At 43.4% G+C, this 57,671-nt stretch carries 49 protein-coding genes and 3 pseudogenes (2 of these 52 cut by a window edge); 22 read left to right on the forward strand and 30 right to left on the reverse strand.

Features of this window, described 5'->3' with window-relative positions:
* The 12 genes and pseudogenes from ONT18_RS07435 to ONT18_RS07490 form a co-directional block, all read left to right on the forward strand.
* Positions 1–1,750 carry the 3' portion of a reverse transcriptase/maturase family protein gene (locus ONT18_RS07435; protein WP_264904756.1) on the forward strand. It extends 62 nt beyond the left edge of the window, so only the last 1,750 of its 1,812 coding nucleotides appear in the window; its start codon lies beyond the left edge, outside the window; its stop codon occupies positions 1,748–1,750.
* Positions 1,751–1,860: 110 nt separating this feature from the next.
* Positions 1,861–2,445: pseudogene (locus tag ONT18_RS07440) on the forward strand (TraG family conjugative transposon ATPase); the annotation flags it as partial.
* Between the two features lie 48 nt (positions 2,446–2,493).
* Positions 2,494–3,105, forward strand: a complete 612-nt coding sequence (locus tag ONT18_RS07445) for a DUF4141 domain-containing protein (protein WP_370867672.1) — start codon at positions 2,494–2,496, stop codon at positions 3,103–3,105.
* A gap of 3 nt (positions 3,106–3,108) precedes the next feature.
* Positions 3,109–4,122 carry a conjugative transposon protein TraJ gene (traJ, locus tag ONT18_RS07450; RefSeq protein WP_068856391.1) on the forward strand — a complete coding sequence of 338 codons (1,014 nt, stop codon included), beginning with the start codon at positions 3,109–3,111 and terminating at the stop codon, positions 4,120–4,122.
* A gap of 30 nt (positions 4,123–4,152) precedes the next feature.
* On the forward strand, positions 4,153–4,776 hold the full coding sequence (gene traK, locus ONT18_RS07455; protein ID WP_068856390.1) for a conjugative transposon protein TraK: 624 nt from the start codon (positions 4,153–4,155) through the stop codon (positions 4,774–4,776).
* Between the two features lie 11 nt (positions 4,777–4,787).
* Entirely contained in the window at positions 4,788–5,078 is a 291-nt protein-coding gene (locus tag ONT18_RS07460; RefSeq protein ID WP_264904757.1) for a TraL conjugative transposon family protein, read from the forward strand.
* Positions 5,059–6,402 carry a conjugative transposon protein TraM gene (gene traM, locus ONT18_RS07465; RefSeq protein WP_264904758.1) on the forward strand — a complete coding sequence of 448 codons (1,344 nt, stop codon included), beginning with the start codon at positions 5,059–5,061 and terminating at the stop codon, positions 6,400–6,402. The genes ONT18_RS07460 and traM overlap by 20 nt, the downstream gene beginning before the upstream one ends.
* A 59-nt stretch (positions 6,403–6,461) precedes the next feature.
* Positions 6,462–7,490: a conjugative transposon protein TraN gene (traN, locus tag ONT18_RS07470; RefSeq protein WP_264904759.1), complete on the forward strand. Its 1,029-nt coding sequence runs from the start codon at positions 6,462–6,464 to the stop codon at positions 7,488–7,490.
* A 3-nt stretch (positions 7,491–7,493) separates the two neighbouring features.
* On the forward strand, positions 7,494–8,075 hold the full coding sequence (locus ONT18_RS07475) for a conjugal transfer protein TraO (protein ID WP_264904760.1): 582 nt from the start codon (positions 7,494–7,496) through the stop codon (positions 8,073–8,075).
* 12 nt (positions 8,076–8,087) lie between these two features.
* Positions 8,088–8,957, forward strand: a complete 870-nt coding sequence (locus ONT18_RS07480) for a toprim domain-containing protein (RefSeq protein ID WP_264904761.1) — start codon at positions 8,088–8,090, stop codon at positions 8,955–8,957.
* Positions 8,958–8,972: 15 nt separating this feature from the next.
* Positions 8,973–9,464, forward strand: coding sequence for a DUF3872 domain-containing protein (locus ONT18_RS07485; protein WP_437183448.1), 492 nt, complete (start codon positions 8,973–8,975; stop codon positions 9,462–9,464).
* Complete coding sequence (locus ONT18_RS07490) at positions 9,461–9,946, forward strand: lysozyme (protein WP_264904763.1); 486 nt, start codon at positions 9,461–9,463, stop codon at positions 9,944–9,946. The genes ONT18_RS07485 and ONT18_RS07490 overlap by 4 nt, the downstream gene beginning before the upstream one ends.
* A gap of 171 nt (positions 9,947–10,117) precedes the next feature.
* Here the strand turns inward: ONT18_RS07490 and ONT18_RS07495 are convergent, their stop codons facing one another.
* Genes ONT18_RS07495 through ONT18_RS07510 form a run of 4 tightly spaced genes read right to left on the reverse strand, consistent with a single transcriptional unit; the run spans position 10,118 to position 12,308 of the window.
* Positions 10,118–11,395: a PcfJ domain-containing protein gene (locus ONT18_RS07495; RefSeq protein ID WP_264904764.1), complete on the reverse strand. Its 1,278-nt coding sequence runs from the start codon at positions 11,393–11,395 to the stop codon at positions 10,118–10,120.
* Positions 11,392–11,817, reverse strand: a complete 426-nt coding sequence (locus ONT18_RS07500; protein ID WP_264904765.1) for a PcfK-like family protein — start codon at positions 11,815–11,817, stop codon at positions 11,392–11,394. The genes ONT18_RS07495 and ONT18_RS07500 overlap by 4 nt, the downstream gene beginning before the upstream one ends.
* Before the next feature lie 23 nt (positions 11,818–11,840).
* The gene (locus ONT18_RS07505; RefSeq protein WP_264904766.1) at positions 11,841–12,080 is read right to left on the reverse strand and encodes a DUF6926 domain-containing protein; all 240 of its coding nucleotides are present in this window, start codon (positions 12,078–12,080) and stop codon (positions 11,841–11,843) included.
* A 12-nt stretch (positions 12,081–12,092) separates the two neighbouring features.
* The gene (locus tag ONT18_RS07510; protein ID WP_005823733.1) at positions 12,093–12,308 is read right to left on the reverse strand and encodes a hypothetical protein; all 216 of its coding nucleotides are present in this window, start codon (positions 12,306–12,308) and stop codon (positions 12,093–12,095) included.
* A 427-nt stretch (positions 12,309–12,735) separates the two neighbouring features.
* Between ONT18_RS07510 and ONT18_RS07515 the strand changes: the two genes are divergently transcribed.
* Positions 12,736–12,864, forward strand: a complete 129-nt coding sequence (locus ONT18_RS07515; RefSeq protein WP_254918964.1) for a hypothetical protein — start codon at positions 12,736–12,738, stop codon at positions 12,862–12,864.
* Positions 12,865–13,338: 474 nt separating this feature from the next.
* Here ONT18_RS07515 and ONT18_RS07520 read toward each other — a convergent pair whose 3' ends face one another.
* The 19 genes from ONT18_RS07520 to ONT18_RS07610 all read right to left on the reverse strand — a co-directional run bounded on the left by ONT18_RS07520 (position 13,339) and on the right by ONT18_RS07610 (position 37,820).
* Positions 13,339–14,925: a vitamin K epoxide reductase family protein gene (locus ONT18_RS07520; protein WP_089544684.1), complete on the reverse strand. Its 1,587-nt coding sequence runs from the start codon at positions 14,923–14,925 to the stop codon at positions 13,339–13,341.
* Positions 14,926–15,090: 165 nt separating this feature from the next.
* Positions 15,091–17,334, reverse strand: coding sequence for a peptidase domain-containing ABC transporter (locus tag ONT18_RS07525; protein WP_089544685.1), 2,244 nt, complete (start codon positions 17,332–17,334; stop codon positions 15,091–15,093).
* Positions 17,318–18,370, reverse strand: a complete 1,053-nt coding sequence (gene gwsS, locus ONT18_RS07530) for a grasp-with-spasm system SPASM domain peptide maturase (RefSeq protein WP_119228180.1) — start codon at positions 18,368–18,370, stop codon at positions 17,318–17,320. Before gwsS ends, ONT18_RS07525 begins: the two co-directional genes overlap by 17 nt.
* Complete coding sequence (locus ONT18_RS07535) at positions 18,367–18,579, reverse strand: hypothetical protein (RefSeq protein ID WP_089544687.1); 213 nt, start codon at positions 18,577–18,579, stop codon at positions 18,367–18,369. The genes gwsS and ONT18_RS07535 overlap by 4 nt, the downstream gene beginning before the upstream one ends.
* Positions 18,566–19,570, reverse strand: coding sequence for a grasp-with-spasm system ATP-grasp peptide maturase (gwsG, locus tag ONT18_RS07540; RefSeq protein WP_089544688.1), 1,005 nt, complete (start codon positions 19,568–19,570; stop codon positions 18,566–18,568). The genes ONT18_RS07535 and gwsG overlap by 14 nt, the downstream gene beginning before the upstream one ends.
* 60 nt (positions 19,571–19,630) lie before the next feature.
* A complete protein-coding gene (locus ONT18_RS07545) occupies positions 19,631–19,798 on the reverse strand; it encodes a hypothetical protein (RefSeq protein WP_176425599.1) in 168 nt (55 codons plus the stop codon).
* Positions 19,799–19,809: 11 nt separating this feature from the next.
* Positions 19,810–19,986 (reverse strand): hypothetical protein, encoded by a 177-nt coding sequence (locus tag ONT18_RS07550; protein WP_176425600.1) that lies wholly within the window; start codon positions 19,984–19,986, stop codon positions 19,810–19,812.
* 897 nt (positions 19,987–20,883) lie between these two features.
* Entirely contained in the window at positions 20,884–22,242 is a 1,359-nt protein-coding gene (locus ONT18_RS07555; RefSeq protein WP_089544690.1) for a DUF6734 family protein, read from the reverse strand.
* A 4-nt stretch (positions 22,243–22,246) separates the two neighbouring features.
* A complete protein-coding gene (locus tag ONT18_RS07560) occupies positions 22,247–24,511 on the reverse strand; it encodes a TonB-dependent receptor domain-containing protein (RefSeq protein ID WP_254918965.1) in 2,265 nt (754 codons plus the stop codon).
* 893 nt (positions 24,512–25,404) lie between these two features.
* Positions 25,405–25,650 (reverse strand): hypothetical protein, encoded by a 246-nt coding sequence (locus ONT18_RS07565; protein ID WP_264904767.1) that lies wholly within the window; start codon positions 25,648–25,650, stop codon positions 25,405–25,407.
* A gap of 157 nt (positions 25,651–25,807) precedes the next feature.
* Positions 25,808–27,325 carry a PepSY domain-containing protein gene (locus tag ONT18_RS07570; RefSeq protein WP_264904768.1) on the reverse strand — a complete coding sequence of 506 codons (1,518 nt, stop codon included), beginning with the start codon at positions 27,323–27,325 and terminating at the stop codon, positions 25,808–25,810.
* Positions 27,297–28,172 carry a hypothetical protein gene (locus tag ONT18_RS07575; protein ID WP_264904769.1) on the reverse strand — a complete coding sequence of 292 codons (876 nt, stop codon included), beginning with the start codon at positions 28,170–28,172 and terminating at the stop codon, positions 27,297–27,299. Before ONT18_RS07575 ends, ONT18_RS07570 begins: the two co-directional genes overlap by 29 nt.
* Positions 28,165–29,028 carry a hypothetical protein gene (locus tag ONT18_RS07580; protein ID WP_264904770.1) on the reverse strand — a complete coding sequence of 288 codons (864 nt, stop codon included), beginning with the start codon at positions 29,026–29,028 and terminating at the stop codon, positions 28,165–28,167. Before ONT18_RS07580 ends, ONT18_RS07575 begins: the two co-directional genes overlap by 8 nt.
* A 12-nt stretch (positions 29,029–29,040) precedes the next feature.
* Positions 29,041–29,988, reverse strand: a complete 948-nt coding sequence (locus ONT18_RS07585; RefSeq protein WP_367398922.1) for an HmuY family protein — start codon at positions 29,986–29,988, stop codon at positions 29,041–29,043.
* Positions 29,988–32,342 (reverse strand): TonB-dependent receptor, encoded by a 2,355-nt coding sequence (locus tag ONT18_RS07590; protein ID WP_264904771.1) that lies wholly within the window; start codon positions 32,340–32,342, stop codon positions 29,988–29,990. The genes ONT18_RS07585 and ONT18_RS07590 overlap by 1 nt, the downstream gene beginning before the upstream one ends.
* A gap of 148 nt (positions 32,343–32,490) precedes the next feature.
* Entirely contained in the window at positions 32,491–33,138 is a 648-nt protein-coding gene (locus ONT18_RS07595; RefSeq protein WP_394334031.1) for a DUF4903 domain-containing protein, read from the reverse strand.
* A 54-nt stretch (positions 33,139–33,192) separates the two neighbouring features.
* On the reverse strand, positions 33,193–33,663 hold the full coding sequence (locus ONT18_RS07600; RefSeq protein ID WP_089544697.1) for a hypothetical protein: 471 nt from the start codon (positions 33,661–33,663) through the stop codon (positions 33,193–33,195).
* Between the two features lie 30 nt (positions 33,664–33,693).
* Positions 33,694–35,133 (reverse strand): hypothetical protein, encoded by a 1,440-nt coding sequence (locus tag ONT18_RS07605; RefSeq protein WP_089544698.1) that lies wholly within the window; start codon positions 35,131–35,133, stop codon positions 33,694–33,696.
* 173 nt (positions 35,134–35,306) lie between these two features.
* The gene (locus ONT18_RS07610) at positions 35,307–37,820 is read right to left on the reverse strand and encodes an outer membrane beta-barrel family protein (protein ID WP_264904772.1); all 2,514 of its coding nucleotides are present in this window, start codon (positions 37,818–37,820) and stop codon (positions 35,307–35,309) included.
* A gap of 812 nt (positions 37,821–38,632) precedes the next feature.
* Here ONT18_RS07610 and ONT18_RS07615 point away from each other — a divergent pair.
* From ONT18_RS07615 to ONT18_RS07640, 6 genes are all read left to right on the forward strand, one after another.
* The gene (locus tag ONT18_RS07615; protein ID WP_264904773.1) at positions 38,633–41,449 is read left to right on the forward strand and encodes a TonB-dependent receptor; all 2,817 of its coding nucleotides are present in this window, start codon (positions 38,633–38,635) and stop codon (positions 41,447–41,449) included.
* Positions 41,450–41,511: 62 nt separating this feature from the next.
* Complete coding sequence (locus tag ONT18_RS07620) at positions 41,512–43,041, forward strand: hypothetical protein (RefSeq protein WP_264904774.1); 1,530 nt, start codon at positions 41,512–41,514, stop codon at positions 43,039–43,041.
* Between the two features lie 393 nt (positions 43,042–43,434).
* Positions 43,435–44,424, forward strand: a complete 990-nt coding sequence (locus tag ONT18_RS07625; protein WP_089544702.1) for an aminodeoxychorismate synthase component I — start codon at positions 43,435–43,437, stop codon at positions 44,422–44,424.
* Between the two features lie 13 nt (positions 44,425–44,437).
* Positions 44,438–45,043, forward strand: coding sequence for an aminotransferase class IV family protein (locus tag ONT18_RS07630; RefSeq protein WP_089544703.1), 606 nt, complete (start codon positions 44,438–44,440; stop codon positions 45,041–45,043).
* 450 nt (positions 45,044–45,493) lie between these two features.
* On the forward strand, positions 45,494–47,263 hold the full coding sequence (locus ONT18_RS07635; protein ID WP_264904776.1) for a hypothetical protein: 1,770 nt from the start codon (positions 45,494–45,496) through the stop codon (positions 47,261–47,263).
* A 102-nt stretch (positions 47,264–47,365) separates the two neighbouring features.
* Positions 47,366–48,118 (forward strand): NigD1/NigD2 family lipoprotein, encoded by a 753-nt coding sequence (locus ONT18_RS07640; protein WP_264904777.1) that lies wholly within the window; start codon positions 47,366–47,368, stop codon positions 48,116–48,118.
* Positions 48,119–48,220: 102 nt separating this feature from the next.
* On the opposite strand, the gene ONT18_RS07645 is transcribed toward ONT18_RS07640, so the two are convergent.
* Together ONT18_RS07645 and ONT18_RS07650 are read right to left on the reverse strand one after the other, a co-directional pair.
* Positions 48,221–48,319, reverse strand: coding sequence for a smalltalk protein (locus ONT18_RS07645; protein ID WP_153113243.1), 99 nt, complete (start codon positions 48,317–48,319; stop codon positions 48,221–48,223).
* An 81-nt stretch (positions 48,320–48,400) separates the two neighbouring features.
* Positions 48,401–48,958, reverse strand: coding sequence for an HU family DNA-binding protein (locus ONT18_RS07650; RefSeq protein ID WP_264904778.1), 558 nt, complete (start codon positions 48,956–48,958; stop codon positions 48,401–48,403).
* An 818-nt stretch (positions 48,959–49,776) separates the two neighbouring features.
* Here ONT18_RS07650 and ONT18_RS07655 point away from each other — a divergent pair.
* A complete protein-coding gene (locus ONT18_RS07655) occupies positions 49,777–51,084 on the forward strand; it encodes an ATP-binding protein (RefSeq protein ID WP_264904779.1) in 1,308 nt (435 codons plus the stop codon).
* Positions 51,085–51,150: 66 nt separating this feature from the next.
* Positions 51,151–51,615, forward strand: a complete 465-nt coding sequence (locus ONT18_RS07660) for a DUF1016 N-terminal domain-containing protein (protein ID WP_218435188.1) — start codon at positions 51,151–51,153, stop codon at positions 51,613–51,615.
* 279 nt (positions 51,616–51,894) lie between these two features.
* Here the strand turns inward: ONT18_RS07660 and ONT18_RS07665 are convergent, their stop codons facing one another.
* The 3 genes and pseudogenes from ONT18_RS07665 to ONT18_RS07675 all read right to left on the reverse strand — a co-directional run.
* A complete protein-coding gene (locus tag ONT18_RS07665) occupies positions 51,895–52,404 on the reverse strand; it encodes a very short patch repair endonuclease (protein WP_006847330.1) in 510 nt (169 codons plus the stop codon).
* A 181-nt stretch (positions 52,405–52,585) separates the two neighbouring features.
* Positions 52,586–53,416: an Rpn family recombination-promoting nuclease/putative transposase gene (locus tag ONT18_RS07670; protein ID WP_118066618.1), complete on the reverse strand. Its 831-nt coding sequence runs from the start codon at positions 53,414–53,416 to the stop codon at positions 52,586–52,588.
* Positions 53,417–53,682: 266 nt separating this feature from the next.
* Positions 53,683–53,874, reverse strand: a pseudogene (locus tag ONT18_RS07675) (helix-turn-helix domain-containing protein); the annotation flags it as partial.
* Between the two features lie 622 nt (positions 53,875–54,496).
* Here ONT18_RS07675 and ONT18_RS17325 point away from each other — a divergent pair.
* Positions 54,497–54,688: pseudogene (locus tag ONT18_RS17325) on the forward strand (nucleotidyltransferase family protein); the annotation flags it as partial.
* Between the two features lie 15 nt (positions 54,689–54,703).
* On the opposite strand, the gene ONT18_RS07685 reads toward ONT18_RS17325, so the two are convergent.
* Positions 54,704–56,929 (reverse strand): restriction endonuclease-like protein, encoded by a 2,226-nt coding sequence (locus ONT18_RS07685; protein WP_264904780.1) that lies wholly within the window; start codon positions 56,927–56,929, stop codon positions 54,704–54,706.
* Between the two features lie 9 nt (positions 56,930–56,938).
* Positions 56,939–57,671: the 3' portion of an McrB family protein gene (locus tag ONT18_RS07690; protein WP_264904781.1), read on the reverse strand. Its footprint extends 1,034 nt past the window's final position; only the last 733 of its 1,767 coding nucleotides appear in the window; its start codon lies beyond the right edge, outside the window; its stop codon occupies positions 56,939–56,941.

Raw genomic sequence — 57,671 nt, forward strand, 5'->3', positions numbered from 1 at the left:
ATTTGAGCGGCTTTACCGCCTGCTCTTCAATGAACAGATGTACTATGCTGCCTATCAGCGCATTTATGCAAAGGAGGGTAACATGACCAAGGGGGCAGACAACGCCACCATTGACCACATGAGTATATCACGCATTGAAAAACTGATAATTTCGTTGAAAGACGAGTCATATCAGCCCATACCGTCAAGGAGAGTTTATATTCCCAAGAAGAATGGGAAGAAACGACCTCTTGGCATACCCACATTCAACGACAAACTTCTGCAAGAAGTTGTCAGAATGATTTTGGAAGCGATATATGAAGGTAGCTTTGACAACAATTCCCATGGTTTTAGACCCAAGCGAAGTTGTCATACAGCCTTGCAACAAATTCAAAAGTCATTCAATGGGACACGTTGGTTCATAGAAGGGGACATCAAAGGCTTCTTTGACAATATCAATCATAACACATTGATAGACATTTTAAGGAAGCGAATTGACGATGAGCGTTTTCTTCGATTGATACGCAAGTTCCTCAATGCGGGATTTATTGAAAATTGGGTATTCAACAAAACATATAGTGGCACGCCACAAGGTGGAATAATCAGCCCGATATTGGCAAACATCTACCTTGACCAACTTGACACTTATATGCGTGAATACATCCAAAAATTCAACAAGGGCAAGGAAAGATCAGACAATCCCGAAAGGGTGAAATTTGAGTACGGCAAAAGTCGTGCAGTGTTGAAACTCAAAGCGGTAACAGACAGGGAAGAGCGCAAATCCATAGTCAAAGAAATAAAACACTTTGATAAGGAAAGAGCAAAAATTCCTTGTGGTGTGGATATGGATGCAAATTTCAGACGCCTAAAATATGTACGGTATGCAGATGATTTTCTGTGTGCTGTCATTGGAACAAAGAAAGAGGCGGAAGCCATCAAGCAGGACATCAAAAAGTTCCTTGCCGAGAAGCTTTCGCTTGAACTTTCAGATGAGAAGACACTCATTACACATGGAAGAAAGTCTGCAAAGTTCCTCGGCTATGAAATCTATATCCGCAAATCTGTATTGACCAAGAGAAACAAGGCTGGCAGATTGACAAGACCCTTTAATAATAAGGTGTACTTGAAGATGCCGACGCAAGTGATTAGAAAGAAACTCCTTGACTATGGTGCATTGGAGATAAAGATGCACAATGGAAAGGAGTTTTACAAGCCTAAGCACCGACCATATCTCATCAACAGTGATGACTTGGAAATCTTGGAAAGATACAATGCTGAAATAAGAGGTATCTATAACTTCTATTCAATAGCAAACAATTGTCATTCGCTTCATACATTCAAGTATATCATGGAGTATAGCATGTACAAAACCTATGCGTCCAAGTATAGAAGTTCTGTAGTGCAAATCTGCAAGAAATACAAGAAAGACGGAGTGTTCACAGTAAGCTATAAGAACAGAAAAGGACAAACCTTAAAGAGGCAGTTTTACCACGATGGGTTCAAGCGTAAGAAACAAGAATATGGAGATTGCTATGACAGATTACCTGTTCAATACTTTTACCACGGAACAAGTCTTATCGACAGATTAAAGGCAAACCGTTGTGAATTGTGTGGAAAGGAAAACGTAAAACTTGATATGCACCATGTGAGAAAACTCAAAGACCTTCAAGGAAAGGAAGATTGGGAACGCCACATGATTGCACGCAAGCGTAAGACGATAGCTTTATGTCGTAGCTGCCATAAGAAAGTCCATTACGGTAGTATAGACTGATAGAATTAATGGAGAGCCGGATACGCCGAAATGTGTAAGTCCGGTTCGGGGGCGAGCATTTGGAAACCTACCATAGTAATATGGCAAGGCGCTGGATGCTTAGCCTACACCATCCAATCCTGTTCCCGGTCACGACCATCATCATCATGGAGTTGTTCATCAACAAGATGCGCCGCCTGAAAGGCATCCGTAAGATGATAGTGATAGAGGAGGCATGGAAAGCGATAGCTTCGGCAAACATGGCTTCCTATATCAAGTATCTCTATAAGACGGTCAGAAAGTTCTTCGGTGAGGCGGTTGTGGTGACGCAGGAAGTCGAGGACATCATATCCTCCGCTATCGTGAAGGACAGTATCATCAACAACTCAGACTGCAAGATACTCCTTGACCAGAGGAAGTTCATGAACAAGTTCGAGCAGATACAGTCATTGCTCGGATTGACGGAAAAGGAGAAGTCGCAGATTCTCTCCATCAACCAGTCCAACGACCCGTCACGTCTCTACAAGGAAGTATGGATAGGACTTGGCGGAACGCAGTCGGCAGTATATGCCACAGAGGTGTCCACGCAGGAATATCTCGCCTATACGACTGAAGAAAGTGAGAAACTGGAGGTAAGGGCATTGGCGGAGAAACTCGGTGACGACATGGAAGCTGCCATCCGACAGCTTGCAGAGGACAAACAAGAGAACAAGTAAATTCATTATCCACTTAATCCAAAAGTAAAAATGAGAACAAAAGTAATCATGACAATCTGCCTGTTCCTGCTGATGGTAGGAAAGGCAAGCGCACAGTGGTCTGTCATAGATCCTACCAACATTGCGCAGAGTATCATCAACTCGTCCAACAACATCGTCCACACGTCTTCGACGGCTCAGAACATGATCAACAACTTCAAGGAGACCGTGAAAATTTACGAGCAGGGCAAGAAGTACTACGATGCGCTGAAGTCGGTGAACAACCTCGTCAAGGACGCACGCAAGGTGCAGCAGACCATCCTCATGGTGGGTGACATCACGGACATCTACATCAACAACTACCAGAAGATGATGCACGATGACAATTTTTCCGTGGAGGAACTCTCCGCCATCGGCTTCGGCTACACCAAACTGCTGGAGGAAAGCAACGATGTGCTGACAGAACTGAAGAACGTGGTGAACATCACGACCCTTTCCATGACGGACAAGGAGCGAATGGACGTGGTGGAACGCTGCTACTCGAAGATGAAGCGTTACCGCAATCTCGTGAGCTACTACACCAACAAGAACATTTCCGTGAGTTATCTGCGTGCCAAGAAGAAAAACGACCTCGACCGCATCATGGGACTCTACGGCAAGTCAAACGAGAAATACTGGTAGCCTATGGATTTCGAGAATCTTCACCAGATACTGCGTTCCCTGTATGACGAGATGATGCCGCTGTGTTCCGACATGACGGACATTGCCAAGGGACTTGCAGGACTTGGGGCGCTGTTCTATGTCGCCCTGAGGGTTTGGCAGTCACTGTCAAGGGCAGAGCCGATAGATGTATTTCCGCTGCTCCGTCCGTTTGCCATCGGACTTGCCATCATGTTCTTCCCGACCATCGTGCTCGGTACGCTCAACAGCGTGATGAGTCCCATTGTGCAAGGTACACATTCCATGCTGGAGACACAGACCTTCGACATGAATGAATACCGGGCGCAGAAAGACAAGTTGGAGTATGAGGCGATGAAACGCAATCCGGAAACTGCATACCTTGTGAGCAACGAGGAGTTTGACAAGCAGCTTGACGAACTCGGCTGGTCACCCGGCGACGTGGTGACAATGGCGGGAATGTATGTGGAGCGTGGCATGTACAGCATGAAGAAGAGCATCCGTGATTTCTTCCGTGAACTGCTGGAGCTGCTGTTCCAAGCCGCTGCACTGGTCATAGACGTGCTAAGGACATTCTTCCTCATCGTCCTGTCCATCCTCGGACCGCTTTGTTTCGCCATATCGGTATGGGACGGATTCCAGTCCACGCTGACGCAATGGTTCTGCAGGTACATACAGATTTATCTCTGGCTACCCGTTTCGGACTTGTTCAGTACCATCCTTGCCAAGATACAGGTGCTGATGCTGCAAAACGACATCGAGGCATTGCAGAACGACCCGAACTTTTCCATTGAGGCAAGCAACGGTGTTTACATCGTTTTCCTCATCATCGGAATCATCGGTTACTTCACCATACCGACCGTGGCGGGATGGATCATACAGGCAGGTGGCGGCATCGGCAACTACAACCGGAACGTGAACACGGCAGGCTCACTGGGCGGAAGCATCGCAGGAGCAACGGCTGGAAATGTGGCAGGACGTGCCGGAAGGCTCATCAAGAGCGGATTTAAGAAAATATAGTCATTCATGAACAATACAACGAAAAGAAAAATGGAATTCAAGTCATTGAAGAATATCGAGACCTCGTTCAGACAGATACGCCTGTTCTGCATCGTCCTCGTCATCGGTTGCGCTGTTGTTGCAATATGCTCGGTGGTGTTCGCATTCCGATTTGCGGAGAAGCAGCGCGAGAAGATATACGTCCTTGACGGAGGCAAGTCGCTGATGCTCGCCCTCTCGCAAGACCTGTCACAGAACAGACCTGCCGAGGCAAGGGAACACGTGAGACGCTTTCATGAGCTGTTCTTTACGCTATCTCCCGAAAAGAGCGCCATCGAGCACAACGTGAAACGAGCCTTGCTGCTGGCAGACAAGAGCGCATACAACTATTACCAGGACTTTGCGGAGAAAGGTTTTTATAACCGACTTATTGCGGGAAACATCAACCAGTCGCTGCAAGTTGACAGCGTGGTCTGTAACTTTGATAACTACCCTTATCAAGCCAAGACCTACGCACGGCAGGTGATACTCCGAGAGAGCAACGTGACGGAGAGAAGTCTTGTCACCGTATGCAGGTTGGTGAACGCCACACGCTCCGATGATAACCCGAATGGTTTTACCATTGAAGGTTTCACCATTGTGGAGAACAGGGACATCAGTACAGTAGAACGATAAAAATAGCAAGAATGGAAAATCCAATTAAGACAATCCAAGAAAAGGTGAATGGTATGAAGGGAAGACTGCGTGACAGGCTGGATTCCCTTCCGCCAAGGGTGAGACTGAAAGTCGTGCTTGTCATGTTCGGCTTGTTTACCCTCTGTAGCCTTTACATGATAGGTTCAGCCATCATCAACTTTGGAAACGGCAAGACCTCTAATATAGAGGTTGAGCACATTGAGAGTGTAAAGTTGCCTACCGACAAGGGGCAGCAAGTGACCAACCACAATGAATTGATACATGGAGAAGGAGAAGAATGACAAGGTGGAGACGGATAAGGCTCCAAAGGAAAAGAAGTCTTTGACAGAGGAACAGCGTATCAAGCGCAACAAGATGATAGCCATACCGTGCATGTGTCTTGTCTGCGGTCTGGTGCTATGGCTTATCTTCAAGCCGTCTGCATCAGAGGGTGAGAAAGGCAGCAAGGGATTCAACATGGAAATGCCCGATGCGGAGAAGACAGATGTGGAGGCGGACAAGCGCAAGGCATACTCCAAGGAGGATCTTGCCAACAAGCAAAAGGAAAAAAGCAGAGCAATGAACTCTCTTGGTGAGTACATGCCAGGCATTGATTCGACTGCTACACGGCAAGAAAAGGACTTTGACCTGATGCAGTCTGGGCAGCAGCCAACAAAAGCGGAAAGACAGGAGGCGGATGCCATCCGCTCGTCTGCCGAGGCATACCAAACCTTGAACACGACCTTGGGCGGTTTCTATGAACAGCCACAGCAAGGGGGAAGCAGCGAAGATGCTGAGTTGAGAAAACGTCTTGACGAGCTGGAGGCAAGCATGATGCAACAGGAAAACAAGCGTTCCAATATGGACGAGCAAGTTGCCCTTATGGAGAAGTCCTATCAACTTGCGGCAAAGTACATGCCTGGTGGAAATGCCAATGCGGCAAGTCCTTCATCGGCAGAAACTGCAACAGAGGAAAACAAGGAAGTTGTCACCAAGGGCAAGAAAGCCAAGATTACACCTGTAAGGCAAGTTCAAAGGCGTGTAGTCTCGTCCTTGAACCGCCCCATGAGTAACGGGGAGTTTGTAGCCTCTTACTCGGAAAAGGCTTCGGCAAGGTTCAATACCGCCATCGGAAGAGGTGGTGTTTCCGACAAAAACACGATTTCTGCCTGCATCCACGGCAACCAGACCATAACGGACGGACAGGCAGTAAGGTTGAGATTGTTGGAATCTATGCGTGTCGGCAATAGGGATATACCACGAAATTCTGTCATTGTCGGAGTGGCACGATTGCAAGGCGAAAGGCTTTCCATAGCCTTGAAGTCCATTGAGCACAACGGCATGATTATCCCGATTGAGCTTGCAGTCTATGACAATGACGGTCAGGAGGGTATCTTCATCCCGAAGTCGATGGAGGTTGACGCAGCCAAGGAAGTGGGTGCCAACATGGGAAGCTCGCTGAACAGCAGCATCAACATTTCCTCCAATGCCGGGGCACAACTTGCCTCCGACTTGGGAAAAGGTGTCATACAAGGCGTGTCGCAGTATATTTCCAAGAAGATGCGTACCGTCAAGATACACCTGAAGGCTGGCTACAGGGTCATGCTCTACCAAGAGGAAAATTAGCCGAAAGGCAACAACATTTATACCACTTAATCCAAAAGTTTAATTAAAAGCAAACTAAAATGAAAAAGACAACAATCATGTTCGCCCTTATGTTGGGCGTAGCCAGCACTGCATCAGCGCAGAAGACAGGCAAGAAAAAAGCGCAGAAGTCTGTAAAGACTGAGCAAGTAAGCAATGTTTCTTCCGACCAGGAAGAGAAACTGACCTTGACCAAGGAGGTGTATCCGCAGAAGGAAGAGAACAGCAACTTCTATCACGGCTTGACCAAGAAGCTGACCTTCGACCGCATGATTCCACCTCATGGTTTGGAAGTGACTTATGACAAGACTGTTCATATTCTCTTTCCTGCCTCTGTCAAGTACGTTGACTTGGGTTCAGAGGACCTTATTGCTGGCAAGGCGGACGGTGCAGAGAATGTTATCCGTGTAAAAGCAGCCGTGAAGAACTTCAAGAAAGAGACCAATATGAGCGTCATCACGGAGGATGGCTCATTCTACACCTTCAATGTGAAGTATGCCAAGGAACCACTCATGCTCAATATCGAGATGGCGGACTTCATCCATGACGGTGAGGCGGTGAACCGTCCGAACAATGCGCAGGAGATTTATCTCAAGGAGTTGGGCAAGGAAAGTCCCATGCTGGTACACCTCATCATGAAGTCCATCCACAAGGAGAACAAACGCAAGGTGAAGCACATCGGCAGCAAGCGTTTCGGAATCCAGTATCTTTTGAAGGGCATCTATGTACACAGTGACTTGCTGTATTTCCACACAGAAATCAAGAACCAGAGCAACGTGCCGTTTGACGTGGACTATATCACGTTCAAGGTGGTGGACAAGAAGGTGGCGAAACGAACCGCCATTCAGGAGCAGGTGCTTCTTCCTGTCCGTGCCTACAACTATGTGGTGCGTGTGGCTGGCAAGAAAACGGAGCAGACGGTGTTCTGCTTGCCGAAATTTACCATTCCCGACGACAAGGAGCTTGTCGTGGAGATGAACGAGAAGGAAGGCGGTCGCCATCAGTCGTTTGTCGTGGAGAACAGCGACTTGGTGCGAGCTTTGACAATCAACGAACTTAGCGTGAAGTAACGGATGAAAAGAAGAAACATTGCAATCATGGCGATGCTTGCCCTCACCGCAGGGCAGGCATTCGCCCAAAGATGTCTTCCTCAGATGAAAGGCATCGAGGTGAAGGTCGGCATGGCTGACAGAGTGTATAACGGCAAGAAGTCCTGCAAGGCTGGCTATTATGCAGGTCTCGGACTTTCGAGCTATACCAAGGGTGGTGACAAGTGGACGTATGGGGCGGAATATCTGCAAGTACATCAGCCTTACCGTGAAACTTCCGTTCCAATAGCACAAATGACGGGCGAGTTCGGTTATTCCTACAACTTCCTTTCCGACAACAGTAAGACGGTGCTGTTCTATATCGGAGGTACGGCACTGGCTGGCTATGAGTCCGTAAACTGGGGCAAGAGAACCATGTCAGACGGAGCGACCTTGCAGAACAAGGGAGCGTTTATCTATGGCGGTGCCGTGGCATTGGAAACGGAAATATACCTGTCGGATGCAATAGCTTTGACCGCTTCCGTTAAGGAAAGGCTTGTTTGGGGCAACAGCACGGGACATTTCCACACGCAGTTTGGCATTGGCATGAAGTTCATCATCAACTAAAACAGTGAGCCTATGGACATCAATGAAATCAAACAAGCGCCTATCGTGGACTTTCTCTATATTCTCGGCATTGAGCCTGTCAAGCACAAGGCTTCGGGACTTTGGTATCATGCGCCATACCGCAATGACCGCAATCCTTCGCTTCGGGTATCAACGGACAAGAATGTCTGGTATGATTATGGCATCGCCAGAGGTGGTGACATCTTCAACCTCGCAGGGGAGTTCATCAACAGCAATGAGTTTGTGGCACAAGCCAAGTTCATATCTGAAACGCTTGGTGGTAGTTTCCCGACATCGTTTCCGCATTATCAAAGGATAGCAGAAAAGGCTGTGAAGGTAAAAGGCAATCCTTTTAGTGATATTGTGGAAAAGCCTTTGAGCCATCCTGCTCTCAGGCAGTACTTGCGTGAGCGTGGCATATCGGCTGACGTGGCGAGCCGTTTCTGCTGTCAGGTGGAATACCGATATAATGGCAAACAGTTCTTTGCTGTCGGTTTCAAGAACAACAGCGATGGCTACGAGATACGCAACCGCTTCTTCAAAGGTTGCGTGTCGCCAAAGGACATCACTCTCATTGGCAGGAACAGCAACGTCTGCCATCTGTACGAGGGTTTTATGGATTTCCTCTCTGCCGTAATTCTCGGCATAGGTCGTGGTGAGGATCATATTGTCCTCAATTCGGTGGCAAATATGCAAAAGGTGCATCATCTTTTGGATGGCTATGCACAAGTGTATTGTCACTTGGACAATGACGAAGCTGGCGAGAATGCCTGTGTCGAACTGCAAAAGCGATATGGCGATAAGGTCATTGACCATTCGCATCTATACACAGGTTACAAGGACTTGAACGAGTACCTGATGAGCCATAAGACAAGAAAGTAACAATCATTCAAAAACATCAAGACAATGAAGAAGAACAATAAAATCAAGAAATCAGTGAGCGTATTGGCATTCCTTTTCGTGTGTGCCGTGTCGTTAATCCTTTCATCGTGCAGCGATGAGCTGGACATTCAGCAGTCGTATCCTTTCAAGGTGGAGACGATGCCTGTACCAAAGGACATTGTGCGTGGACAGACCGTTGAAATCCGCTGCGAGTTGAAGGCGGAGGGTAAGTTTGACGGCACCATCTATACTATCCGCTATTTTCAGCATGACGGAAAAGGCTCGTTGAGAATGGAGAACGGAACGGTGTTCCAGCCAAACGACCGCTATCTGTTGGAGAACGAGAAGTTCCGTCTTTACTACACTTCGGCAAGTACGGAGACACAGACGCTGACCGTGGTGGTAGAGGACAATTTCGGCAAGTCATACGAAATGGAGTTCAGTTTCAACGATACTGACAATGAGGAAGAGTTTGCGAGAAGTGCCAACAAACTCGGTAGCGTATGAGGTTGATGATATTGTTAGCCTTGCTTCTTGTGTCGGGCAGCTTGTCTGCCCAGACGCAAGGGGCGATAAAGCGAGTTTGGCATGTGTCACGTTTTGAGTTGGCTGTCGCCTGCATCAAGAAGTACGAGGGGCTTCACGGACCGAAGCATCATCCTTATGTCGGATATGGGCACAAGCTGTTGCCTGGCGAGAAGTTTTCTCCAAGAATGACGGAACGGCAAGCCGATGCCTTGCTGCGCTCTGACCTCAGAAAGCTTTGCGCCATGTTCCGTGGTTTCGGTCGTGACTCGCTGCTCTTGGCTGCACTTGCCTACAATGTGGGGTGTGGAAAGGTGATGAAAAGCCGGATGTATGCCAAGATGCGAAGTGGCAACAGAAACATCTATCGTGATTATGTGGACTTCAAAAGGTGGAACGGAAAGACAGTGCCTTCCATCGAGCGAAGAAGAAAAATGGAGTATCTGCTCTTGTTTACTCCATAGTAATAAGGTTTTATAAAAATAGGACAGTCCTTTTGATTGGGGGCTGTCCTTTGTTTTTTTGCAAGCATCGCAGATAAGGGCAAGACGGTTTCTTTGCCACTTTCTTTTCCGCTCCTCGGCTCAAGAAAGAAAGTGGCGGAACGAATTTTCATCGCTCCGCCGATATGGATTTTATGTTGTTGCAACCATTCGTTGCTCTATAAGTCTTGCATTGCTGTTCACCAAGTTGATGATGTCGGCATGGTGCTCGGTGTCCTTGTTCTGTAGTCCGTGGCATTGTACGACTTTCATCTGTTCGAGTGAAAACTCCACGGTCTCAACCCTTTGTTCGGCTATTCTTGCAGAGAAGATGATGCAGTCGGGATTGAGTGAGTAGTTTGTACCGCTGCCTACGCAATGGTGCATCGCCTTACCCTCAAGAACGTGCTCCCTGACGCTTTCAAGCATTCTCACCACGATATTGCCGTCCGTGAACATCAAACCGAAGAAACGGCTCTTCATTTCCTTGAACTTGTCCTCGTTCTTCAATGCCTTGCGTATCTCCTCCTCGGTGCGCTCCTTTTCTTTCTTTGCTCTGATTTTCTCGGATATTCTGTCGTGCTCGGCTTCAAGGTTGTCGGGACAAATGTAATGTGGACTTCTGATGTCCTTGCCCATTTCTACCAACATACAGATGTAGTCCGCCCATTTGCCGATGTCTGTAATATGGTAATGGTTGCGGTTGGCAATCTTGTAGGCATTCCAACAAGTTTCCAAGTGCCGTGGGTGGTCTATGAAGTGGCGGACGTGTCCGTAACGACATTGTTTCATCATCGTTTCGATGCGGTGGTCTGTCAGCATTGCCTTGAACAATGTAAGCGGTTCGATGCCGTGAAAAGCTCCGTCAAAGCCATTGCGCCATATCTGAGAAATGACTTTCATATCGGGGCAGACCGGAAATGAAGCAATATGCTGATAGGTGGTGTTGTCCTTGCGCAGTTCAATGTCGGAGTCGTAGCAGAACGTGTCCATATAGATACCCATTGTGCGCTTGCGTGCCATAACCTCCACCTTGCCTTTCTCGTTCATCCAATAGCGTGCCACCTCCCAACAAAAGATGTCTGCCTTTTGTCCCTTGCGGTAGTAGGCTTTCATCTGATATGCTCGCATAAGTTGCAGTCCCTTACGCTCGGTGAGTACGCTGAAATAGGTAGAAGACATTGCCTTCTGTCGCTTGGTGCGCTGCACTTCCAACTTTGCCTTACACTTCGGGCAGACACATTTGTCCGCATCATCGTCCGTAGTCCAAGTGTGTCCGCAGTCCATGCAGGTGGTCTGTCCGTGCTTCAACTGAAAGGCATAGTGGTCAAGACATTCACGGAATGCCCATTGCATTTGCGCTCCCTTGATAGGTCGTAACCCCTTGTTTGAGGTTACGACTTGCTTCTGATATTTCGTTCTTGGTTTCATAACGTGTCGAATAATGATGGTTGGTGTACTTCTGCTTCCGTTCTCTGTGAGGTGCGCTTGGCGGTATCTCTGTTACGCATCTTGTTCATCTGCTCTTGCTGATATTGGCGGATGGCTTCCTGTCTTGCCTGTGCCTTCTCCTCCTCTGTGAGTTCGATGTGGTGGTTAACAGACACTTGGCAGTTCAATGGTTTTCCTACCTCGATGTCCTTCTCCTCGTAGTAGTGGATGGCTTGCCCATATATCTCGTCATCGCAAAAGCCGTTGCAACCGCTCTTCTGTACCCAATTAAGGATATAGGTGACGCAATCGTCTATGTTCTTGTCGGGGTTGTCATACTTGGCTGCAAAGAGTTCGTCCTCCATTGCACGCTCCTCCAAATAGGCTTGTATGGTTCTCTTGAAATATTCTGTAGTGTTCATGTCTGATGTTGTTAAAGGGGTTGTTACTCGTGATAAATGATGTCGCAGTCCTCAACTTCTGTAGGCAGTCCGAAGAACGGATAATGGCTGAAGTAAGGTTCTGTGCACATGTCCTCGTTGTATCTCGGACTTACTATCTCAATATTGTTCTTGCGCATGGTTTCGTCCACCATACGGATTTCCTCGTCTGTCAGTCCGCTTGCATCGCCGTTGATGATGTAGCAGAGTGCCCATGTAGGTATCGCTTCAATGCTTCTGTTCATATCGCTTGTTCTTTAAAGTGTTAATAACCAAATGAATGTTCCAATCAGTACCACCATAGAAAGAATGGAAATGATGATGCCGAAGATGAACTTCACAATTCCCAATATGACTTCACCGACCATGCAGAGAGCCATATATCCCAACCAAGCCACCAAAGTGATGAGGGTTGAGCCGACTGCGGAGAGTAATCTCCACCAAGTCTGTGTTATATTGATGTTTGTTGTCATATAGCCTTGAATTAAATTTATTTGCGGTTCCAGGAACTGAAGGGAAGTTCTCGTTTCTTCACCTTTTTGTCGCTCCCTTTTCCGACATTTTTTTTTGCGTCTTCCTGTCGCATCGGTCGTTTCGTTTCAGGTGCCTTTCAAGGGCGGCGAGGCTGGAAATACAAGGTTTTTCGGAAAAATACTACCCAACGGTGTGGAGATTTTTTCGAAAACCGAAGGCTCGACCTTTTATTTCCAAAGCCCACTGCCATACCTTTGCACCTGCACGATAACGGTTGATGCCAAAAGGAAAGACCTTGTGGAGGAAAGAAAATCAGAGCGGCAAATGAAAATAGAAACTTCACGGAAGTTTTTGGACTGTACGATTATCGCATACCCATTTCTGAGAAATGGATACAATTACTGTCTTGCAAATGTTTTTAGGAAAATGGAAATCGCATACAAGAATGGCACAGCCTTCAGAGAAATTCCGGTGAAAGAAGAGTATGGCTTGTCCATGCTTCTTGCATCGGGTTTTCTCCAAGGCTGTGCTGCCAAGCATGAAAGTGGTCGTTGAGGTTTACATCAATGACTTCTTTCTTGCGGTGGAGTATGCAAACAAAATGGTACGGCAAATCAAGGAATGGTGTTTCTTTTGATCGGTTAGCCTGCAACCGACAAAAAGAAGCACTTTTCCTCATGCCGTACTACTGAGACATGAAAGGGTGGCGTGCCACTGTTTCATGTCGTTTGGATTGTGCGATAAAAATGAAACTGCGAGTTGTGGCTATAAAAGTCAGCCGTTGTCAGCATGGCAAGAAAATGAAAAGACCTTGGCTGTATAGTCTTGAAGAATTTCAAGGCATACTGCCAAGGTTTTTTCCTTGCCGTGCCATAGTCGGAGAAAGTTAGTCTGAGTACGAGGACTGTCTTTCAGCGACGACGACTGAGTTTTATATTGTATATGCTAAATACTAGAGCATATAAGATAAGAACATTTTGCATTTTTGTCCTCCCTTAGAATGGACTTACTTTTTGCAACTCCATACATTCACTCAGATTTTATAAATTGTATGTTGTGTAATAAATCATCAAATCTGTAAAAAGTCGTCGGCCATACTTGATTCCCTATAATGAGCGCTGGTACATCATCTAAACAATATTTCTCTTCAAATTTTTGTACTATTTGTATCTTCTTATTCAATAATTCAATGGACAAATCTTGAGGCATTCCCCATTTCTTTAACCATCTTTTAATAGGTATATCATAGATAAAGATGTCATCACATGCTTTCTCTAAATCTGTAGTTTCTTGCATCTCTATCAATTTCAGAAAAACATATTTAGAAATACCATCAAGAGTCTTCGTATCAATTAATAATTTTATCACATATTCTGAAGGATGATAGAACTTTAGTAAACGTACATTTTTATATGTATCTTTACAATAGTTACAGGATAATGAGAGAACCATAATTATGTTTTTCTCACCATTTCCCCCTAAAGGTATTAGGGGTAATTTTGTACAAGCATCTGCATCAATTTGACGAAGATTTGAAAAAAAATATTTTAATACTTGGGGGTTATAATATATTTGATCTTTATAATCTATTTCTATATGTGACATTATCATTTTTCTTAAAGTCATTTTCACAAAGAAGGCAATACAAATGGAAATCAATCCTATTAAAATATTAATTGAACACGCATTACAATCAAAAGCCAGTGGAAAACAATTTTCTAACACACAAACCTGAAGACTCACACACACAGATGTTAGAAGGCAGATGACACAATAATTCCTTAAGTAAACTTGATATATGATTGAATACACAACTATTGCTACAGAAGGAATGATTAGTAACTTATTGATAAATAATATGTTATAATCAAAAACTGCGCAATAAGCTGTGATGGTAGAATAGACCATAAACAGAAAAGAGAGATCAGATAGAGATATATTTCTCAGTAATTTTGAGCCTACAGAGTGAATGACAGAAAAACAGTCTCCTCCCTTTATTAAATGGCAGACAGATTGAACTTTTTGGTTATAATATCCCAAAGAAGTCTGTAACGATAGCCATGATATAAAACTTCCAGTTATGCCTATCAATAGTAGTGCAATGACCGATACTGGTATGCGATAGGAATAAAATAAATAAAAGGATGAGATTAAGAACATGGATATCACTCCAACCAAAAATTTCTTGCTGTATTCTCCTTTAATACACACATTAGGTGCTTGTGTCACGACAGACTTTTCTTTGATAGAAATTATATAGCCTGTCCATTTTCCCAGAGCATCTTGATAGGTTATCTTCTGGACATTACCCGTCTGAATATCTGTGATTTCAACAAATGATGGAGACTTTAAAACAAGAACGGTCATAAAGACACCTTGATTCTTGAACAAAGCAAGAAAATGATCTGGTAATAAAGAAATTTTATCAGATGGTACTTTTGCTATGAAATTATCTACGCCAAAAGTCATCAACATTTGTGATATCATAGGCAATGTTGGAGAGAAATTCATGCGTTTAACTTCCTTGTCCCAGTCACTACGAAAGATATTATAATGATACTCTTCTAACAGAGAAGATAAAAGAGAATAGACGTTGTTTCGAGAATTTATCATCATGCAGTTTTATTTATAAAATAGTTTATAATTCTTTGGAGGATAGAGGTGTTACCTGTTTTGAGAAGTGCCAACGATAGGAAAACTATACCAGCAGTGACAAAAATGATACCTAACCCATATTTGACAAATGAATAATTTTTCTTTAAGTTGTTCGTTACCATAATTCTAATTTCCTAATTCTAATTGGTTTTTCACTAAATTATAATATGCTCCTTTCATCTTGATGAGTTCTATATGCGTACCACATTCTATGATGCGTCCTCTTTTAAGAACAATAATCTGATTCGCATTTTTTACAGTGCTGAGTCGGTGAGCTATTTTTATGACCGTTTTACCTTTAAGGAAAGTGTCAAGATTATCATATATTTTGCGTTCATTCTCCGCATCTAATGAAGAGGTAGCTTCATCAAATAGAATGAAATTAGGGTTCTTGTAAACTGCTCTAGCTATCAAAATACGTTGACGCTGACCTCCAGAGATTCCATTACCTCCAGCCCCCAGCATTGTATAAAGACCTTGAGGCAGACTTTTGACGAAATCCTCTAATTCGGCTATTTGCACAGCTCGCCAAAGCATTTTTTTATCAATAGTTTCTGCACCTGTTGCAATGTTACGCTCTAACGTATCTGAAAATATATATCCATCCTGCATCACTACTCCGCAACAGAATCGCAGACTTTTTGCTGAAATATCTTTTAAATTGATACGGTCGTAATATATGTCGCCTGTATAATTATTGTAAAATTTGAGTAGCACTTTCATTAGCGTAGTCTTACCACTACCACTTTCCCCCACAATAGCTGTTGTCTTACCAAAAGGAATAGTACAGCTTATGTCGTCAAGGACTTTCGGAGAACGCGGTCCATAGTAATGAAAATCAATATGATTTAAATGGATAGCCTTGCCGTCCTCGGTCGGCATTCTTTTCAACGAAATGTTGGCATCGAAATCCTCATTTTTCATTGCTTGCACCTCAGTGAGTCTGTCATAACTAAGTTTAGCATATTGTAAACTTCTAATAAACTCAATAATCTGTTGAATCGGTTCATTCAAAGTTCCAATGATGTAAGAAATTGCCAATAGTGTTCCTATGGTCATATTCCCCAATATAACCTCCTTTGCTGCTATAAAGATTACTATAATATCTTTAAGTTTATTAAATGAAGAAAAACCGATACTCTGTAGCTGATTAACTTTCAACGTTTTGAAGTCTATATTAAATAATTTAATCTGGCTATTCTTCCAACGATCGAGCTTATATTGTTCTGTACCATTAAGTTTAATATCAGCAATACCATTGACAAGTTCAAATATGTCCTGTTGGTTGTCACGTTGGACGCGGAATCTATTGTAATCAAGTCTCTTTTCCTTTCCAACAAAATATATAGACCAAAGAATCGATACCACAGTCATACCGATGTATATAAGCAAAATGTCCGTATTGTAGTATGTCAATAATACAAAGTACACAACGAATGTTAGAAAAGAAAATATCACAGTTATGCTCTCCGATGTAAGGAAATTTTGTATTCTGTTATGGTCATGAATGCGCGAAGTGAAATCACCCAACTGCTTAGTGTCAAAGAATTTGAAAGGTAATTTTACAATTTTAGACAAGAAATTTGAAATAATCTCTATATCAATCAAAGAATTACAATATAACAACACCCAATTTCTGACAATCTCTATAATTGTAGAACCTAAAAAAATAAATAATTGAGCCAGAAGAAAAATGAAAATGAAGTTGATGTTCTTATTTGCAATCCCTACATCAATAAGTGATTGGGTTAAGAAAGGGAAAAACATAGCAAAGAGACTGCTAAAAAACATTCCCCAGAAGAGAATCTGATATTCCTTTTGGAATTTTTTGAAGATATTTATTACATTTTTTTTCAGTTTATTCGGCTGCTTATGAGGCTGATGGTTCACAAAAATCTTGCCAGGAGTTAAGAGTAATCCTATACCTTTTTTGTCGATTCCACACCAATGTTCTTGAAACTGATTCTCGGTTAGTTTTATTAAGCCGAAAGTTGGATCTGAGATATAGAATAAATATTTTTTACTAAAAAATTTCTTCTGGATTTTATAGAGCACAACAAAATGACAATTATCCCAATGCAAAATGCATGGAAAAGGATGTTTTTTAATCATTTCTTCAGCTGTAACCCTAACAGCTAATGTATCAAAACCTATTTCATTGGCTGCATCTTCAATACCAAGTAGACTAACTCCATCCTTAGACAAATGACAATATTCCCTTAATTCTTGGATGGAGTATTTCTTGCCATAATAAGACGAGACTGCAGATAGTGCAGCTGGACCACAATCCATTTGGTCATATTGAAAATAGCATGGAAACTTTCCTAATAAGCCATTTACCTTGTCTACAAGTTTATTTATGCTCATCATTCCAAATTAATTTATAAGGGTCATAATTACATCCAACAGGTTTGCTGCCATTATCAACTTGATGACCAGCTCTACAATCTATACAATTATAACGAAGTTCACAATCCTTGCAAACTTTGATATTGTCTTTTTTTATACTCCAACATTGGCGAAATTCCTTAGAATATACAATTTCAGCAAGGCCGTTTGAAACATCATATTCCTTATCTAAAGCAAGACAATTTTTTACAGAACCAGATTCGTTGATTGCAATCTTCTTATATAAGCAAGAATTATAGCACTTGCTTACTTCATAGAGTTCTTCATTAAAAAATTGCATTGTGTATTTGCTAATTTTTCCGCAATGTTTTGCATCTAGTGGATGCTTTATTGCTATGATTTCTCCCATAAGCAGATTCTCGTTTCCTGATGGTTTAACGTTAAATGGAAAAACCTTTGATTGTGGCTGATTATACAGATACACTCTGCTTACTGCCGCATTTTTTAAAATAAGTTTATTCCACGCTTGCATTGGAGTTTTATGACTATCTGCAATATGTATATCAACGCATTCAAAATCCATTGTGCAGATTCTATTTACGACATCCACAATATAGGGATAGTTGCTTGATGGGCTAAATCGGATTTGCAAATATGGGCATTGCATAGAATTCAACTCCTTAAGATATGAGTACATTTCTTCCATGTTCGATACTATTGGATTAAACTCAACAATGGCATCATTTATAGGAAAAAGTGAATCATGAACCACATGGCACTTGGGAGGGAAGAGACTAATATCCTTAGTGAGGAAAGCATATTCCTTATCAATCATGAAATTTATATACTTCTCAAAGTTTCCCATCGATGAGTCACTTATTTTTTCTGCAATTTCGCCAATCTGATGTCTATCTAACAATTTAGTAATCATGTAATAATCGTTAGGAATATATTCCAACGATTTACGTGAGAAATCCTGTAGAAGAGTCTTGCTATATCCTTTAGTCATCTGGCAAGAAGAAGATACTATAAAATATAAATTTTTATTGTATTTCATTTTTTTACAAATTGAGTAAGTTCATATGGAAGACATATTTTTCGATTAGGATTGTAATGACGCATTTCGACCGCATGTATATTATTGTTGTATTTCATCAGACGGTTTTCAGCCTCTATACTTACCATTTCATTATAATAAATGACTTTGAAGAAGAGTGGCAAATTTTTAATTTGCTCATCTGTTAATATCTTTTTATTGATGTCCATAAGCTAAATAGTTTGCTATTTTCTGTTCTAAATCATAATTGCATGGCTGACTAGTCATTCCAAACTGACCTACAGGATTTATTTCCAAAAAGACATAATGCCCTTTCTTATCAACTATAAAGTCTGCAGAACCACAATTTAAATCATACTTCTTATAAATTGCATTCAGTTTTGTCTCTATATCTATAGGTAGTTGATAAGGTTCGGTTCTGTTTGGTTTGGTATTACTGTATTTTCTGAAATCCACTTTTGTTTGCTCATTACTTTGAGAGAAAATAGCCATAGAATAGAATTTCCCTTCAAGATAAAAAGAGCGAATTTCATAGGATTTGTCAATGATACTTGTGACCAAAGATGGAAATAGTGGTATATCTTTATCATAGAAATCCGCCTTATTGTGAGCCTCTGTGTATGTGTAGTATGATATCTTGTCAAACACATTGTAGATGCCATTATATATCGCTTTTGTAACGAATGGATCACTGATATTGTAAAGGTTTTGAAGTTGATTGTAGTTTGTAATCACTGCAAAATTAGGAGTTTCTAATCCTAATTCTCGTGCTGTATCCAATACTTCCAAACGATTCAAGCTCATAGCGTGAGGATTACCTATTTTAATTTTACAATGTTTGTACAGTGTTGTAAAGATATAATCGCGAAGGTCGTTCATTTCCATGAAAGCTATACTCTTACTGCCATGAATTAACGCAGAAAGATCATGCTCGTCCACGATAAACTTATCAGGTAAACTTTTTGTGAAATTTTTCATTCCTAACCCACTTCTTCTCCACCAGGTAGCCGAAGCATTGAGAATATTAAAAACTCTACCTGTACGAATATTTTTAAACAGAATTTTTTCATTATCTATACCTATTAGCATATTTTCTGCCGTATCAGGCTCTATGATAATCACATCCTGTTTCATCTGTTTTAATCGCTTAGCTACATCTATAGTTGAGAGATCATTTTCATTAGAAAAAATTACTATCATCTTCTTCTGAATTAAGCAAAGAGCGGAGGGGAGGATTGGCTCCTCTTCGTTCTTCTAAATTTAAATATCTACATCACAAGATTTCTGGTCTGCATCTCTGTTGTTGCTTGTTGTACTACAGTTAACAGTTCCAGAATAATCACCAGTGCTACCACCACAAATGGCTAACATGGATTCAACTTCCAGACTATCATGCTGAAAAATTGATAAGTCTATTTTTTTATCCATTGAATGCAAGATTAATCTGTGTCCATATCACAAGTTTTATTGTCACCATCTGCACCTGTCGTACATGTTAAACAACCACAAGTACCAGTATCATTATGGGTATGACCACCACTTCCACCCATGACATTCAACATATCATCAATTCTGATACTAGATACCTTAAAATCAGCTAATTTAAATTTTTCCATATCAATTATGATTAACTTAGATAAAAGCCAAACATGAATCATTTTCCTATTATGCCTTAGACCGTTCTGACCAAGAAAAGGGTAGCCACTTAACTGTCGCTAACGGTATTCCTGCTCCAATAGGGAGTTTTTTCTATGATTCTGGGAGTTTTTATCTAATGAATTTATATATGGTCCTCTGAGAGACTTTCACTTTCCCATTGGACTAATTACCAATCTACATCACATGTTTTGTGATCTGCATCACTGCCATTGCATTGGGTCTGGCAATGGACCGTTCCTGACGAATCACTTGAACCACCTGACGTGTGAAGCATCTCATTGATAGCAAGACTGTTCTCTTTAAACTCGGAGAGATTAATTTTTTTCATTGATAACCCTTTTTATAGTTAGACAATATGTGTTCTTTTAAGGCATCCACTTCTTCCCATTGGACTAATTACCAATCTACATCACATGTTTTGTGATCTGCATCACTGCCATTGCATCTGGTCTGGCATTGGACCGTTCCTGACGAATCACTTGAACCACCTGACGTGTGAAGCATCTCATTGATAGCAAGACTGTTCTCTTTAAACTCAGAGAGATTAATCTTTTCCATTGATACTTTTTTTATAGTTAGACAATATGTGTTCTTTTAAGGCATCCACTTCTTCCCATTGGACTAATTACCAATCTACATCACATGTTTTGTGATCTGCATCACTGCCATTGCATCTGGTCTGGCAATGGACCGTTCCTGACGAATCACTTGAGCCACCTGACGTGTGAAGCATCTCATTGATAGCAAGACTGTTCTCTTTAAACTCGGAAAGATTAATTTTTTCCATTGATACTTTTTTTTATTGTTAGACAATATGTGTTCTTTTAAGGCATCCACTTCTTCCTATATCTATTCTATTGCTTAAGCAATATCCTATCATATTCCTGTTTCGTTACAGGAAGCATCACTCCTATATCCACGAGCAAGAAAATTCGTTTCCAAAGAACTTTGATGTAATTCTGCTTTTCGGAGTCAGGAAAAGACTCGTCAAGATACGTCAAAGCTTTAATTTCAAACACCTTACGCTCGCAAGCTCTTCCGACTGCCTCAAAAATAATCTTATCTATTCTCAAGGCAGGAAATGACAACTCGCTATTCCGCAAACCTTTTACGATGATTCTATCATCTTCAAGATGAAAATCAGTAGTTCGCATTATGTAAAAAATCGTATTAGTAGACAGCAGTTGCTGAAGTTCCCAACTTTTACCCAGTGAAGTCACTTCTCGCATGAGTACAGAAGTATTTTTGGGTAATTGTACTTTACCTAACACAAGTTTTCTCATGTAGTCTTGCTCTAATAAAGATGTACATTCTGTGGTATACTCATAGTCTGAGGCTGTAAATATCTCAGGCAAAGCAAACAACCGCTCTAGTCTTTGATAATATTCCGGATAATATCTTATAACGAAAGACTCCATTTTCTTACATACCTGCAATTGCTTTTTATAGAAACCAAGAAGATGTAAGTATTTTCTTTTGTCAGGTACTTCATCGAAATTGGCAAAATCATGATATTGATTATCACCAATGTTTTCATGTATAAAGCAGCCTGTAGTTTTGCCTTCGGAAAGCACCATCTCATATAGTAAAACTTGTTCAAAGAATATATTGAAATTAGTTCCCTGCAGCTTATTTACCATTTTGATATTTTTATCTACAAAATCAAATGCCTTATAGGTATATCGCTGAATAAAATCAATATCTGTACCTCCAAAAATGCCCATATTATAAGCTTTATTATCAATATGAAGGTCATATCGTTTCATTTCCTCTGGCATATAGCTGATAGCATGACGGATATCACGCCACATCTTTCCATAATAGTCAGTTGTGGTTTCTTCATTCTGGACAATGAGATCATGATTCTTTAGGCTTTCATCAATTTTTGTCCAAATGAAAACATCGCCATCAACATGGATAAATGGTTCCTTTATAGACTGGTAGGCCTTAATTTTTGCCAATGCCCACAAGTTCGGATTATAATGATTCAGGCAGTCAAGAGATACGATTACATCCGTATATGGCAAGTGCAATTTGTTGATAAGAACATCATATCCTTGACTGTCGGTTACCAAAGTAACATCATCATAATAACGTCGTAACTGATTACAACTAATAATCCAACTCAGATAGTTGAATATAGGTAAAAGCCATCCATAACTATCGGTCAGGCTGTTCTTGTTACCGGTCCAAAAACTTTGTATAATTTTCATTTTCTTATTTCTTTATATCAGGCAAGCGATTAGTCTCATTGTTGCTGATGTTTATATCTGCCTTTTTAGCTTTTTGCTTGCCGAAATTATAAGTCAATCCCACACGGAATGAGGTGTTGTCATTGTTTATTCTGTTTCTAAAGACATAATCTTTATATTCAGTTCTGTTATTGCTCTTAGTACCACTAAAGATGTCTTGGGCTTGTATATTCAAAAGAAGTTTGTTCTTAATAATATCAATCTTGCATCCTAAGCCGACACAATCGATGTTTCCAGTGTGAAAGGATTCTTCTATTCCTGGAAGCACATGATAATAGTTCGCATAAAAGTTCAAGACTTTGTAACGGTAATTTAAATTGGCAGAAAAAGATGTGTTCAGACTTCGCAAATCTTTGTCATCCAGCTCGTCAATGTAAGATTTTGCTTTAACGTAGAACATAGATACACTTGAATACAAATTGAATTTTCCAAATGAGAAATTATAACTAGCATCCGTACCAAAAGTATTAATGGTAAGACAATTCTTTGGAGAATACTTGGTGAACAAGTCATTCACTACCTGAGTCAGATTCTGTATGGCATCAGATGTGTGATAATAATACAGGTTAAAAGAGAAATTCCCTTTAAACACATAGTTAAACTCCAAATTGTCCATGACCGATGGTGTAAGTCTATCATTACCTTCGGTGTATGTGTAGGTGTTACGAAAAACACGTGTAGGATTCATATCATTCATAGAAGGTCTGTCAATACGTTTGCTGTAGCTTAAGGCAAAGGAATGATTATCTGAAGGATTGTATGAGATTTCTGCAAATGGAAACCAGTGATCATATTTATTAGAAACGGACAGTCCTTCCAAGGTTATTCCATCATCATTGGTGTGTTCATACCGTAAACCAGCTTTGGCGTAAAAAGAACCAAACATTCGGTTGACATCTGCATAGAAGGCTGTTACCGTTTCTTTATATAAAAAACCATTTCTAATTCCAAACTCAGAGACATTATTGGTCCTGAAATGGGAATATTTTCCACCTAACTCAAAATTTAGCCAAGTAAATGGAAGGTTTAAATCTGCGCTCAGGGTATTGACGATATAGCTATAATCATTATTGCTGTTCGAGAAGCTGTGTGCTGTACTCGAATCAAAATTCTGATTAATTTTGTCAATGACATGGATATAGTTGTAATTTATCGTTATTTTTTTTCCTAAGCTATCAAGTTTCCAGTCCACATAGGGGGAGATTGTCTCCAAACGGTATTTATCGTGATTCGACTCGGAATAAGAATTCGATGGATATGCGTCTGCATTGAAAGTCATCTGCCCTATTTGGTGGGCTTTACTGCGAGAATTATTTAATGTTGCAAAAAATCCCAAATTCAAATCGCCTAATTGGTAATTGCTATTTAGATTCTGGCCTAGTATGTCATACCTATTTAAAGTATTGTCGGTCGTAAAGCGCATATAGTCAGGATAAGAATAAGTATTCTGTACTATTTGGCGGCGCTTTTCATTGGAATTATTTATTTTGTATTCAACAGAAAAATTGCCTGAAGAAAAAGACAGTCCAAATCCTTCTTCTGCGCTAAAGTGAGAGCGTTGTGTTAACACCGTGTGGACATTCCCATCAAACCCCACAGGCTTACTCTTTAGAATAATATTGATTACTCCGCAATTGCCTTCTGCATCAAATTCGGCAGAAGGATTGGTTACAAGTTCTATTTTGCTTACATTTTCAGATGGTAAGGTGCGTAGGTACATATCCAAATCTTTACCATCTAAGTTAATGCGATGGCCATTAACCAAAACAACTACACCGTTTTTGCCAATAATCTTTATTTCATCACTTGTCGGATCTATACGAGGAATATTATGGAGCATATCTCGCATATTGAAACCACTGGCAAAGGGACTGTTTTGAACAAGATAAACAAGTTTGCCAGCTTTCTGGCTAAATAGTCTGCGCTGAGAGGTAATCATCACCTCATTCAGTGTGTGCTCCTTCACAGTCAACATGATATCGCCCAAATCAACATTGTTGTGTACGTCAATGGTGTCAGCTTTTAATATATCACCTAATTGTCTGTATCTGACGACAAACTTTCCTGACGGTAAAGAGAATGTAAACTTTCCTTGATTATCAGAAAAACCACTGGAGATAGTTTCTCCATCAAGATGACTTACTATTATTTCCGTGGCTTCCAACGGTAAAGAGCCTTCTGCTTTATCAAATAGTCTTCCTGTTAAATTCCATTCTTGAGCAAATGCCATATTATTCGATATGGATAATGCTATAATAATTATAAACCTTAGTTTCATAATAATGCAACGAGTCCGCTTGAGAAAATTTTCTGCTATCCTTGCATGACTTGGTAACTATAGTTTTTAAAGCCTTAGCCATAGGAAAGAAAAACTCAAGTTTTCTCCTTTTTTAAATGTTATACATATTGCGGAGGTATACAGCCTCTTTCTTTCCATTTGCAAAAGTACTAAAAATGCAGATACGAAGAACTTTTATGTTGATATTTTAAACTGAATTAAACTTATAAACAGCAAAATTATACTTACTTAAACAAAACTGTGTCTTTTATTACAAAAATACGGTTCTAACGTGACTTTTGTCTATTGGTCTTTAGTGTTATCTTTCAAATTCATATTTACATTTTGCACATGAGAATAAAATTAAACTATCATGGTTGAACACAAACGTTATTAAAACAAAAACTGCGATTAGAAAATCCTCACTTTGGGCTGGAATCCTAATCGCAGTGTAGAACATGTATATAATAATACAGTTCTGAGTTCTACTGTGTTTTATTGATAGTTTCATAAGATAGGCTTCACCTAGGCAATTGAAGCAAGCTTCATTGCTCTCGATTTGCACTATCATTGATAACATTGCACGGAACTTGCCCGTGCAAACTTTAAAAGTTAGTTCTCGCATAACCAAGACAGCACAAAGGCAACGCTTACCCTTGGCATTGCATACAGAATTATGAAAAGTCGGATTTGTCTGCCCTTTGTTCCTGAATAGATGACACATTAAATGTCCTTGTTTATGTAATGCTTATGTCAGCTCTTACTCGTAGCCCTTGTTCTGCTTCAGCTTTTTGTTCAGATCCAGACATCTTTGCAGTATGGAGGTTGTACCACGTACTCGCACACTATTGAGCATAGCTCATACGATCCAGACCGTTGGATGTCACATTGACACCAGCAGCCTGACCACTCAACACGTAAAGGGCATTGTTGGCCGCACCCTTGTTGGAATGATTTCCAACTATTTTTATAATATTACTTCCATTGTCAATGGAGTCTTTCCGTTCTGCAGGAACTTGCTTTTGTGCATGAGCCAAAGAACTGCAAAAGAGTGCAATGAGAAGTAATGTAAAGTTTTTTCTCTTTGCCATTTTCAATTTCTCTTACTTTGGTTATGGATGATTTCCGATACGCAAAGATAAGGTGCAATACATTAAAAAACGTATATAAACTCCAATATTTATGTATTTTTACCTCGCCACCATCAGTTTGTTTTCGCATTTAATGAGAATTGGATTTTGTGCAATGTTATTTCTTTTTTAACCTAATTTTATAGCCCGACCACAAGCACCAAAACGCAAGAATGCCCATAACAAAGATGAATATGTATGTGGCTATCGTTCCAATGAAAATTCTGCCACTATGCACCTCTAATGCCACATTCCAAAGCGACATCGGAAGTTGGTTCATGCTCGAAGGTTGAGGGGCAAAGTTTGTTCCCTCGTAATATTCCGCTACGACAGGGGTGGAAAAGTCTTGGCTCATACCTGCGACAGCTTTCTTTCCGAATGGTGCTCCTGCTTCATTCGGTGCAGGTTTGTTCGTAAAGTAATCGGTAGCAGTTCCTTGTTGTCTGTCCCAAACAAACAAGCCGCTAAATGAACCGCAAAGCCATCTACCATTTGCATCTTTCTGTAATACATTCAATCCCATCATGCTGACAGGTGGAACAGAAGTAATAACTTTCACTGTAGCATTTTTGATGTTCAATGAATAAAATCCTTCCGATGAGGATAATAGCCAATCATGGCAGCTCTCATCATAACGAATTATGCGGAGCTTGTCGTTCCAAGGATTCTTGCTTCTGAGTGTTGTGCCTGGGATAGACGGAATCTTGCTTAACACTAATGCTATCATCACAGGAGGGCGGAGACACCAACCCGTCAGTGCAATCAAGAGCGCAAGTATGATAGTATATCGCCCGATTCTGTCATGCAGATGAAGCGAGGTTTGCAGTAATGCCTTTCGCTTCGGTCTCAGCCAAAAGACGATACCCGTAATACAGAGAACCACAAGAATAATGGCTATGGCATCAACCACAATCTTTCCTGTTATTCCGAAAAGTTCTCCACTATGGAGTAGCCAAACGGTACGAAAGGCAGTTACTTTGCCGTCATAATCCTTTGGCGCATGAAGTTGAATGCGCTTAAAAGTCTTATAAGGAGGAAGCGAGGTATAGACAAAGGAACGACTGAGCACTACAAGGGTGTCGCCATGCGAAGCGATGTCCGTAAATTTCTCCTCATCCTCCAGTGACATATTCACCTCATGCCATTTGTTATGCACTCCATAGCGATAAAGCCCGAAAGGTGAGACAGCAAATATCCTTCCATTATCAAGCCTTATGACATTTTTGATTTGCCTATAGTCGGCACCTTCTGGCAACCCCTCATTGAAATCCTTGAAGTAGGAAGCCTTGGAGTCGGTGAGCCAGATGCCACCATTGCCATAAAGCAACAGTTGGCGACAAGAATCCACATTCCTCATTGAATCTACCATTAAATCCTTGCCAATGTCAAGCGTGCCTCGTAGCAATCCACCGTTCCAATTCCGAAACTCATAACGACTTGGCAGGTACTTCCTGCTCACGTTCACATCCTTGATGAGTGAACGATGATTGAGCAGGATGCCTGACACGCAGAACATCAGCATGAAGAAGCTCAAGCCGATACCAAGCCATTTATGTTGTTTTCTCCAAGTTCCTTTCTTCATTGATTTCCTTATCTGATTATCTATCTTATTTCTTTTCTTTCTTCGCCCTTGCATCCTTGACAATCTTTCCTGCCAAGAAACAAAGTTCTATCACCATTACCACCCAATGCCAAGGATATTCGCTCGGATGTGCAATGAGCTTCCCGATGATGCCCGTGCGATTAAATGCCTCTACCGCTATCCAGAACACGATGACCGTTGCCGTACCCATTCTGATGTTTGCTCCCCACGATGGCAAGTGGAGTTGCTTGCGAAATACGTATGGGGCGGAAAGCAAGGCACCGAAGGCTACACCGAAGGTGACTGGATTCTCACGACCAAACAATTGAGGATCGTAGAGGTTCATCAGCAGGAGATAGCAAGTCCAGAGCATTGCGTTGATTTCCATGAAGGTAACAATGCTGGTATGGCGTGTCATCGGGCGAGCGGCGATGAGTCGCTTGTTCTTCCCCAAGAAGAGCGTCTGCCACCAGTTGAGGAAGTTGCAGGCATTTCGGGAACAGAAGATGTAGAGCAACATCACCATTGCCCACAAGCCAAAGGTGGCAGGGAGCAGAAGATATTCAGGGCGGCTCAACACTTCTCCTGTCACTGGGTCAATCTCAGCATGTGTGCCCCAACGATGGGCATAATACATGAAGAGGAAATCCACCCAACCTGTCCAGTAGAACATGCCACCGATAAGTCCGAGCAAGGTTTGGCGAGTCTGTCCCTTGACGAAAACACCGACCACCACCATCACCAAGCCCACGAATCCCACAGCCATGCCAGCACCCAACAGTTGCGTGCCGTCGTAGTTGTCCTTCAATACTCGTGCCACCAAGTGAACCACGGGCATGCTTCCCAATATCACACCCATCGACACGATGGATTTCCACCAATATAGTTTCTTGTTACTCATGGCTTTTCTTCTTGTGAGCTGCAAACATGATATAGACGAGCAATGCCACGAATGCCACGAGGATGCAAATCATCTGGGTGATATACTTCTCCGGCTCAATCCAAATCTCCTTGAAAAAGTCCAAGCGACCAAGCACTTCCACAGGTACCCAGAACACGACAACCGTTGCGATAGCCATACGGATATTGGCTCCCCATGTGCTCAAACGCAACTGTTTCCTGAAGATGAAGAAACTGCCAATGAGGCAAGCCGCTGCCACGATGGAGGTGACAGGATGATGGTCGCCGAGGAAATTCTTGTCGTAGCAGAACATCAACAGGAGATAGCTAGTCCAGAGAATCATGTTCAGTTCCATGAAGGTGACGATACTTGTATGATGTGTCATCGGACGGGCGGCAATCTTATTCTTGCTGGAACGGAAAAGAACACGCTGCCACCAGTTGATGAAGTTACATCCGTTTTTGGTTGAGAAGATGTAGAGTACCATCACCATCATCCACATGCCGAAGGTGGCAGGGAGGATGAGGTATTCAGGGCGAGTCACAACTTCGCCATTCTCCATCTCCGGCTGTGTACCCCAGCGGGTAGCATAGTACTGGAACAGAAATTCTATCCAACCGGTCCAGAAAAGCAGACCTCCGAAAAGTCCCCAAAGAGTCTGTTTGGTGTCTCCCTTTACGAAGACACCGATTACTACCATGATAAGACCTGCCAACCCCATGAAGAAGGCTGAGTAATGCACAGCTTCAGGAGTCATCGTCTTATCCATTATCATCATCAGCGCATGTCCCAACGGCATGGTAAAGAGTACCACGAGGAACGAAGCGATGGATTTCCACCAATTCAATTGTTTCATAATGTTTAATATTTATTTTAATTCATCTAAGTAATAACTGATTCTTCCTCCTTCATCACCTATCTGCACATTGGCATCATACCAGGAGATAATCTGGAGCTTGTAATATCTCTCGCCATCCCACGAACGGATTACGTAGGTATGGAAAGAAGGAGTATATACTGGAGGTGGACCAGAGAAGGTCATTGCCTTTTCGAGCACCGGATTGCCGCTTACCAACTGCTTGGCAGGACCATTGTTCGGGTCGAACCAAGGGTTCTCGTTCATATCCAGTTTGTTGGCGATGCAATACTTGTTCCAGTCTTCCCGCGACATGGTGACATAGACGCTTGCTGAATCATCCACGGCGAAAGTCATGTTGTGTTCAGCCAGATAAGCATCCACCTGCGCCTTGCTCGTCCACTTGTCATATTCGCCATAGCCCAGGTCGGCAGCACCGCCCTTGCCTATGCCGCTCGTTCCACTGTTGGTGCGGAGCTGGTAACCATCGAAGGCGAGGTCCCACTCCGTAGCAGGATAAGCCATCGTATTGGGGTCATCCTCCATGTTCTCCATCACCATAATGCTGCTTGCCTGGCGCTTCACCGTCTTATAGGTTAACTTGCCAGTGGCTTGATTCTTGGTAAAGATGGTATCGCCGTTTGCATCACGCTCTGCATCCTCGAAGATGTTCTTCTGCACACCTTCGCTCCAATACTTTACGAGTTTGGCAGTACCTTTATAATGGAAATATTCCTCTATCGGCTTGCCGTCAATATAGGCGATGACACTCTGGTTAGGATTCAGCACATTATAGCGATGTCCTGTCTTCAGGTCAAAATAGAGCCAGTCGTTCGTAACACCCGTGCTATAACCTGTTTTTCGGGGCAAGGTATGACCAGTGAAGTCCTCAGCCTCATAAGATACGCAGCTCGTCATTGCGGCTGCCATACCTATTATATATAGTAATGCTTTCTTCATTATTTTTTCTTTCTAAATGCTTTTACCAATTCATCTACCAACACTTCCACCTGCACATGCGCCTTGGCTCCTGCCGTGGCTGGCACGTTAAACATGGTGATGCCCGAACCTAAGGTCTTTGGCACGTAATTAAAGATGTTATCCACACCCACCGTCACCTTTACCTTATTATAAAAGGTCTGAATCACCGACAGATTGCACAATACATACTGTGGCAACTGGCAGCGGAAGTAGGCATCGTGGCTCTCACCGTTTACAGAGAGTCGGTCCTGCACATCAAACTTCTTCTCACCCATGTAGCTTGCCGAGAAGGTGGCACCCAGTCGGTAGTTCTTCTTGTTGTACTTATAGTCGAGGCTCGCCGTAGCAGCATGAGGCGAAGTGGTGTTCACCTGGATGCCATCCGTCTTGCTCACGTTCACGTAGCTGTAAGTGGCATTCATCGTGAAATGGTTGAGGAAGTGCCAGCGCATGATGGCCTCCAAACCGATGAGGTTCTGCTTCGACAGATTAGTATATTCGAAATTGTACTGCATGTCGTAGATGCGCCATACGCCCTCTATCTTCTTGCGGAAGAAGTTGCCATACACATTGCCCGAGATGAAGAAGTTGTCGTTCGAGTACTCTGTGCCCAGGCTCACGTAGTTGTTCTTCTCAGGCTTCAGGTCCTCGTTACCCTTAATCATGAACATGCCGAGGTGGTCCCAGTTGAAGAACAGCTCCTTGATGCTTGGCGAACGGTAGCCCATTGAGTAGTTGGCTCTCCATGCCCAGTGCTCCGAAGGACTCCACTTAAAGGCAATCTTAGGCATCGCCATCAGTCCGAAGGCACGGCTGAAGTTGGTTCTCACACCTGCCGAAACCATCCAGTGGTCGTTCATCGTCCACTCGTCCTGCAGGAAAGCCTCCGTCTCTTTTAATGAACGGGTGCGCATGATGTGGGAGGCATCGCCGTTGAACCGGTCGCTCGTCAGGTCATCGCTCAGGTGCTCGATACCGAGGATGAGGTCGTGGCCCTCGAACTTCTGCGAGGTGATGGAGAGGCGAGGCTGGAAGATACGGCTCTTATACACTTTGGTACGCTCGTCGATACGCTCATGTCGCTTGAAGCGGTCGTAGAAGTCGCCATGAAGGGAGGCGGTAATCTTGAACCAATCCTTGAAGGAGTACTTTATCTTGGTTCCAGCCGTCCAGTCACGCGCCTGACTGAAGGTCATATCCTGAATGAGGTCGTAGGTATTCATATAGAACGCACTACCGTAGGCAAGAATCTCCAGATTCTTGAAAGGGTCGTAGAATACCTTCTGCGATACCGAGATATGCTCTGTACCCTCGATGCTCATTGGCGGACGGGAAGCCACGCTGGTTATGGTCACGTCGTGGTCGAGCCAAGGATTCGCCTCTTGGGTATAGACCTTCTTGTCGTTCTCCGCCTGGTACATGTAGAAGGCATCGCTCGAAGAATACCACACATCCGTCTGCGAGGTCACCTTGCCTGCATTGAATCCTGCCGATACCCAGCTCTGCATGTTCGGGCGGTCGGCATTCTTCTCAAACATATACAGGAAGTCCTTCTTGGAAGGATTCTTGTAGTTGGTCTCGTTCATCTGTCCCCAGCGTACACCAGCCTGAATGTCGATAGGTTTGGTAGTTTTCTTGGTGATGAGGTTGATGACGGCACCCGACGCACGGCTTCCATAGAGGGTACTGCTGGCACCCTTCACGATTTCGATGCGGTCGATGGCATGGAGGTTGAATCGCTCGTAGTCGAGGTTACCCGCCATGTCGCCCGTCAATCGCTCACCATCCTGCAGGAAGAGCACGTGGCGGGCATCCAAGCCCTGCATGGAGATTTCGTTGCCGAAACCCACCTTCTGGATGTTCATACCCGGTGTCTCCTGTTGCAGAGCCTTGGTCAGGTCGGCATAGCCTGCATCTACCAGTTCCTTACCGCCGATCACCTGCGTGCTCACTGGCGAGAGCTTGATTGGTCGCGCGGTGCGGGAACCTGTAACCACCACCTCGTTCACCTTCATCACGTCTTCGGTCATGAAGAGCTTGAGGGAGCTGTCGTTTCCGATGGTTCCCTTCAGCGGGTTGTAACCCACGGATACCACCTGGTAATAACACTTGTCACTCTGAGGCACCGAGATGGTAGCCTCACCATCCATGTTGGTAACAACACGCTGTGGCGACTTCAATTTCTCGTTGTCGGCGTAGGTGATGACTGCGCCGATGATTGGCTGCTCAGTGGCTTTGTCGAAGATACCGAACTTCACCTTTCGCTGTGCAGCGACAGGGAGTGCGAGTATCAGCAGTAAGCCGATGAGCATTACATTTCTAATTGTCTTCATTTATATTGCTATTCTATTTTTTCCAATTTCTTACACGATTTCAGCCTCGCTATGGCTTGTTTCTCTTCCCTTCATTTTTACTTGCAAAAAGAAAGAGAGACATGTCTGGGCATATCCCTCTTTCCTTTTATATATAAGCTACAGTCTCTTATTTGATTCCGTGCTCCTTTTTATACGCAGCCAAGTCTTTTTCGTACTGTTCAAATTCAGCTGCATAATTGTTGATGCGATTCTTGTCTATTGTTTGCAAGAAACATTCTGAACGTACATTCATCATGTTATAGTTTACGATGAACTGAATTTCGTGTGTTTTGGCATTGTAATAGCCTTGCACGCTACTGCCTTTTGCACTTGATGCAGAGCCATCTGTATCTGTACCCCATACAGAGCCATCTTCACCCTTAAACTTTATCCAACCATCACCTGTATATTCTTTCTGCTCCCAAGAGTTGAGAACCATGGTCTTGACATCACACTTAAAATTGATAATCATTCCCATGTTTCCGACCGTGAAGTCAAGCAAAGAAATGGTGAATGTTTGTGCGTCAGTCTTACTCCACTCAAACTTAAACTTTGTAGGACATCCCTCTGGTAAAAGGGTTTTGTTCACTCCATTCATCGTTGCATTTGTACTAAGTACAATCTCGCCATTGAGATAGTTTGTTGCCTCTTTCACAAGTTCAGAATTTGCATCAGAGTTAGTGATTTCTTCATCAGAAGAACAAGAACAAAATGCAAAAACAGCGAAAAAAAGCAAAGATAGGAAGGCGATGTTTTTCTTGAAGTTTGCTTTCATCATGTAACAAACAAAGGTCTTCCCTTATATTTTAAGGGAAAGACCTAAGTTAATTTATTTTATTGTACATTCTGTTGTGAAATGAACCTCAGTATCGAAGTCCACACCGAGGAAGGACGCATCTACACTTTTTACAGTGTATTCCAACTTCCCTGTAGAGGCATCATAAGACCCCTCAATAGTTGCGTCAAACTTCAAGCCTGCACCAAAGCTCAAAATAATAGCATTGTCACACTCGTTAACTGTAGAACCATCAAGAACAACTTTGTTAGCAACAACCTTCAACTTTGCAGGCATTTTGCCAACTTTGAACTCTGACAACTCCAACTTGTATGAACCATCACCATTAGGAGTCAAGGTTGTGTTAAGAGCAGGAGAAACATCATTCTGATGTACAGGATTCTTGTCCTTGTTTATGTAAACTTTGTCCAAGCAACCATAGATAGTTGTCTGAGCTGATGCAGTACTTGCGAAAACCATCATGCTGATGAAGGCAATCGCCATTAAAAGTGTTTTTTTAAACATAATAAATAAAAAATTAAATTGTTATTAAAATTAATTCCAGTTTACTGGATTATATTCTGAATATGTACTATTGTCATTCTGCAAGTGAGCAGAGTAGGTCTGGACAAAGTTCTTTGTACTTTCTTTGTCTAAAACATCTTGTGACACAGTGAAATAAACCTTTCTGCGTGGATTGGATTCAAAATCGTACAACTTGTTGTTAGAACTACGATAATATGCAATCAAATTAATTGGATAAATAATTTCACAGTTTGGTAATTGACAAAGAGCCAAATCGCCTATTGCTTCAATACTTTGTAAATTAATAGCCTTTAATTTAGGCAAGTTTGCCAAAATAATTTGAGATGTAACCTTTTTATTATTGAGGTTGATTTTTATTTCCTCAAGATTCTTACAATCTCTGCAATCTAACAAGTTTGACATGGTTGCATCAAAATCCTTTATTTCCTGATTAAGAAAAGCCGTATTTGTCAAATCCAAAGATGTTACAGACGGATTGTTACTGATTCCTAAAGAAGAAAGAGCAGTTGCGTCGCTCAAATCTAGTCCTCCAATAAAATTTGTCTTTTTTACGACCAAGCCTTTGACATTTTGTCTTGGAGATAATCTGTGACATTCAAATTGCTTAGTTTCTTCTGTACTTGCCTGAACATCAATGTACACATAAAAAGACTCATAAAAAGGATTGTTCACAAAATATTCTATTCCTTCGATAGAAGCAATTTTTTCAATATCTGCATATTGTGTGTCATACTGCAAGAAAATATTGCGTCCTCTGTCTTCAAGACCGAGAGGTTTGCTGATGTCCAACTTTCCGTCAGAAGTGAAAACCGAACTAAAGTTCATCTTCAAATAAGCTGCAAAGTAAGTATCTGGAATCTCTCTCAAAGTATTATACTTCTCCAAAGAACCCTTATCATTAACCATTTGCATGTCAACAGTCTTATTCTCTGCCTCATTCTCTGTATAGAAAGGCATCAAATCCTCTACATTATACTTGCAGGAAGCTGGGAGATAAAGTTTTGTAAACTCATGAAGGATAGTAGCTTTCACCTCATCATTCTCAACCTTGGCTGTTACCAAGCCGTCGAAGTCATAGATGTCATTGCCTTGCAAGTCAAGACCTGTAATCTGTGAAGGAAGTGAAGCGATATGGAAAACTGGACCATAGCCATTGCTGCTAAGGTTCAACTCTTTCAAATTAGGAAAAACAGAAAGTTCCTTCAAGGCAGCGGTATCAACCTTTGTGCCTGAAAGGTCGAGAGATGTGGTGCTGTTTGCTTTGTCGTCAAGGAGCAACTTGCCGTTCTCGTCGAATGTATATCCTTTGCTTTCGAGAAGGGTTTTGAGCTGAGAATTGTCAACTGCCACCTCACTATAAGAAGGCGCATCATCATCGCTGCTGCAAGAAGCGAAGCCGAGGCAGAGAGCTATTGCAGCGAGACCGATAAAATTCTTTAAAATTTTCATTGTTTTATTATTCTTTTAAATGTTTATAATTAATCAAAATATTACCTTTAATTTGTGGCTGCAAAGGTACATATTTATTAAATAATGTGCAATACTAATTTATTATGATTTATAGGGTTTCTCATCTGTCTTGTTGAGATATCATAACATATCTAAGATTTTCAATATGTTTTTCACAGTTGCTTATTCAGCCGATACCTAAAACTGATGATGAAGTAGCTGCCAATTTGTGAGGTACGGCTTTCCGTCAATCCTGTCGCCGTAACATTGCGATAATAGTTTTTCTTGTCGCTGAGAATATCTGACCAATAGAGCGAAAGCTCGGCTTGCTTCTTTTTGAGGAATCGCCAAGATGCCCCCAAGTTCCAAACCACTTGGTCGTCCTCGCCTTTCTTGATGTTCGTGCCGTTACGGAAAGAGTATGCAGCATCACTCTTGACCATGAAACCAAGAGGAAGCTCTGCATAGGTATTCAGCGAAAAGTTATAGCTTCGGGTATAGTTGGATGTACCCCGGAGTTGGTTGGTGGCATGGCGATAACGCCAATCGCCCTGCAAGTCGAAGCCTCCCCATTTCGGCTGATAACCCAAGCGAAGGTTGGCATTATACGACGTATTGTGGGTGACGCTGCGGTCTGGCTCCTCGCTCTTCCCCTCGTTCACCAAGGCTACACTTTGGCTAAAGTTGGCACCTGTGCGAGCGGAGAGATTGAACCGCTTCTTCCATCGCTTCTGATAACGAAGACTGGCACGCATATTCCAGTTGCCATTCACATTCACAGGATAAGTCTCCGTGCCACCAGTGGCAAGGTTGTAAAAGACGGCTTGCGTCTGACTGTTATAGGTGTTGCTGAAATTAACATCGCCCGAAAGCCCGAGGCGCGTGTTCCTACCTGTCAATCGGAAATTCTGATTATAGGATGCTTTGAGCGAAGGATTGCCATGGGTGATGTGCAGCGGGTCGCTATTATCGGTGAGCGACATCAAGCTACCGAGGTCGGGCTGTCGGCTACTACCGTCATAATTCAGCTCGAAGCGAGTCTTGCCCCGATGCCATGACACATTCAACTGTGGGTTCCAGTTCACACTCGTCCTTACCGTGTCGGCGTGGAGCAAGCCGGTCTTTTGGTCAAGACTCCTGCGCTCGGGCTGCATCAACACTCCTGCATTTGCCTCCCATTGCTTGCCATCATAATTGAGGTAGAGGCTGAGGTCGTGGGTAATGGTCTTGCTCAGAGTGTGGTTGCTTAGGCTATCCATATACACCTCGCTCTCGTAAGTACTTCGGTCGCTCATCTGTCGTGTGGCAGCATAGCGATAACCGAGTTGCAGGCGCAAGTTCTCAGCCAAGGGTTGCGTCAAGTTGATGCCTACGGAATAGGCACGATTGGTGGAGGGGGAGTGCTGGTATTGGTTGCGATAAAGCACGGAATCGCCACCCAGACTGCTCTCCAACTGATAGTAAGTGGTCTCGGAAAGGGAATGTGACTCGTTGGTACTCTTGCTGTCGGAGTAACTACCCGTGAGGCTGATGCTCGTACCCTTGTCGTTGAACACTCGGGTGATGTCGGCATTGACGGAGAACGAATGGCTGTCGCTCTTCGAATCCGAGTTTCTCGTGATGCTGTTGATACGCTCATCGCCTTCTGAAGAGGTGGATTGCTGGCTGTCGCTGGTGTTGTCGCTCTTCGACTTGCTGAAGTTTCCACCTATATTAAAATAGGTCTTGTCATCCAAGCTCCACCTCATGCCCAACGAACCATTGCCCATCGTGTTGCGATTGGTGCTGGTGGATGCCGAGTTCTGGTAACGGTTGCCTGTGGTGAGATATTGCTCGCTATATAGGGTGCTCTCGTTGCCACTGGCATAATGGTTGTACATCATGTTGCCATAGAGGGTGAATCGCTTGGAGAACTTCTTGGCAAAGTTCATCGCCACGTTGTCCTGTCGGTTGTCGGGATAGCGAGAAGTCATGTATCGGTTGCCACTTCGAGCTATCACGGAGATGTTGTCGCCAGTCTGGCGGAAGAGGTTGGATATTAACTCGGCTTCCTTCTTTTCGTTGTTGCCCCTGCCTATGCCAGCCGAAGTAATCAGCGTGCCGTTGAACTCTCGCTTGGTCTGCAAGTCGAGCACATAGTTTTCGCCGCCCTTGCGCACCTTGGTGATTTTCTCCAGTTCGCTCCGCTTGTCATACACCTTGATTTTGCTCACCAACTTGGCTGGCAGGTTTTCGAGGGCGAGGGTGCTGTTGCCGCCAAAGAAACTCTCGCCATTGACATTGATTTCGTGGATGGGAAGACCATTATATGTTATCGTCTTGTTCTGCTTTTCGTATTCCAATCCAGGCACTCGCTTCAAGAGTTCTTCGAGGTATGCTCCTTCAGGAGTCTGGAAAGCATTGGCATTGATAACCGTGGTATCGCCCTTCATTTCCACCTCCTTCATGGCAGCAGTAACCACCACTTCGCCGAGGTTGAGCGTCTTAAAGATGGAATCTTCTTTTTGCGTTTCCACAGAGTCGCCATCGCCCTCTGACAAGGCACGACTCTCCCTTACTGTATCACTCGACACAGCATAAGAGAAAGCCCTTCCGTCAGGAGAAAGGGAAGACGATGCCCATACATTTGCTATTGTTGAGAAGGACATGAGCAAAAGCACAGACACATAAGCATATCGTACCTTCATTCTTGGTTTGAATATTCAAAATCGGCTGCAAAGGTACGAAAATCGGTATATATTTGCAATACCTTGAAGTAGGTAAAGTGCCAAAGGGCTTGCCAAGGGAATCCATTAAAGAAAGTGAAAAAATGAGCAAAAATAATTGTATTTCAAAATTTCAATTTATCTCTGCACTTGTAATCAAAGCGTTCTTTGTATATTGCAAAGTTGTGAAAGAAAAAGAATATAGCTCGTTTCTAAATCGTTAGTAGTTACACTTTTAAAAGTGCTTAATCCACTGATATTCAATTAATAAAAGATTTTGTTATGACTCGGGTATTTTTAACGATAAAAATCGAAACACGTCGAGTAAATCTCTATCACAGCTGCACCTGCCCGAGAATATAACGATTCACGGAGTTTTTGAGGATGTAAAATATTTGTGTGTTTCCATTATTACATCACAGGTCAGCAACCATTATTATGTATTTGTAGCTTAATGTTATCGTATTAAAGAATAATGGTAAAAGTCATGAAATTCTTCGAATGTAGTCAATGTGGCTACGGATTTTTTGGCGTTCTCTCATAAATAGTATATCTTTATATGTACGTAACCACCTGATAATCAAATGGTATTTTGTAGGAAAAAGAACCAAAAACTACTTTTTAAAGTGGACTCCTTTATTTATCTCCAAATATCGGGTTAAATATTTAAATATCTTTAGTTATTGCAACCGTAACACCATTGTCTCAGCTTCGTCAATGCCTTTCAATCTCATCGCAATCGCAATGTAATAATACTGCCGTACCTTTGCAACCGTAATCAAACGATATAGGTTATGAATGCTAAAAGGGGAATTATTGTATTAGGATTGCTCTCGGCGGCTAGCATGCCAACGTGGGCGCAACAGATTAAGGGTGTGGTTATCGACCAGAAATCGAAAGAGACACTCATCGGTGCAGTCGTCACTGTGGATGGAACCAACGTGAAGGCTATCACCAACATCGACGGAAACTTCCAGATCGATGGATTGGATAAAGAAAAGAAATATACACTATATATTAACTATGTAGGATATAAGACTCAAAAAATTGACGGGGTTCAGGCGAAGGACGCAGACCAGGTGATCGCGCTGCAACCTGATGAACAGCAGCTGAAAGAGGTGACCATTACCGCAGTGGAAAGGCGTAATACGGATGCGGCAATGATACAGGTGGCCAAAAGCAGTCCCGTCATCGTGAGTAATGTTTCGGCACAGGAAATATCCAGAACTCAGGATACGAATGCGGGTGAGGTGATACGCCGAGTGCCAGGCGTGAGCCTCATCGACGATAAATTCGTGATGGTTCGCGGATTGTCACAGCGCTACAACAATGTGTGGGTGAACGGAGGAGCAGTGCCTAGTTCTGAGGCTGATTCCAGGGCATTCTCCTTCGACATCATCCCAAGTTCGCAGATTGACAACCTTACCATCGTGAAGTCGCCAACGGCTGAATATCCCGCTGATTACTCAGGCGGTTTCATCATCGTCAACACCAAGGAGATTCCGGCAGAAAACAGTTTCAACATCGCCGTGGGCGGAAACTGGAATACATCTTCTGCCTTCAAGGACTTTTCTTACTCAAAAGGTTCCGGAACCGATTTCCTTGGGTTCGATAATGGCTTGAGAAACCTGAATGGGGGCATCCATGCTGACTTGAATCCACAGCTCGATGCCAACGGAAAACCAGTGGGCGATTATGCTACTTCGCTCCTGGGCAACGGATTCAATAATGATTGGCTCATCAAGAACAAGAAGCCTTTGGGCGACTTGAAACTGGCAGCCAGCCTGAACCAGCGCTGGATGCTCGGCGGAAGAACACTCGGCATGCTCGCCGCCCTGAACTATACCAACGAATACCGCACCTACGAGAATATGGAGAACAATCTCTATGGAATCTATGATGCGGCAAACGACAAGCCAAACTATCTTCGTCACTCTATTGACGATCAGTATAATAATAACGTGAGACTCGGAGCAATGCTCAACTTCACCTTCCTTTCCAAGGACGGCAATCACAAGTATCAGCTCAAGAACATCTTCAACCAGTTGGCTACCAGCCGATATACCTGGCGTGATGGCGTGAGCGCCCAGTCGAACCTGGAGCGAAGCGCAGAGTATTACTACCGCAGTAGAACTACATATAACGGTCAGCTTACCGGTAAGCACACCTTCACTAGCGATGCCCTTGACTGGAGTATCGGGTATGCGTATGCCAACCGCCATTTGCCTGACCGTCGTAGATACCTCATCGACGATGCTCTAGAATCGGGCGTTTATGCCCTGAGCACCGGCAACGACATATCCCGCGAGTGGACTCAACTCGACGAACACATTCTCTCTCTTGGTGTAAATGACAAGCACCACTTCAAGTTTGGCAACTTTGAGCCAGACTTGCAAGTGGGTGCCTACGGGGAGTATCGCAGCCGAGAATACCAGACCCGCAACTTCATCTACAACTGGAATGTTTCAGATAACAACCTGCCATCCGACTTCCGCCACAGCGACATCCCAACCCTGCTCTCCAGCGAGGCAAACATGGGTTACGACAAGCTGTATCTTCTGGAGGAAAAGCAGATGCGCAACAACTACCGCGGACACAACACCTTAGGCGCAGGATACCTGACGTTGTCTCTCCCCTTTGGCAAACTCGGCATCCACGCCGGTGTCCGCTTCGAGCATAATGATATGGAACTCATCTCCAATTCCCGTGACTACGAGAAGAGTGAATCGAGCCGTCATTACAAGACCGATGATGTTTTTCCATCTCTCAATACAACATATAAGATCAACGACCAGCACCAGGTGCGACTGTCGTATGGCCGCAGTATTAACCGCCCGGAATTCCGTGAAGTATCGTCGTCGGTGTATTACGACTTCGACCTTGCCAGCAATGTGCAGGGAAACACTGAGTTGAAGAACTGTTATGTCGATAACCTCGACCTGCGATATGAGTGGTATCCATCCCGTGGAGAGCTCATTTCGCTGGCAGTCTTCTACAAGCACTTCGATTCTCCTATCGAGTGGACCTATACGGTGGCAGGTGGCACTGACTTGATTTACTCTTACAAGAATGCGAAGAGTGCTAACAACTATGGTGTGGAGCTGGATATCAGAAAGAATCTCGGATTCATAGGATTGAAGGATTTCAGTTGGTCGTTTAACGGTGCTCTCATCAAGAGCAAGGTGCAGTTTGAGAAGGGAGCGAAGGAAGAAGACAGACCGATGCAGGGTCAGTCGCCATACCTTATCAACACCGGCATCTTCTATAAGAACGAGCCATTAAAGATGGATATCGCCCTGCTTTACAACCGCATAGGCAAGCGAATCATCGGTGTGGGCAGAAGCGAGGGAAGCACAGGCGATGACTCAAACGCCAGAGTGCCTCACAGCTACGAGATGCCTCGCAACACCATCGACTTCTCGCTGGCTAAGAAATTCGGCAACCATCTGGAGCTGAAGCTCAACGTAAGGGATCTTCTTGCAGAAAAGATATATTACAAGCAGTTTGCCGATGTAACGTATAGCGACGGAAGCAAGAAGGAAGTAGAAGAAATAGCAAGATGCTACAAGCCGGGCAGAAACATCGGTTTGCAGGCAATCTATAAATTTTAGAGACTATCCGTAGAATTTCAAGAAAGATAATATTAGATATTTGTTTAATAAAACAGAAAACAATGATGAACAAGATGTATTTTTTAGGATGCATGGGCATCCTCGCAGCATCTGCCATGTTGAGCAGCTGCAGCAGTGACAATGACGATCCAACTCCTTCTCCAAATCCTGGATCAGGAGTAGTTTACAAGTGGACAACCAATGGTGGCTTGAAGGCTTGCGACCACATCCTCTTCGGAACAGATGACAAGGAAAACGCCAACGGAACACAGATTGGCAACGGCGATCAGGAATTCGTCTTCACAGGCAAGCAGACTTTGAAGAAAGGCACTTATCTCCTCAAGGGATGGGTATATATTGCAGATGGTGCTGAGCTTACCATCGAACCGGGAACTATCATCAAGGGCGACAAGCAGACCAAGGCGGCACTCATCGCTGAGCGTGGCGGCAAACTCATCGCCAAAGGTACAGCCACAGAGCCTATCGTCTTTACATCTGAAGAGGCTGCCGGCAGCAGAAAGCCTGGCGACTGGGGTGGCATCATCCTCTGCGGCAAGGCTAAGAACAACCAGCATGAGCAGCAGATAGAGGGTGGTCCTCGTACCAAGCATGGTGGCGCAGATGATGCTGACAACTCAGGAGCCTTGAGTTATGTACGCATTGAGTTTGCTGGTTATCCATTCCAGAAGGATAAGGAGATTAATGGTTTAACCTTAGGTTCTGTAGGTTCAGGCACAGAGATTGACCACGTTCAGGTATCTTATTCCAATGATGATTCCTTCGAGTGGTTTGGCGGTACAGTAAACTGCAAGTATCTCGTATCCTACAAGGGCTGGGATGATGATTTCGATACCGATAACGGTTTCTCAGGAAAGGTGCAGTATGGTCTTTCTCTGCGCGACAGCAAGATAGCCGATACCTCTCAGAGCAACGGTTTCGAGAGCGACAACTGCGCTGATGGTGCTACCGTGGACCCTCGTACCAAGGCTACCTTCTCTAACATCACCTTCGTAGGTCCTAAGGTATTGGATGACAAGTTCCAGAACACCACAGATTATATCACTGCCGGAGCATACAATCCAAACAACGGGTCAGCTCTCGGCAAGTTCCAGTCAGCCATGCAGATTCGTCGTTCTTCTAACCTCAACTGCATCAACTCTGTAGCCTTAGGCTGGCCTATCGGTTTGATTGTTGATGGTGAGAAGGGTGAAACCGTGAAGGATGCCAAGGATGGCAAGTTCAAGCTTCAGAATGTATATTTCGCAGGTATGGATGCCGTTGGTACTGATGCCAACAAAAAGTATGAGGATTATCTCTACGATGCTGCAAAGAAGCAGGATATCGACAAGAATCAGAAGTCATACAGCAACACCTTCTTCTTCTCAGAGCAGAGCAACAAGTATTTTGATTCATGGACTTCATTGGTTGGTGCAGATGGCTATACTCCTATCGCAGGAAGCCCATTGCTTGGTGCCGCAAGTTTCGCTGGCTGGACAGGTTTCGACACTGTAACCTACATCGGAGCCTTCGATGGCAGCAACAACTGGATGAATGGTTGGACCAACTTTGATCCTCAGAATGCGAAGTACTAGAAAAAGATTAGTACCAGAATAAGAATTAGAATCGCTAATTTCTATTTTGACTATAAGGTTTTCTTTTATTGTGGCATGGCGCAGTGATTTGTGCCATGCTTTTTTGTGGCGCATAAGATTATATACATGGAGGTTAGTCCTAAAGGTTACAACAACATTAGTGTTATATATAAAGTGAACACCAATAAATAACAAAGGAGTGATGAAGTTGGATTTTCAACAACATCTCTCCATTTTTTACTTTTTTTATCGCAAAAAAAGTATGATATTGCGAAGGAATAGCTATCTTTGCAATTTTATAATAAAATCGCATAAGTATGCCAACAAACAAGAATGCTCAACTAAGATATAAGATAATGGACAGATGTTTCAGTAACATTAAAATGTAAGACAATGAAACAAAATATTATAGACCGTATCAATCATTTGGCTAACGAAAAGGAGCCTTTCCTTTTTGTCATCAACTATGCAGGTTCGGAAGCATACATACGGAAGCTGTCTGAAATAGCTATCGATGAATGCCTTTATGACTTTGAGGGTATAACCAATGTAAAACGGCAGTCACTCTCTTCGGCTACCAAACATCCGACGTGGAAAGTGTTTGAGCCAAATTTTGAAGATTACACGAAAAGTTTTGAAACCGTCAAAAGCAACATCTTGCGTGGAAACAGTTATCTTGCCAACCTTACTTGTAAGGTTGCTTTGGACTGCAACCTTACGTTGGAGGACATCTTCCTACGTGCTAAAGGCAAGTATAAGATTCTACTAATAGACAATAATAGCAATAGACGGTTCGTGTGCTTCTCGCCGGAAACATTCGTGAAGATAAAGAACGGAATGATATATTCTTATCCGATGAAGGGCACGATTGACGCGTCCTTACCCGAAGCAGAGCAAGTGTTGATGGGAGATAAAAAAGAAGCAGCCGAACATGCTACCATTGTGGATCTGATTCGAAATGACCTTAGCCGTGTGGCGGAGCATGTAAGGGTGGATAAATACCGTTATATTGATGTGCTCCATACCAATAAGGGGAATATTCTCCAGACCAGTTCCGAAATAAGCGGCAAGTTGCCAACTGGTTATCAAAAGCACATCGGAAACATATTGGATGCAATGTTGCCCGCAGGTTCCATAACAGGTGCGCCAAAGGACAAGACTATGGAAATAATCCATGAGGCGGAAGGCTATGACCGTGGATTCTATACAGGAGTCATGGGTATATATAATAATGGTGAACTCAACTCGGCTGTAATGATACGCTTTCTTGAAAATGACGGTATAGGAACGTATTTCAAGGCAGGAGGAGGCATTACTTCGAAGAGTGATTGCAGAAAAGAATACGAGGAAGTGTTACAAAAAGTGTATCTTCCTTTTGAATAGAACTGATTTTAATATGGCACAGCAATTCGTAGAGACAATAAAGATTGTGAATGGAAAGACACAAGCTCTTGCATACCATCAGGAAAGAATGGAAAGAACGATCTGTAAGTTCTTTCCTTCATTATGCAATGCGTCTATGCCTTCATTGGAAAAACTGATAAATCCAACGGAAAGCATGGATTTTTACAAGGCGAGAGTGGTGTATGGCGAACAAGGTGTTGAAGCAGTAGAATATGCTCCGTATTTTATTCGAAACATAAACTCCCTTCAAGTGGTCGCAGACGACACGATAACGTATGGCTACAAAAGTACCGACCGCAGTCGCCTCAATGCCTTGGTCGCACAGAAAGGGAACCGTGACGACATCATCATCGTCAAACATGGACTTTTAACGGATACCTCATTCACGAATCTTGCCATATTTGACGGCAAACATTGGGTGACTCCCAGACATCCCTTATTGCCAGGCACAAAAAGAGCCGCACTATTGGACAAGGGAATGATACAAGAAGCAGATATTACATTGGAAGATTTGCGAAATGCCAACAAGGTAAGTCTTTTTAATGCAATGATTGAGTTTGGTGAAAGAGAAATAGCAATGGAGAATGTCCACTTCTGAACATTCTCTATTTCTTCTGATATACAAGATATTTTATGGTTGTAGCGAACATGGCTACTAAAATATTTGGCGTTATCAAATAAATACCATATCTTTGCAACCGCAAGAGTTGTTTGAACCATTATGCAAAGTAAAGCAGGCAGAAGTAGTCTGACTTTCGCTAAATCGTTACCATAAATAAAACAGTCGAAACAACTATGCTGATTATTAGACTGATACAACTTTTTTGATTATCCTATGCAAAGATAGTAAAAAAAATAATACCACGCAAGTTTTACGCCCTCTTTTTTTGCCCCGTTCTCCACTTTTTTACGCAATGACACCCCTTTTTACGCATTGAACGGAAAAAAACTCATCCATTTTTTCGTTATTCCCCGATTTTTGCCTTATCTTTGCAAGTAAATTTGGCACGAAGCAATCCTTTTTACCAATAATATAAATTAGAAAAAAATGAAGATAAACAACAGTACGAAGAAAAGCCTGCTCATCATCGCACTCGCGATGGCCAGCACTACTTACCAGACACAGGCCGCTCCGATAGAACATATCGGCGACAGATACATCATGCATATTCCTGAAATGGAACTCACAGGCGAAGAATCACTCCTCGATGTGCTCATGATGTGCCCGGAAGTCATCTCGCTCGACGGCAACAACATCATCGGCGGAGATCCATTCGCCAACCTCTACGGCAAGTTCGTCATCCGTATCGACAACCAGGAATACGGACTCGATTACGCCACCTTCCTCCACCATTTCAAGGCGCGCGAGATTGAAACCATCAAGGTGTGCCAGAACGCCGAAGTGATGAAGGGATGCAGCAGTCTGAAGAAAGTCATCGATATCACACTGCGCAAGAAGGAGAACGGAACCACCGGCAGATGGGGACTCTTCGGTGATACCTACGGCGGCGCAAAAGGAATCGTCAGCGTCATCAGCCAGCAGGATAAACTCCGTGTGCTCAGTCATGTGGAAGGCAACTTCCAGCGCACCTCCAGCAGCGATAAGGATGCCTACCAGGGCATTTCAGGCACCACCGTAAACCACTACTCCCACGAGGGCGCCAAACTCAATCTGCTCTGGACACCTACCGCGAAGGATGTGCTCGAAATAGATGCGATGCAGACCTATACCCGCAACCATTTCACTCACACCCCGGCCGATTACGTGCGCGCCTATCATCTGCAGGCCGACTATACCCGCACGCTCGCCGACAACGGCTCCAGCATCCTCTTTACCCTCGGTGCCGAGCATATCAGCGACAACGGCCGCACGCAGGAAGAAACCCAGACTGCGCCTTATCAGAACCACTCTACCTACCCCTTCATGGTGGTAGAATACGCCACTCCGGTCATCACCTCCAATCTCTGGATTACGGCTGGTTTCGAGGGCGGTCTCTCCATCGAGAAGAACTGCATCGCCGGTTATACCAACCATTCCAACTACCAGGATTTCTACGCCCAGATAGATTACAACATCGGCAAGTGGGGCTTCATGGCAGGCGACCGCTTCCGCATCATCAACTTCCGTCCTAAGCAGATTGCGCCGGAAGAGCACTGGAAGCATACCACGCGCAACCATATCTACTCGGCGAGCGCCTATTACAGCTTCACGCCGGGTCATACCCTGCAGGCCACCTACTGCCGCCGCATCTTCAATCCCGAGTTTGGAGATTTCGTTACCGCGGGCGATATGGAGGGCGCCTGGCAGCCGGTATACAGTGCCGATATCGTCAACAGCATGGCGAATGTGGTAGAGCTCAAGCATACCTACAGCCGTCCTGCCTTCGTGCTCAGCACCTCGGTAAAGAACATCCACCAGCACCTGTTCAGTGCCACTCATGACAATACGCTCGGCATCGGCTCCACCGCCTTCTGGCACAAGGGCATCCTTCGCCTCACAGCCGGTGTCAACTACTTCTGGCAGCGCAGCGAAACCCCTTCAGAGGAGGCTCAGCAGCGCAATGCAGAATACAATCATTTTGCCGTATTCAAGTTGGCACCGCAGCTCACAATGGCCGATGGCTGGCGCTTTACGGGCAATCTCATCTGGTGTACCCGTCGTCGCAGCGATGCCTACACCCCGGCTAATCTCTATGCCGAGGTAGGGGTATACAAGAATCTGGGCAAGCACTGGACGCTCGAAGGCCGCTTCCACGATATGGCGAACCAGCACTTCGGCAACCGCGCTGCCACCATCGGCTGCACATATTACTTTTAATTGAGCTTTTAACAATCTTTTTCTAAATCAGAAGCAAGATTTCTGTTCCTTTCTTATTTTATTATCAGAAAGTGAAACAATAAAAAGAAAGGAACATTATATATGAGAAAAATTGATTTCAAGAAGATCGGGCTGGCAGCGATGATGCTCCTGTCGGCCCTCACATTCCAGTCGTGCGATAACGATAACGATACAGACTGGGACCGCGTTTTCCCTAACGCACTGGTAACCGTGAAGAAGAGTGGCGATGCCTGCTATCTGCAGCTCGACGACAACACCACGCTGCTCGCCAAGAACCTGAAACCTACCATCTTTGACGGTAAGGAGGTTCGCGCCCTGGTCAACTACACGCAGACCTCGGAGAAGAGCGAGAAGTATAACCAGGTGATTCACGTCAACTGGATAGACAGCATCCTGACCAAGAAGCCAGTTCCATCGCTCGGTTCTGATACCGAGAACCGCGAGAAGTATGGCGACGACATGGTCGACATCGTTCGCGACTGGGTAACGGTGGCAGAAGATGGCTATCTCACCCTCCGTTTCCGGGCTCTCTGGGGCGGTCAGAAGGTGCATTACATCAACCTCGTTACAGGTGTGAATCCTGAGAATCCTTACGAGGTAGAGCTGCGCCACAATGCCAATGGCGACCCTCAGAACTACTGGCGCGATGCCCTCGTAGCGTTCAATCTGAACGATGCCGTGCCTGATACCGAAGGCAAGACGGTGAAGCTTACCATCCGCTGGCGTTCCAGCCATGGCTACAAGAAGGTAGATTTCGACTACTGTTCGCGCAAGCCTATCAGCAGCCCGAAGATGCTCGAAGGATATAGCCAGGAAGGAAGAGATATCCGATAAACAAAGAAAAAGCAGATAAAAGCAAAGCCCCGATGCGTGATACATCGGGGCTTTTTTTACCTTTTTACTTTTTTACTTTTTTACCTTTTTACCTTTTTACCTTTAAAAGCTGCTGCAGCTTGTTACACCGAGGGTGGTAGCGATGGCTGTAAGGAAGGAGATTGCAATCTGCAAAATTGTTTTCCAGGTACTTGCTTTCATAATGTTTAATGTTTAATGTTGAATGTTGAGTGTTGAATGTTGAATGTTGACTTGGTGGGGGGGTGGCCTCAGGCGAGGGCTTTATTCAAGCCCGTCGCCGCCTTCCTGAGAGCCGCCGCCTTCCTGCGTACCGCTGCCGGTAGTTCCGGAGCCGCCCTGGCTGGTGCCGCCGCCTTGTTCAGTGCCGCCTGAGGTACCACCAGAGGTGCCACCCTCGTCGGTGCCAGTATAGCCGCCGTACTCCTGAATCTTGCACTTCTTGCGCAGCTCGGAGTTGCTCCAGCTTTTTGTGTTTCTCACAATCAGGTGTACACCCTCTACGCTGGCAGCCGTTACCTTCTCCTTGGTATCCTCCGCCTTCGAAGTCATACCGATGGAGAACAGACCGAGGTCAGAGAGACGCACACTCTTACCGTCGAGAATCAACTCCTGCAGATGGTCGAGAGCATCCATCAGCACACCGTGGATAGTACCTCGGGAGTAAGGCGAACCGTGGTCAGAGATGTGGGATACGAATCCCTCGAAATCCACCTCGCGGTCGGTTACCGCAGTGGCATACCACTTTTTCTTACCTGCGTTCTCGCCACTCTGTGGGGTACGCTGCAACTTACGATACTTCAATGTTCCTTTCTGTTCCATGATCTTAAAATATTAAAGGGTTAATATAAATGTTGAATGTTGAGTGTTGAATGTTGACTTGGTGGGGGTGCGCTTTGTCGAGTGCAGCCTTTCTTGAATCACGATGCAAAGGTACGGCAATTTTCTAATACTACCAAATTTCACCCTGCAGAGTTATGTTAAACAGATTTAACGCTTCGGGCTTATCCGGTTAATCTTGCCAACTCATAATTTATCGTGCGAGAAAACTATGTGATGTAAAAAGTTTCTCTATGCTTTCTCATCCCGAAAACAGCAGGAAGCAAGAAATCCATCATCATCCACCGAACCCATTTCCACCACCAAAGTGTGACAGTTGTGACAGTTGTGACAGTTTTCAGCGCCTACCCCCACCTCCCTCTCTTTAGAGGTAACTTATAATATATATAATTATATATATAATAAGTTAAATATAATAATAACAATTTGAAAGCAGCCCGAGTTCATATACCCCTCCCCTGAAAACTGTCACAACTGTCACAACTGTCACAACAGTAACGCTCCATCAATCCTTCTCCTCTCCTTCTCCCTCCATCCTGTTTTGTAAAGAAAAAAGGAATCACCCTACCCCCCTGGAGGTTATTAGGGAAATACGCTCATGCCCATAGGGGGTGCTGCTGAGTAGTTACTTCATTTTTCAGCCTTTAAAATCAGTTAAAAAATGGGTACTCCCCATAAAATGTGCAAAAACATGATAGGATTCCCTCATAAAATGTGTATATTTGCAGCGTTATTCCCTCATAAAATGTGGGATAATAGGTGATTATTCCCTCATAAAATGTGATTTTAAGCTACGGATTATGGAAAGATTAGCTATCAATGAACTTCTGAAATGGAAGAATAAACAATATCGTAAACCTCTTATTATAGAGGGCACCAGACAGGTGGGAAAGACTTGGCTGGTGAAGGAGTTTGCCCGCCAGAATTACAAGCAGCTGGCATATGTGAACTTTGAAGAGATGAAGATCCTGCAGAATCTATTTGAACAGGATTTCAGTATTCCTAGAATTCTTACAGCTATTGGGGCTGCAACGAATGTAACCTGCACAGAGGGCGAAACGCTGATATTCCTGGATGAGATTCAGGCTGCCCCTCATGCTGTTACTTCTCTCAAATATTTTGCAGAGAATGCGCCGGGCTATCATGTCATAGCTGCAGGTTCTCTTCTGGGTATCGAACTGCATCAGGGGGAATCTTTTCCTGTGGGTAAGGTGGATTTTCTCTCTCTGTATCCAATGAACTTTATCGAGTTCGTGATGGCTATGGGGGAGAAGAATCTGGCGCAGCTGCTTCAGACGAAGGATTGGAATATGATAACGATGTTTGCTCCCAAGTTTCAGGAACTCTTGAAGTATTATTACTACGTGGGAGGCATGCCTGAAGCCGTATTGAGCTTTAGCCAGAATCGTGACTGGAAAGAGGTGAGAACCATACAGAAGGACATTCTGAACAGTTATCAGAGAGATATGTCGAAGCATGCTCCATCGGAGATTATTCCCCGTATTACTGATTTGTGGAAATCCTTGCCCGCCCAGTTGAGCAAGGAAAACAGGAAGTTTATCTATGGAGTGGTGCGCGAGGGGGCAAGAGCCCGGGAGTATGAGTTGGCCTTGCAGTGGCTGCTGGATGCCGGACTGATATATAAGGTATATAATGTGAAGGCTCCCCGACTGCCGCTTGCCAGTTATGAAGACCGGGCGGCCTTCAAGATCTTTGTCCTGGATGTCGGGCTTCTAGGTGCGATGTCTAATCTCAAGGCTGCGACAATAGTGGCTGGCAACACTATTTTTACCGAGTTTAAAGGGGCATTGACGGAACAGTATGTTTTGCAGCAGCTCATTCTCAGGTATGAACCGTATTATTATGCCAAGACCAACAGTACTCAGGAGATTGATTTTCTGCTCCAGGATGAGGAGGACGAGATTGTTCCGCTGGAGGTGAAAGCCGAGACGAATGTCAAGGCAAAGAGCCTGCGCCAGTTTGTTGCAGACAACCAGTCAAAGAAGGCCTATCGCATCTCCATGAATGATTATCTGCAGGAAGATTGGGTTACTAACGTACCGCTCTATGCGGTAAATGGTCTCGAATTTTATTCGATACAAAATTAATCTTTCTCACGAAAACACAAAAGAAATCCCCCAAAAACTTGCAGAAAAGAGAAAAATTTCTTATTTTTGCAGCAAATAAAAAGAAAGAACGATGGCAAAGGAAAATATAAGCTGGGACGAGACATTGAAGCTAAGCAATATACCAACAATTATGGTTCTGGCTTTTACAAGAATCTCAGTCAGGACTTGAAGAATGAAATGCCGGGGGTGAAGGGATTCTCGCCAACCAATTTGAAGTACATGAGCTACTTTTATAAGCTCTATGCTCCATTGGCTGCAAATCGTCAGCAAGCTGCTGACGATTTTGAAGAGGACTTGTATAAAACAGATATTCAGCGAGTTGGAGATAAAAAACAAAATCGTCTACACGGTGTAGACGATTTCAAAATTCTATTCTTTATTCCATGGTTTCATCATCAACGTATCATCGACAAATGCAAGGATGATGTGAACAAAGAGAACTTATCCATAGCAGAAATGAGCGGCAAGAAACTCGACTGGTTCCGCAAGGTCTGTGCAGCAGTACTGTAATCACTTTTTCCGATTGTTGACAAATCGTCCGCAACTTGCGGACGAATTCACAGATAGCACAATAGTCATTGATATTCAACAAGTTGCAGTCAACAAGCAAAATCGTCAACAGCCTGTTGACGATTTCAAATTATTGGTTCCTAACTCTAGTTCCGCATGTGGTTCAGGCACGGGCTGAAGGCCCAGAAGCCCCTAGCCCAGGGTAACACCCTGGGTATAAGCGCAATCCGCCTTGCGCCCTGTAAGGGCAAAAGCCTTCAAATACCGCAGATTCCCTGCCTATTCCTCTCGTCTTTCCGCCTCCGGCTCCGCCACCATTTCCGGCACTTCTTCCGGCAATTCATATCTTCTGATATGATGATCTTCCAGATAGATATGGTTCAGCGTAAAGGCGAGCGACTCCAGCGTCTTCTCCCTTACCGCCGGCTTCAGTTCACATTCCCATATCACGATGGTATGCCATCCCATTTCAGCCAGCCGGTGCAGCACCTCATGATCCCTCTCCCGGTTCCTCCTGATCTTCTCCATCCAGAACCCGGTGTTCGATTTCGGCACCACATAATACTTGCACCCCTCATGTCCGTGCCAGAAGCACCCGTTCACCAGAATACAGGTGCGATATTTCCTCAGCACGATGTCCGGCTTGCCCGGCAACCGCGGATGATTGAGCCGATACCTGAATCCCCTACTCCACAGAAATTTCCTGACAAGAATCTCCGGTTTGGTATCCCTGCCCCTTATTGCCGCCATATTGTTGTGGCGCTGTTCTATGGTCAAACGGTCCGACATACTCTTTATTTACAAAGACTTCTTTCTTCTTATCTAATAAGTTTTTGCAAGCTATATGCTCCTCTATATGAAAAAATTCCGCAGTTTGCGGAACTTTTCTCGGATTCATTGTAAAACCAAAAATCGTCAGCAGGTTGCTGACGATTTCAAATTATTGGTTCCTAACTCAACTTTGTTAATTTTATTGTTCCAATTTCTTAATCTCTTCGATAGATAAGTCGGTGAGATCGGCAATATCATCTAATGGAGTATTGCGCGCTAACAACTTCAAAGCAATCTCTTTGCTTTTCTTTTTGGCTTCTTTTTCCACAGCATGCTTAAATACCGCATAATTGTCCCACATGACCATCATGCTGTTGTCGTATTTCTCCTGTTCCTCTTTGGTCAGAGTCTTGGAGTCGGCGATTTCTGCCAGTCTCTTGAATATCTTATGCTGAGCCTCAAAAGGCATTTTTTCTAAAGTCTCCATATGCTTCAAATTATAAATCCAACAATCTAAAAACGTAGTACACTCTTCCTCTTTCTTCTTGAAAAGAGGCATTACCAAGTAGATGAAGCGGATCTTGTTAGAGTAAACCTCTCCGCTATCCTTGTCTGCCAGCACAACGTCTGTTCTGAACTTCTTTGGCGTATTTTCATCTACATCAAAGTTCATGAAACAGATAACATAAACGGGTGTGAGATGATAATCCCATTGTCCTTTTACGCCTTGGTCTACTATCGTTTTCGATGCATAGTAGAGAGACCGGTCGATGAAATAGGTCTGGCTCCTGTTTTGCATTTCAACGATAATGTGCTCACCTGTGTCAGTTTCGCAAAAGACGTCGTAGATGATACCTCTCTGGTCTTTTGTTTCTGGCAACATCTCCTTGTCCTTAAACTTCACATCCGTGATGTGCTGTTCTCCCAGGAGCAGCTGGTTCAAGAACTCAATCAGCAAGTCTTTGCTGTATTCCTGGCCGAAGATTCTTTTGAACGACCAGTCTGAGAATGGGTTGATGTATCTTGCCATATCTTTGCGATTTTATGTTCTCGTTGCAAAGATACGCTTTTCTTTCGTAACTTCCAAGAAATTAACTAGAAAAAATTCTTTCTTGATTAAAATGATAATAGCTAATTGATAGTGTCTGCGGCATAATTCTTCCGCAACTTGCGAAGATTTCGTAGTAGGCGCATATAGTAAAGATATTCTGCGAGTTGGAGATCAAAAACAAAGAGGGTGTGTCATAAATCAACAATATGCTTTTTCTCATTTATAAGAATGCGATATGTTCATAAAACAGAAGGCTTTCCGATAGGAAAATGTTTCTTTTCGTATGACTCTACAATGTCCGACATTAATGTCAGCTCTATGGCATTCCTGTCGTTAGCAGGCGTTTCATCCGTTATCAATGGCAGCAGTTCATCTATCCGGTTGAGAGCAAACTCATATTGTTCTTTCGAAATCCTTTCCAGTTTATGCAAATCCATATTATTGATTTCGTCAAGTCTTTTCTGGTCAAGCACGCCCGAATCCCAAAGTTCATTCAGAGATTCATCCATTTTCTTTGAATAATAAGAATACAACAATTCCTTCAATTCTTCCAAACCTTGCTGAGAATCATCTACTTGAAACATTTGCAAGAGGTGTACTTGTGTACTGTTTAATACCGTTGCTGCCATAACCTTTACATTAAAACGTTCTACATTTTTCTGCAAATTTACATTTTTCCTTTGAAAACGCAAAGAAAAAGCCCAAAAACTTGCAGAAAAGAGAAATATTTCATATATTTACAGAAGAAAAGCTGCACTCGGCAATTTGAAAGCAAGCTTTCATTGCGCTCGTTTGCATTTTCTTTGCAGAAGAAAAGCTGCACTCGGCAATTTGAAAGCAGCTTTCATTGTGCTCGTTTGCATTACAAACATTTTAAATTATATAATTATGTTAGGAACTGAACTTCCGCATGTGGTTCAGGCACGGGCTGAAGGCCCAGAAGCTCCTAGCCCAGGGTAACACCCTGGGTATAAGCGCAATCCACCTTGCGCCCTGTAAGGGCAAAAGCCTTAAAAAAAAGGATATTAAGAATGAAAACAAGAGAAGGCAAGAAAACAGCACCACGAAGGCAGCGATGTAGATATCTATGTAGAAATGCCCCCTAAGTTTTTCCTGATAGTCCGTCTGAAAGCATACCTTGAAGCCCTTCTGGGCTGCCCTGTCGATATTATCCGAAAGCACCAGCACCTCAACCCCTTCCTGCTCAAGGAAGTTGAGAGAGATGGGATTGAAGTGATAGCAGAGCGATAGATGCGATAAACTACCTTATCCTATATTCATCAAATCACGCAATGAGACGATAGTTTTCGTCTCACACTCAGCAACTTCCTTGAAACCGAATTCAAAGCTCTGGTAATCTGTTAGCGACAGGACTAAAATCAGTTTATCATCCTTTATTCTCAGTCTTGAATTTGTCACCCGATAATATCCTTCAGATGCATTCTCAACTATAAACATAAAATAGTCGATAGAATCTATCTTGAACATACCTTTATCGATGTCCAGAGGGATTTCCATAGAAAGCCTATTATGCTCATAATCGTCATAAGCATCCCTATCGACCGCTAATACAAATACGTTTTCGGTATCATATACCAGGCCTTTTTGAGGGATAGAATCTTTTACATGCTCATAAACACTATCTTCTAACAAGATTTCTCTGAGATGCCTTTCCAACAGGTCGCACTGAATGATATCATCCTCATTTTCTTTGGCAGCTGGCAATAGAGGGAAGGCACCGATATTCACTTTTCTGATGCTCTGATAGAAATAGCGTCCGTAGATTTCATCTCCAACCACTCTACCAGGGAAAAGAATATAACCACCTATAATTTCCTTGGCAGAAGGACGGACTTCTGTTTTCATCGAATAGTAGATGGCGTCACGATAACGATGCATCTGATTGATGGCATCAGGCAGTGGATAATCGGCAACATCTATGCTGACGCCCTCATCCAATTCACCATCCCTGGCATCATCCTGCACCCTGTATTTTGCATCATAAAGATAGGTAAGAACAAATCCATCTTTCTTTTTTATTGTCACAACGATATCAGGACGCTGCTCAGTTGTCGTTGTCGAGAATTCCTTGGTTCGTCGGTTATAAGTGTGCTGGTATTCCAGGCAGACCTTATCTCCATTCTTTACGTTATCGAACTCAATAACATGCGTCATCTCGCTCTTTACGATTGTGTTGAGCATTTTACTTTTATCCTCGCGCACATGATTATTCGGTTTCTGCAAATCCAGTCCAAGCACCTTAGCAATAAGACGTTTCATTACCAGGAAACACCATATTTCATAGAGTTCCCAGATTTGCTTCATGCCAATATCTGTCTTACCATCAATAAGTTCGAGTGAATTTTTGAGCATTAACCACGCCTTGTATATCTTGCTGTAGCCCATACGCTGCTGCAAGATTGCACTCTCCTGACGGAAGCCTTCGAATTCTCCAACCTTCTGGAAGAAAGGGGAAGTTTCCAGCCGTTTGAACTGCCTCTGATAGTCCTCAAGTAATTGGCGTTCCTCTGCATCCATGACATTAGGAAGAGCACCCAGCTCGCTGAATACCTCTCGGAATTTCTTTCCCAGGACATGAAGAGTATACTTCACAAACCGGTTTTCCCGAGTGTTTATGGTATTCTCTGTCTGTTCGTATCTGAAATAATGCATTTCAGCATCTTGCCCCATATTCCTGTAGCGTTCCTCTTCACGCTGGCTCCATCTGCGTATTCTTTCAGGACGTGCATGATACGTTTTGCGCACAGGCTTGTTGTTAGGACGTGACATTACAAACCTCACGTTTCTGAAATACTCGTCCACTACGCACCTGAAGATACTGAGCCAAATGATATGATTATTCTTGACACTGCGCTGAAGAGCAAAACTGCTGAAAGTCAATGTCAGATAATCATATATATAGTTCTCATACTCCTGGTTGATGAGAGCCATAATCTGCTGCAAGTCGTTTTTGGTATCCAACTTAGGTGATGCCACATACAGCTCCATCTTCTCATGATGCAGGAGTCCGTCTGTATCCCAATAGTCAAAAGCAAAAGAAAACTTTCCCGGGGAGTTCAGAAAGTCGATGTCACCCACCAGAATACCTGAGTCGGAAGACGAGGAATAAAACTTAAAGTTTTCACCAATACTCTTCAACTGATGACGAACATGAGGATACTGTTTCTCTATGGATATATCCAGTCCTTGCTTGAACTCCACAGCAAACTGATACTTACATGTTTCGAACAGGACAGGCCACAACTGCGGCCATTCTTCACAAGGCACAATCTCATCATTCTGCGCAACAAGCTCATTCTTTCCTGCCGGTAAATCCCGTAATTTCAACGTGCCCTTACGGCTCGAAGAATAGGCGCAATAAGTCTGTGCGGCACTTCTTACACGTCGCACAAACCTATCCCATGCATAATTAACAGATGCCGTACTGATCGTAATCAGGTAGTCAGGACACTCAAACTTCAATACATCCATATCCTTATCTTAATTCCAGAAACTGGTAAAACCACTATGGTCTTTACCAAAGCGGTCTATCATAAATTCTATTTTTTCTAAACTTTGGTTCCAGTTGTTCTTATCAGCTCTGGCAGCCAACTTTACCAAGCATGCGTCACACTTTTCATAATCACCTTCTATACGAGGTAAGACCTTCTGCATTAAGATATTATCAAATATTGAGTTCAAATCAGTATTGATCTGCACACCATCTTTTTTCTCTTCTTCTCCCATCAGTTCAGCTATTTTCTTTTTAGCACGATAGAGCAGGATTGTCTCATTCAGTATTCGGTAACTAATCTTGAAAGGAGTGCCTTTCAAATCAGAGTTTATACTATTGATAAAGTCGATGATTTTGCTCTTATCTTCTTCTGACAGTTCAAAACGGCCATCCACCAGCATTTCGGTAGCACGTACTTCATCGCTGATAAATAGTTCACCCTTCCGATATTTCTTTACATAGTCAAGCGTGACATCGTACTCAAAGTAAGACTGGTCAAAATCTTCAACAATCGTCTCAAAAGTCATGGCTCTGTCGATTACCTTTCTTGAGAAGGAATTGGTAGTATCATCCATGTTGACGGTACCTATGATGATTACGTTCTGCGGAATAGTCAAACCATCACGCTTCAGTTCATCTACCAGCCAGCTCTGCTCGAAGAAATCGGATTCATCCTCTTCAGCTTTCTTTATCTTCGCCGTAAATTCCGTTACATCCTTA

Origin of the sequence: Segatella copri (genome assembly GCF_026015295.1) — a bacterium.
Classification (GTDB): Bacteria; Bacteroidota; Bacteroidia; order Bacteroidales; family Bacteroidaceae; genus Prevotella; species Prevotella copri_C.

Bases quoted from the DNA above. Each gene is read 5' to 3' on its own strand.
- ONT18_RS07445 (WP_370867672.1), top strand. From the start codon at position 2,494: ATGACAATCTGCCTGTTCCTGCTGATGGTAGGAAAGGCAAGCGCACAG.
- traJ (WP_068856391.1), top strand. From the start codon at position 3,109: ATGGATTTCGAGAATCTTCACCAGATACTGCGTTCCCTGTATGACGAG.
- traK (WP_068856390.1), top strand. From the start codon at position 4,153: ATGGAATTCAAGTCATTGAAGAATATCGAGACCTCGTTCAGACAGATA.
- ONT18_RS07460 (WP_264904757.1), top strand. From the start codon at position 4,788: ATGGAAAATCCAATTAAGACAATCCAAGAAAAGGTGAATGGTATGAAG.
- traM (WP_264904758.1), top strand. From the start codon at position 5,059: ATGGAGAAGGAGAAGAATGACAAGGTGGAGACGGATAAGGCTCCAAAG.
- traN (WP_264904759.1), top strand. From the start codon at position 6,462: ATGAAAAAGACAACAATCATGTTCGCCCTTATGTTGGGCGTAGCCAGC.
- ONT18_RS07475 (WP_264904760.1), top strand. From the start codon at position 7,494: ATGAAAAGAAGAAACATTGCAATCATGGCGATGCTTGCCCTCACCGCA.
- ONT18_RS07480 (WP_264904761.1), top strand. From the start codon at position 8,088: ATGGACATCAATGAAATCAAACAAGCGCCTATCGTGGACTTTCTCTAT.
- ONT18_RS07490 (WP_264904763.1), top strand. From the start codon at position 9,461: ATGAGGTTGATGATATTGTTAGCCTTGCTTCTTGTGTCGGGCAGCTTG.
- ONT18_RS07495 (WP_264904764.1), bottom strand. From the start codon at position 11,395: ATGAAACCAAGAACGAAATATCAGAAGCAAGTCGTAACCTCAAACAAG.
- ONT18_RS07500 (WP_264904765.1), bottom strand. From the start codon at position 11,817: ATGAACACTACAGAATATTTCAAGAGAACCATACAAGCCTATTTGGAG.
- ONT18_RS07505 (WP_264904766.1), bottom strand. From the start codon at position 12,080: ATGAACAGAAGCATTGAAGCGATACCTACATGGGCACTCTGCTACATC.
- ONT18_RS07510 (WP_005823733.1), bottom strand. From the start codon at position 12,308: ATGACAACAAACATCAATATAACACAGACTTGGTGGAGATTACTCTCC.
- ONT18_RS07515 (WP_254918964.1), top strand. From the start codon at position 12,736: ATGGAAATCGCATACAAGAATGGCACAGCCTTCAGAGAAATTCCGGTG.
- ONT18_RS07520 (WP_089544684.1), bottom strand. From the start codon at position 14,925: ATGATGATAAATTCTCGAAACAACGTCTATTCTCTTTTATCTTCTCTG.
- ONT18_RS07525 (WP_089544685.1), bottom strand. From the start codon at position 17,334: ATGATGAGCATAAATAAACTTGTAGACAAGGTAAATGGCTTATTAGGA.
- gwsS (WP_119228180.1), bottom strand. From the start codon at position 18,370: ATGAAATACAATAAAAATTTATATTTTATAGTATCTTCTTCTTGCCAG.
- ONT18_RS07535 (WP_089544687.1), bottom strand. From the start codon at position 18,579: ATGGACATCAATAAAAAGATATTAACAGATGAGCAAATTAAAAATTTG.
- gwsG (WP_089544688.1), bottom strand. From the start codon at position 19,570: ATGATAGTAATTTTTTCTAATGAAAATGATCTCTCAACTATAGATGTA.
- ONT18_RS07545 (WP_176425599.1), bottom strand. From the start codon at position 19,798: ATGGATAAAAAAATAGACTTATCAATTTTTCAGCATGATAGTCTGGAA.
- ONT18_RS07550 (WP_176425600.1), bottom strand. From the start codon at position 19,986: ATGGAAAAATTTAAATTAGCTGATTTTAAGGTATCTAGTATCAGAATT.
- ONT18_RS07555 (WP_089544690.1), bottom strand. From the start codon at position 22,242: ATGAAAATTATACAAAGTTTTTGGACCGGTAACAAGAACAGCCTGACC.
- ONT18_RS07560 (WP_254918965.1), bottom strand. From the start codon at position 24,511: ATGGCATTTGCTCAAGAATGGAATTTAACAGGAAGACTATTTGATAAA.
- ONT18_RS07565 (WP_264904767.1), bottom strand. From the start codon at position 25,650: ATGGCAAAGAGAAAAAACTTTACATTACTTCTCATTGCACTCTTTTGC.
- ONT18_RS07570 (WP_264904768.1), bottom strand. From the start codon at position 27,325: ATGCAAGGGCGAAGAAAGAAAAGAAATAAGATAGATAATCAGATAAGG.
- ONT18_RS07575 (WP_264904769.1), bottom strand. From the start codon at position 28,172: ATGAGTAACAAGAAACTATATTGGTGGAAATCCATCGTGTCGATGGGT.
- ONT18_RS07580 (WP_264904770.1), bottom strand. From the start codon at position 29,028: ATGAAACAATTGAATTGGTGGAAATCCATCGCTTCGTTCCTCGTGGTA.
- ONT18_RS07585 (WP_367398922.1), bottom strand. From the start codon at position 29,988: ATGAAGAAAGCATTACTATATATAATAGGTATGGCAGCCGCAATGACG.
- ONT18_RS07590 (WP_264904771.1), bottom strand. From the start codon at position 32,342: ATGAAGACAATTAGAAATGTAATGCTCATCGGCTTACTGCTGATACTC.
- ONT18_RS07595 (WP_394334031.1), bottom strand. From the start codon at position 33,138: ATGAAAGCAAACTTCAAGAAAAACATCGCCTTCCTATCTTTGCTTTTT.
- ONT18_RS07600 (WP_089544697.1), bottom strand. From the start codon at position 33,663: ATGTTTAAAAAAACACTTTTAATGGCGATTGCCTTCATCAGCATGATG.
- ONT18_RS07605 (WP_089544698.1), bottom strand. From the start codon at position 35,133: ATGAAAATTTTAAAGAATTTTATCGGTCTCGCTGCAATAGCTCTCTGC.
- ONT18_RS07610 (WP_264904772.1), bottom strand. From the start codon at position 37,820: ATGAAGGTACGATATGCTTATGTGTCTGTGCTTTTGCTCATGTCCTTC.
- ONT18_RS07615 (WP_264904773.1), top strand. From the start codon at position 38,633: ATGAATGCTAAAAGGGGAATTATTGTATTAGGATTGCTCTCGGCGGCT.
- ONT18_RS07620 (WP_264904774.1), top strand. From the start codon at position 41,512: ATGATGAACAAGATGTATTTTTTAGGATGCATGGGCATCCTCGCAGCA.
- ONT18_RS07625 (WP_089544702.1), top strand. From the start codon at position 43,435: ATGAAACAAAATATTATAGACCGTATCAATCATTTGGCTAACGAAAAG.
- ONT18_RS07630 (WP_089544703.1), top strand. From the start codon at position 44,438: ATGGCACAGCAATTCGTAGAGACAATAAAGATTGTGAATGGAAAGACA.
- ONT18_RS07635 (WP_264904776.1), top strand. From the start codon at position 45,494: ATGAAGATAAACAACAGTACGAAGAAAAGCCTGCTCATCATCGCACTC.
- ONT18_RS07640 (WP_264904777.1), top strand. From the start codon at position 47,366: ATGAGAAAAATTGATTTCAAGAAGATCGGGCTGGCAGCGATGATGCTC.
- ONT18_RS07645 (WP_153113243.1), bottom strand. From the start codon at position 48,319: ATGAAAGCAAGTACCTGGAAAACAATTTTGCAGATTGCAATCTCCTTC.
- ONT18_RS07650 (WP_264904778.1), bottom strand. From the start codon at position 48,958: ATGGAACAGAAAGGAACATTGAAGTATCGTAAGTTGCAGCGTACCCCA.
- ONT18_RS07655 (WP_264904779.1), top strand. From the start codon at position 49,777: ATGGAAAGATTAGCTATCAATGAACTTCTGAAATGGAAGAATAAACAA.
- ONT18_RS07665 (WP_006847330.1), bottom strand. From the start codon at position 52,404: ATGTCGGACCGTTTGACCATAGAACAGCGCCACAACAATATGGCGGCA.
- ONT18_RS07670 (WP_118066618.1), bottom strand. From the start codon at position 53,416: ATGGCAAGATACATCAACCCATTCTCAGACTGGTCGTTCAAAAGAATC.
- ONT18_RS07685 (WP_264904780.1), bottom strand. From the start codon at position 56,929: ATGGATGTATTGAAGTTTGAGTGTCCTGACTACCTGATTACGATCAGT.